The organism is Aerolutibacter ruishenii (genome assembly GCF_007830115.1).
Lineage (GTDB): Bacteria > Pseudomonadota > Gammaproteobacteria > Xanthomonadales > Xanthomonadaceae > Aerolutibacter > Aerolutibacter ruishenii.
This window is the reverse complement of sequence record NZ_VLKP01000007.1, coordinates 1-54,751: the sequence shown is the minus strand read 5'-3', so window position 1 is coordinate 54,751 and position 54,751 is coordinate 1. Positions and strand designations below refer to the sequence as shown.

Sequence of the window (54,751 nt, the reverse complement as noted above, 5' to 3'; positions counted from 1 at the left end):
CTTGCGGCCGGAGGCGGCGGCGGGCGTGGGGCCGGCGATCGCTGGCGTGCCGCCTACGGGCGCCACTGGAGTCGAGGCCGAGGTCGATGCAGAAGCCTGGGCCGGGGCGCTGCTGGACGCGGTCGCCGTTGCCTGCGCGGCAGGTGCAGGTGCAGGTGCAGACACTGTCGCGGTCGGCGCAGTGGCGGGGGCGGTCGATGAGCCGGCTGTAGCCGGAGCTGCCGACTCCGCTGCACCTTCGCCTGCCGCTTCGATCACCGCTATGACGCTGCCTTCGGACACGGCATCACCGAGCTTGACCTTGAGCGCCTTGATCACGCCGGCATGAGAGGCCGGCACCTCCATCGTCGCCTTGTCGGATTCGAGCGTGACCAGGCCCTGGTCCTTGGCGACGGTGTCGCCCACGGCGACCAGTATTTCGATCACCGGCACATCGTCATACCCACCGATGTCCGGGACCTTGATTTCAATGGTTGGCATTGACCACTCCTTCGCCGGCACCCTCGGTGGCGGCCAGTTCTTCGCGCATGGTGTCCAGCGATTGTTCGATCCGGGCCCAGCGCTTCCCGCGCTTGGCGGCCTTTTCGTCCACCGCCTCGATCAGCAGGTCGACCTGCTCGAGCAGCCGCTCGGTGGGCCCGCAGTCGGGTGCCAGGCCGCTGGTGCGCACGCCCCCGGCCTGCAACAGCCACAGATCGCCTTCGTGGAACGTGGCGCTGCGCTGTTCCGGCACCACGCTTGCCAGTGCCTGCGCCCAGTCATCCGCCAAGCGGCGGCCGAGCACCGCAGGGATCGGCGCTTCCAGCACGTCCGGTGCCTGCTCCAGCACCAGGCGCTGCTCGACGCCGCCGCGCACGCCCACCCACTGCAGCACACGCTCGTCGGCCACCGCATAGCGCAGGGTCCAGTCACCGTCGTCGGCCGGCACTATCTGCAGGCTGCGCTCCGCGCCACGTGCCGGCAGCCAGGTCAGCGCCAGTGCGGGCTGGCGCCCGCCGAACAGCAGCTTCTCGGCGGCCTCACCGTGGTTCTGCGCGCCGGGCGGCCAACCGCGGCCGAGGTCGACCACGCACTCGTCCGCCTGCGCGAGCGGTGCGACCGCCAGCGCGGCGGCCAGGCACCATGCGCGCGCCATCACAGCAGGACCCGACGCATATCCGCGAGCAGCTGGGCGAGATACGCGGTGAAACGCGCGGCCGCGGCGCCGTCGATGACGCGGTGGTCATACGACAGCGACAGCGGCAGGATCAGCTTGGGCTCGAATTCGCCGCCGTTCCACACCGGGCGGATGGCCGACTTGGATACGCCAAGGATGGCGACTTCCGGCGCGTTCACGATGGGCGTGAACTTGGTGCCGCCGATGCCGCCCAGCGAGCTGATCGAGAAGCAGCCGCCCTGCATGTCGGCCGGGCCGAGCTTGCCGTCGCGGGCCTTCTTCGCCAACTCCGAGGTTTCCTGCGCGATCTGCAGCACGCCCTTCTTGTCGACGTCGCGCACCACCGGCACCACCAGGCCGTTGGGCGTGTCGGCGGCGAAGCCGATGTGGAAGTACTGCTTCAGCGTCAGCACTTCGCCGGACGCGTCCAGCGAGGCGTTGAAGGTGGGGAACTTCTGCAGCGCGGCGACCGACGCCTTCATCAGGAACGCGAGCATGGTCAGCTTGATGCCAGCCTTCTCGTTTTCCTTGTTGAGCTGCACGCGCAGCGCTTCGAGGTCGGTGATGTCGGCATCGTCGTGCTGGGTGACGTGCGGGATCATCGCCCAGTTGCGCGCGAGGTTGGCACCGGAGATCTTCTGGATGCGGCTGAGCTCGCGCGTCTCGACCGGGCCGAACTTGGCGAAGTCGACCTTGGGCCACGGCAGCAGGTTGAGGCCGTTGCCGCCGACGACCGGGCCTGCGGCCACGGCACCGCCGCCCTGCATCACGCCCTTCACGAACTGCTGCACGTCCTCGCGGGTGATGCGGCCGCCGCGCTCGCTGCCCTTGACCTGGGCCAGGTCCACGCCCAACTCGCGGGCGAACAGGCGCACGGCGGGACTGGCATAGGGGACCTTGTCGGGCATCAGTTCGTCGGCGGTGAACGCCACCGGCGGCGTGCGCGGCTCGCTGGTCGCGGCCGCTGTTTCGACCTGGCGGGCCACGGGGGCATCAGGCCGGGAGGGTGCGGGCACCGGCTCGACGCGGGTGCCGGTCTCGGCGGCCGGCACGGGTGTGTTTGACGGCGCCGGCGCCGGTGCGGCCTTCGGTGCCTCGGGCGCTGGCGCGGCCGCGCCATCGGCGGTCTCGATCATCGCGACGATGCTGCCTTCGGACACCGCGTCGCCGAGCTTGACCTTGAGCTCGCGGATCACGCCAGCGAAGGGCGCCGGCACTTCCATGGTGGCCTTGTCGGACTCCAGGGTGACCAGGCCCTGGTCGGCGGCAACGGTGTCGCCGACGGCGACCAGCAGTTCGATCACGGGCACATCGTCGTATCCGCCAATGTCGGGGACGCGCGCTTCCTTCAGCTCAGCCATGGGGGGCTCCGAAATCCGGGCAAAGGCCTATTGTGGGCTTTGTGCGCGGCAGCGCCAACCGCGGCGATCGACTACCGCGACGCAGGCCCCGGGTACGGGCGGGTATGTTTCGGGCGAAACTAGTGGCCGGCCGCGGCCCCGGACGGTGCCACCACCCGCAGCACGTCGAGGCGCCGGCCGTCGGGCAGCCGGAACTCCAACCCGTCCTCGATCGCATCCAGGGCCTGCAGGCGCTGGCACAGGGCCGACGCGCGCGACTCCAGCATGGCGGCGCGCGGGGTGACGGCGGCCTCGACTTCGGCGTCCAGGTGCTCCATCCGCTCCAGCCGGGACTTGTCGCCGGTGAACGCCGCGCTGATCGCGCCACCCACGATGTCGCCAATCAGGCTGGGGATCGCCTCGGCCACCGCCTCCGAGATGTCGGTGCCCAGGTCGCGCCCGTCGAAGCGGTGGGGGCTCACCGCCGCGGTCAGGCGGGCGTCCAGCTTGCCGCGCGCGGCGGCAAGCTTGTCGTGGGTTGCCCTGGGGTCACTGCTGAAGCCGGCGGCCACCTCACCCAGCGCGGCGAAGGCGATGTCGGCGGCAGCCCGACCGATGGCCTGCGCCTCGGGCATGGCCTCGCGCGTGCCCTGTTCGAACGCGGCGATCCTGCGGCTGTCCTCCGCGTCGAGGTTCACCCAGGCGTCATCGACGAACAGCCGCCCCTGGCGCATGACGACGGCCTTCGCCGGTGCGGCGTCGCGCACGAGGATCAGGCTGCGCGGGTCCAGCGTGAGTTCGTAGTCGCTTTCCACCCGGCAGCCCGCTTCGCTTGCCGCGGCGTTCACGCCTCCCAGCGCGAGGACGGCAAGTGCGAAAGCGCGGCGCATTGGGCTTCTCCGGGAGATGGACCGGTGCAGCGTAGCGCGCCGCGAACCCCGCCGCACCTGCGGTGAAGGGCGCGTGAGCGCGGCTTCAGGCCCGGTTTCACCACCGGCACGGAATGCCGGCCACCCACGCGGGGCAAGAACGGTTCATCCGTGCGTGGCTACGGTGGCCGCGCCTCCCCGAAGGCACCACACAGAACCAGATCAAGGAGACACCTGATGAACCGCAATCGCACCCTGACGCTGGCCCTGCTGGGCGCCGTGGCCATCGCACCGACGGCCTTCGCCCAGGACGGTATCGATACCCGCAGCAAGCGCTTCGCCATCGTCGGTGGCTATGCGCTGGCTGAGCCGACCCAGGACCCGACCATCGCCGGCACGAAGGCCAAGGTGGACGGCGACGGCGCGGCGACGCTGAGCGCCAGCTATTACATCACCGACAACTTCGCCATCGAGGCGTGGGGCGCGGCCGACAAATTCGGCCATCGGGTGAACACCGCCGCGGGCAAGACCGCGAGCGTCGCGGCCCAGCCCTACGCGCTGAGCGGCCAGTACCACTTCGGCAGCGCGTCGCAGACCGTGCGTCCGTTCGTGGGCCTGGGCTACTTCGAGAGCAACTTCAGCGAGGAGACCGCGACGCCCACCGGTCCGCTCGCGGGCCAGCGCATCGGCGTGGATACCGCCAAGGGCGCGATGGCGACGGTCGGCGTGGATGCCAACTTCCATCCCAACTGGTTCGCCCGCGCGGACGTGCGCTACCTGCACGGCAAACCGGACGTGGCGATCAACGGCGTCGATAGCGGCGAAGCCAAGCTCAATCCCGTGGTACTGGGCGTGGGACTGGGCGCGCGCTTCTGATGGTGACGGGGCAACGGGCTCCCGCGGGAGCCCGTTGCCGTGCGCGGCTGATCAGGCGGACGCCGCGCCGCGCACCCGCTCGCGGTGCAGCAGGTACAGGCCACTGCCGATGATGATGCCCGCGCCCAGCCAGGTGACGCGGTCGGGCAGCACGCCCCACAAGGTGGCATCGAGGATGACGCCCCACAACAGCGCGGTGTACTCCAATGGCGCGATGAGCGAGGCTTCGCCCAGGCGGAAAGCTTCGGTAATCGCGTACTGGCCGAGGGCGCCCGCCACGCCTATGCCGGCGATGAGCCAGGCATCGGCGGCCCGCAGTGGCACCCAATCGGGCCAGGCGATGGCCCCGGCGCCCAGCGCCATCATCGCCAGCAACCACACCATCATCGACTGCGTGCTGTCGGTGCGCGCCAGCACGCGCACCGTGATGGCACTGACGGCGTAGGCCAGCGCGGCCACGAGCACGGCGATCCCGGCGAGGCTGAGCACGCCCTGGCCGGTCGGCCGCAATACCACCAGCACGCCCACCAGCCCGATGCCGATGGCCACCCAGCGGCGCGGCCCCACGTGTTCGCCCAGGAACGGGACCGAAAGCGCAGTGATCAGCAGCGGCGCCACGAAGAAGATCGAGTACGCGGTGGACAGTGGCATGTACCGCAGTGCGTAGGCAAAGGCGGCCATCATCGCCACGCCCAGCACGCCGCGCAGCAGGTGCAGCGACCAGTGCACGTGCAGTAGCGGGCGCGGCCCCGCGGTTGCCAAGGCCCATGCCAGCACCAGCGGCAAGGATGCGGCGCCACGCAAGGTGGCCACCTGGAAAGGGGGATAGTGCGCCGCCAGGCCTTTCAGCCCCGCGTCCATCAGCGAGAACAGCGCCACGGCCAGCAACATGGCCCAGACGGCCCGGGATCGGCGCTTCGCGTGGTCCGTCATGCGGGCAACCGCGTCCGACCCAACGGACAGCAGGGTGCGGTGTGGGCGCGCGAGGCGCCGGACCAGACGTAACCCGGGCGGGGCATGGCAGGTTCCTAAAGCACGAAACCGCGATTATCGGCGGTTTGCCGACTGCCTGTGGTCCAGTTGTTTCGCGTTGGCAACAATAAGCGGCCGCGACGGCGGATCACAGGAGCACCCCCATGGCACTGATCCACGCGTTGGCCACTGCCGCGCTGGCCGTTGCCCTGACCGGCTGCGCGCAGGATCGTGCGCCTCCCGCAGGCGTGGCGCAGGAGCCGCCACGCGCACCGGCGGCCACCCTGGGGCCGGATGACGGCATGCCCTTCGCGACGCCCTCCGGACACAAGGGCGCCGGCCCCGCGACAGATCCCTCGCAGGAGTCGAAGGATCCGCATGGAGTGCCGCGGCCGGCACGTCGCTGACATGCTCGACGGTGTGTCAGGCCAGGCCGCGGCACGGGAACGGCCGTCCAGCCGCCGCCACCCTGTGCAACCGCGGTGAAAGGGCCTAGAACCCGGCGCTCAGGTTCAGGCCCACGCCCCAGTCGGGACTGCCATCGCTCAGGCCTTTTACCGCGTACAGTTGCAGCTTGCCGCGGTCGCCGGTGGGTAACGCGACGAATCCGGTGACTTCGCTACGGTCGTCGGAGGCTTCGGTGGCCGCCTCGCGCCAGTCGTACATCGCGCCGAAGCTGGCCTTGCCCGCCTTCCATGCGGCACCGACATTGGTGTTGAACACGCTGTCGGCGTCGATGTAATCCGAGGCACCCAGTCGGGTGTAGCCGGCGCCGCCGAACAGCAGCGTGCGGTTGAAATCACGGTACAGGTCCACGGCCACGCCGTAGTCGTTGGCACCGGTGCCCAGCCCCTTGTCCTCGTCGGCGGTGGCAACCTTGAAGTTGGCCGTCAGGTCGACGCCCAGAGGGCCGCCAGTGTCCAGCCCGTAGGTCGCGCTGAGGCGGAGGTCACCAATGCCGCTGGCGGTGCCGGATTCAGGCTGGGTGGGGTCGACGATGCCGCCGCGGCCGCGGCCGCGCGGGTTGTTGTTGGTGACCGAACCCAGCCCCGGCACGACGTTGGGATCGCCGTCCACGCGCATCCAGGGAAGGCTGGCCTTCCAGGTCCAGTTGCCGCGGTTGTACTTGGCGGTGACGGGCACCGAAAAGATGGTGGTGGTGGTGTCGGTGCCATAGTCGCCGCTGCTGTAATCAGCACCGACGCCAAGGTTGAAACCGTCCTCGGCATGTACGACGCCAACGGCCAGAGACAACGCCAGCAGGAACGCGGAACGTTTCATCGGAACTCCAGGTGGAATGCAGGAAAAGCGGGCGCCATCGGCGCCCGCCTGTTCGCCACGGCGTCGACGCTTACGGACGGCCGCCGCGCTCTGGCTTCTGCGGGCGTTCCGGACGGGTCGGGCGCTCGGCGCGCTCCGGGCGGGTCGGACGCTCGACCTTGGCGACGCGCTCGACCTTGGCGACACGCTCGGCGCGCTCGACCTTGGCCTTCGGGGCGCGATCCATGCGGACAGCCGCCTTGTCGCTGCGGCTACCCGCGCCCATCACCGAGCCAAGCTTGAAGTCCAGTTCCTTGGCGATCTGGCCCCAACCCATGCCGTCGGCGCGCATCGCCAATACGCCACCGGTGGTGGTCGTGGTAGTGGTGCCATCGGCGTTGGTGATGGTGGCGGTGGTGCCGGACAAGGCCGACTGCAGATCGGTGTACGCGCCGTCGACAAGCAGCTTCTCGGCGATCGCCAGGCTGATGTTGACCTCGCCGTAGCCCATCGGGCCATTGGGGTTGACCACGGTGCGCTCAACGGTGGACGTGGTGGTCGCGGTGGTGCCGTCGGGGTTGGTGGTGGTCGTGGTGACCTGCTCGGTGACGGTGAAGTCGCCACCGGTGCGCAGTGCGGTGATGATGGCTTCGGCACTGGCCTCGTCGGCGAACAATCCGCTGGCGACGTAGCGGTCGGCGATCTTGCCGGCCGGCACGGTGGCGGTGGCGACGATGTCGGCGTCGCTACCGGCATCCTGCGCCAGCGCCGGCAATGCAAACATGGCCGCGGATAGCGCGGCGGACAGCAACAGCATCTTCGGATTCGCAGTCATTGCGGCATTCCTGTTGTCTGGTGGTGATGGATCGGGGCCGCTCGGGGGATCACGGCGGAGACGATCCTATGCGCGCGGGCGCACACAAAAGTCCGTATTCAGTCTCGCATTCAGCATCGGTTTCGCCGCCCACCGCACGAGGCGTGACGCACCCCACAATTCAGCTGGATGAATGGCGGACGCGACGCGGGACGCGGCATCGGTTACGCTGCGCACCCCGTCACGTTTTGCGACCGACCATGCCTTCCTTCGACATCGTTTCGGAAGTTGACGCCCACGAACTGACCAACGCCGTGGACCAGGCCAACCGCGAACTTTCCACCCGCTTCGACTTCAAGGGCGTGGATGCGAAGTTCGTTCTGGAAGACAAGCTGGTCACGCAGTCGGCTCCCAGCGATTTCCAGCTCAAGCAGATGGACGACATCCTGCGCGCGCGCCTGATCGCGCGTGGCATCGACGCACGGTGCCTGGAGTTCGGCGACATCGAGACCAACCTGGCCGGTGCGCGGCAGAAGATCACCGTCAAGCAGGGCATCGAGCGCGAACTTGCCAAGAAGATCCAGGGCGCGATCAAGGATGCCAAGCTGAAGGTGGAGAGCCAGATCAACGGCGACAAGCTGCGCGTGACCGGCAAGAAGCGCGACGACCTGCAGGCGGCGATCGCGCTGCTGCGCGGCCAGGAGTTCGAGCGGCCACTGCAGTTCGAGAACTTCCGCGACTGATGGGCCGGCAGCACGCGACTGCTGTCGCCCGGCCATGCAAGGCCGCTCCATGATCCGCGACGCTGGCGACCCGATGCCCACGCCCGACCCGATTGCCGATACGCGCCATTGGCTGGAGCGCGCGGTGATCGGGCTGAACCTGTGCCCGTTCGCCAAGGCGGTGCACGTGAAGCAGCAGGTACGCTTCGTGCTGAGCGAGGCCACCACGCCGGATGCCCTGCTCGCCGACTTGCGCGAGGAGCTGCTGTACCTGCAGGCCACGGATCCGGCGACCACCGACACGACGCTGCTGGTGCATCCGCACGTACTGGCCGACTTCCTCGACTACAACGATTTCCTCGAAGTGGCCGACGCGCTGCTGGGCGAGCTGGGCCTGGACGGCGAGCTGCAGATCGCCAGTTTCCACCCCGATTACCGGTTTGCCGGCACCGCGTTCGATGATCCGGGCAATGGCACCAACCGTTCGCCCTACCCCACCCTGCACCTGCTGCGCGAGTCCAGCATCGACCGCGCGGTGGCGGCGTACCCGGACCCGGACGTGATCGTGTCGCGCAACCTGGAGACGATGGAGCGGTTGGGGCTGGACGGGCTGCAGCGGCTGCTGCGCGGGGACTGAGCGGCGCGGCACCGCCGGTGGCGGTGTGGCGTGCGCCGGCGGCGACATCGACGCGGGCGTGGCGCTGTCGGCTCCGCGCGCGATGCGCTCAACGTGACGGCGGGGGACTTGCCGCGTGACCGAACAACGCGCCGATGTCGTTTTCGCCCAGCGCACGCCATTGGCCCTGCGGTAGGTCCGCCAGCGACAAGCCGCCGACGCGGCTGCGATGCAGTGCCTCGACGTGGTTGCCGACCGCCGCGAACATGCGCCGCACCTGGTGGTAGCGGCCTTCGGTGAGGATCAACCGCGCATGGCACGGGTCGACCACCTCCAGCGTGGCGGGCGCGAGTGGCGTGGTTTCCGAATCCAGCATCAGCGTGCCGCTGGCGAACACCTCGCCTTCGTCGCCGCGCAGGTCGTGCGCGAGGGTGGCTTCGTACACCTTCGGCAGGTGTGCCTTGGGCGAGACGATGCGATGCAGCAACTGGCCGTCGTCCGTCATCAACAGCAGTCCGCTGGTGTCGCGGTCGAGGCGGCCGACGCTGGACAACAGCGGCGAGCGATGGCGGAAACGCGACGGCAGCAGGTCGTAGATCAAGCGCCCGACGTCCTTCGTCGAACAGGTGTAGCCCACCGGCTTGTTGAGCATCAGCACCAGCCCGGCCGGTGGATCCAGTGGCTTGCCGTCGATGCGGATGGCGTCGTGGGCCACCTTGTCATCGGCGTACAGCACCTCGCCCTGGGCATCGGTGATGCGGCCTTCCCGGAACATCAGCGCCACGTCCTTGCGACTGCCATACCCGAGATTGGCGATGAGCTTGACCAGTTTCATGCGGGATTTCCTCAGCGGCCGCGTACGGCTTCGACGACCTTGAAACCGCCACGCGTGGCCACGTCGCGCACCGCACCGAAGTGTTCGTGCAGCACCGCCTCGTACGGCAGGTGCCGGTTGGCGACCAGCCACAGGCGCCCGCCCGGCCGCAGGGCGCGGGCGGCGGCGGCAATGAAACGACGGCCGATGTCAGGGCGTTCCGCACGGCCCTGCGCGTGGAAAGGCGGGTTGCTGATGATCACGTCATAGGCCGCCGGCAGGCCGGAGGTGACGTCGTGCCAATGGAAGCCCAGCGCCACCCGGTCGCCGCAGGGCTGCAGGTTGCGGCGGGCGAGCTCGAGTGCGCGCGCTTCGGCTTCGTACAGGTCCAGCGCGGTGATGCGCGGGCAGCGCGCCAGCAACTCCAGGCCCAGATAGCCGATGCCGGCGCCCAGGTCCGCGGCGCGACCGGCCAGGTCGGCCGGCAGGTGCTCGACAAGCAACGCGGACGCAGGATCGACGCGGTCCCAGGCAAACACACCCGGCCGGCTGTGCAGCCGGCCGTCGGCCACGGGGCGGATGCGATCCAGGCCGCGCCATTGTGCGATCAGCGTTTCCGCATCCGCCTGCGGGGGTGCGCTACGTGGTGTGGTCCAGAACACACGGCACTTGTTCTTGGTGAGCGTGCTCACCGCCCCCGCGACGCGTCGCAGGTCATCCTCGGCGGACTTGGCCCCTTCGTTGTTGGCGACGCAGGCCAGCACGCGCCCGCCGGGTGCGCATTGGTCAAGCGCACGGGCCATCAGCGCGCGCGACTCGTCGCGCTGGCGGGGCGGCAGCAGCAGGACCAGCGGGTAGCGCTTCCCCTGCGCCGGCAACTCGCCATCCGCGGCATCGGCTAGCGCGCCGTCGTTGCACACCGTCAGGCCGGAGCGTTGCAGTGCATCGGCGTCGGGCTTGAAGGTCTGCTCGCAGACCAGGCCGTGCGTGGGCTGGCGATGCAGTGGCCAGCCATCGCGCGCGCGCAGGAACAGCACGCCGCCCTCCGGCCAGGCCAGGCGGCCTTCGACGAACGGCAGGAACAGGGTTTCGAGCGCGGGATCGGCGTCAGCGGCCATGGCGCGAGCGGTGCGAGTACATCGCGGCATTCTACCTGCACGCCACGGTGCGGCCTCGCGCCGGCCGGCCGACCGGCCGCGATGTCCGGTCAGTTGTCCAGTTCGCGCAGCGTCACCGACGGCGGCGCGTCCAAGACGCGGCGGGTGGCGAACAGGCCAGCCAGCAGCGCCGCGAGCACGCCCACGCCACCGCCCACGGCGGCCATGCGCCAGTCCGGTTGCCACGGCAGGTCGAACACGCGCGTGGCGACCACGCCGGACAGGACGGACGCGGCGATGGCCGCGACCAGGCCCGCCAGCAAGCCGATCGCCGCGAACTCCGACGCCTGCGCCAGCCGCAACTGGCGACGGCTGCCGCCCAGCACACGCATCACCCCGCCTTCGAGCAGGCGTTCGTCCTGGCTCGCGCTGACCGCGGCCATCAGCACCAGCAGGCCCGCTGCAAGCGAGAAATAGAACACCACCTCGACCACGGTGGAGACCTGGTCGGCGGTGCTGCGCACCTGCTTGAGCACCGCATCGACGTCGATCACGGTCAGGTTGGGGAACGCACGCACCAGTCCGGCGGTGAACCGGTCCGCGTGCGCCGGAACGTGCACGGCGGTGATGTGGCTGGCCGGGTAACCGTCCAGCGCACCCGGCGAGACGATGACGAAGAAGTTGGGACGGAAGCTTTCCCAGTCGACGCGACGCAGGCTGGTGATGGTGGCCTCGAACGGCTGGCCGGCGATGTCGAAGGCGATGCGGTCGCCCAGTTTCCAGCCCAGCGTCTGCGCGAACTTCTCCTCGACCGAGGCCTCGGGCACGACCGGGCGACGGCCATCCCAGAACTTGCCGGCGGTCACCTTGTTGTCGTCGCGCAGCGCATCGGCAACGGAGAGGTTGAATTCGCGTTCGGCCATGCGCTGCGCACGGTCGCCTGCTCCAGCGTAATCCGCGCCGGTCACCGGCTTGCCGTCGTGCGCCACCAGGCGCGCGCGGATCATCGGATACAGCGTCGGCGGCGCCAGGCCTTGTGCCGCCACGAATGCGCGTACCGGCGCCACCTGGTCGTCCTGCACGTTGATGATGAAACGATTGGGCGCGCTGGCCTGCAGCGACAGTTGCCAGCGGTCGAGCAGGTCGGTGCGCACGAAGGTGAGCAGCAGCAGCGCCATCAGCCCCAGGCCCAAGGCCGACACCTGCGCCACGCTGGCCCCGGCGCGCCGGCTGACATTGGCCAGCCCGTAGCGCAGGCTGCCGCGCAGCCGGCTGCGCAGCCTGCGCACGGCCAGCACCATCGCCCAGGCCAGCAGCGCGAGCACCAGCAACGTGCCCGCGATGCCACCGAGCATGGCCAGCGCCAGGGTCGGCGAGCCGGCCTTCCACCACAGCAACCCCGCGAGCGCGGCGAAAGCGAATGCGCCGACCAGCCATGCACTGGGTTCCACCGCGTCCAGGTCGCGGCGCAGCACGCGCAGCGCGGACACACGGCGCAATGCGAGCACCGGTGGCGCGCCAAATGCCAGCAGCACCACCAGCCCCACGCCGTAGCCCTGCAGGGCCGGCAACCATCCGGCTGCGGGGATCGACAGCGACAGCGCCCGGGCCAGCCACTGCCCCACCAGCCATTGCAGGCCGAAGGCCAGCGCCACGCCCACGCTGCACGCGACCAGCCCCAGCAGCAGCAATTCGCCCACGTGCACGCCCACCAGCGTGCGCTGGCTGGCGCCGAGGCAACGCATCACCGCGCTGCCCGACAGGTGGCGTTCGCTGTGACGGCGCGCGGCCATGGCCACGGCCACCGCGGCAAGCACCACGGATACCAGCGCGGCCAACCCGAGGAAGCGGCCGGCGCGGTCCAGCGCGGAGCGGATCTCCGGGCGCGCATCCTGCACGGTTTCCAGGCGCTGGCCGCGGCCCAGGGCCGGCCGCACCTGGCGCACGAAGCGGTCGACCGCGGTGGCCTCGCCGGCGACCACCACGCGGTAGCGCAGGCGGCTGCCTTCCTGCACCAATCCGGTAGCGGGCAGGTCGCGCAGGTTGGCGAAGACCTTGGGGGCGACGTCGAAGTAGTTCAGCGCCGCATCCGGCTCCTGGATCACCAGCGCCTCCAGCCGCAGCGAGGCATCACCGACCAGCAGCGTGTCGCCCAGGCGCGCGCCCAGCCGGTCGGCGCCTGCGCGGCTCATCCAGGCGGTGCCGGGCGTCGGGATGGCGGCCGCGTCGTGTTCGTCGGGGCGGGCCGCGGTGCTGATGCGGTAGCTGCCACGCAGCGGATAGCCCTCGCCCAGCGCACGCAATTCGCCCAGTTGCAGGCGCTCGCCCTCGGCACCGGCCACGCGGATCATCGTGTTCAGCTCGCGGGTTTCGGTGTGGCGCAGGCCAGGTGCGTCCAGTGCGCGCCGGATCGCGCCTGCGACGGGTTCGTCCGCGCGCACCACGGCATCGCCGCCGAGCAGGCGGTTGGCCTCGATCGCCAGCGCGCGTTCGGCGCGGTCGGTGACGAAGCCAACCGACGTCACCGCGAGCACCGCCAGCACCAGTGCGGCGAACAGGATGCGCACGTCACCGGCGGCGGCGTCGCGGCGCAATTGGCGCCAGGCCAGGCTGAGCACTCTCATCACGATTCAGTCCTGCACCAGGCGGCCGCCATCCAGGCGCAACTGCCGGCCGCAGCGCGCCGCCAGATGGTCGTCGTGGGTCACCAGCACCAGCGTGGTGCCGGCCTCGGCATTGAGCGCGAACAGCAGTTCGATCACCGCCTGCCCGGTCGTGGTGTCGAGGTTGCCGGTGGGTTCATCGGCGAACAGCAGCGAGGGCCGCGTGACGAAGGCCCGCGCGAGCGCGACGCGCTGCTGCTCGCCGCCGGACAGCTGCCGCGGGTAGTGGTGCAGGCGTGCGCCCAGCCCGACTTTTTCCAGGATCGCGCGTGCCGGGCCCTCCACGTCGGCGTCGCCGCGCAGCTCCAGCGGCAGCATCACGTTTTCCAGTGCCGTCAGCGAAGGCAGCAACTGGAAGCTCTGGAACACGAAGCCGACCTTCGCCCCGCGCACCCGCGCGCGGCCGTCCTCGTCCAGCGCCGACAGCGCCTCGCCGTCGAGCGTGACCGAGCCGGCACTGGGTACGTCCAGCCCGGCCATCAGCGACAGCAGCGTGCTCTTGCCCGAGCCCGATGCGCCGACGATGGCGACGGTCTCGCCTTGCGCGATGGTGAAGCCGACCCCATCCAGGATCGTGAGCTCGCCCGACGGCAACGTCACCCGCTTGCCCAGCCCGGCCACGTGCAGGGCATGCCGGTCGTCCACGGCAGTGGGGGTTGCTTCAGCGTGGCGTGCGATGCTGTCGGCCATGATCCGTCCTGTTGCTGCCCCGCCCCGGCGCCGTTGGCGCCACCACGAGGAGAATGCGAAACCCATGCGTGCGACGACCCTGGCATCCGCGCCGTCACCCGCCCATGCCGTCCGATATGCGGGATGGCGACGCCGGGTTCAATGTGCCATCGGTTGGGCGGCCTTGCTGCTGGTGACCGCGATGCCGGTGATGGCACAACGGGCAAAGTCCGCGCCACCTGCGCCCACGCCCACCCAAACGGTGTTGGTGATGGGCGATTCGCTGTCCGCCGGCTATGGCATGGCCGCGTCGCAGGGTTGGGTAGCCCTGACCGCGAACCGCCTTGCCCAGCAGAAGCCGGGATGGCGCGTGGTGAACGCCAGCATCAGCGGCGAGACCAGTGCCGGCGGCGCCGCGCGCATCCAGACGGAGCTCAAGCGCACGCGCCCCGCGGTCGTGGTGATCGCGCTGGGAGCCAACGACGGCCTGCGCGGGCTGCCACTGGAGCAGACCCGCGACAACCTCGACCGCATGATCCGCGCGGCAGAGGGCGCCAAGGCGCGCGTGTTGCTGGTGGGCATGCGCATGCCGCCCAACCTGGGCAAGGCGTACACCGAAGGCTTCAGCGCCAATTACGCTGCGTTGGCGAAAATCCATGGCGTGGAATTGCTGCCATTCCTGCTGGAGCCGATCGCGCTGGACCGCAACGCCTACCAGGCCGACAACCTGCATCCCACGGCCGCCGCGCAGCCGAAACTGCGCGACCATGTGTGGAAGGCGCTGGCGCCACTGGTCCGCTGACCGATTCGATCCTGGTGCGGGTCGAAGGACGCAGGTCGATGGCGCGCCACGGCTGCACAGCCCGGGGACCGGTCAGGCGGGAAATGGGGTCTCGCTGCGCAGCACCTGCCCCAGCAACCACGTGGTGCCGGCGCACGCGGCCAACGCCAGCAGCCAACGCGGCAGTTCGCCCGCGGGCAGCGGCAATGCCGCCGTGACTGCCGGCCACCACGCCGCCCCGTACACCGTGCCGATCACGGCCCCGGCCACGACCATCACCCCCACCAGCACGCGCAACAACATACGCTCCAGCCGGTCATCGCTGTCGGGTACGCGTGAGACGCGGGCCGCCAGCGTACGCGCGAAATCGTACGGCACCGGGTCCAAAGGTGGATGGCGCAACGCCCGACCGATCAACCGGTATTCAGCACGCCGCGCATCGCCGGCCTGCGACGGAGCACCGGTGCGCTCGTCGCGCAATGCCTGCTCCTGCGCCTGCCACTCGGCCTCGCGGCGGGCGTCGTCAGTCGGGGGCGTGTCTCGTGGTCCGGTGTTCATGGGCTGACTCCCAGATGGTCCTGCAAGCGTTCGCGCAGTTTCGCGCGGCTGCGGAACAGGTGGCTTTTGATGGTGCCTTCGGCCAGGCCGGTGATGGCCGCGATCTCGCCGATAGGCACTTCGTCCAGGTGGTACAGGGTGAGTATGGTGCGTTGCAACGGCGGCAACGCCTCGATCGCGCCATGCAGGCGGCCGACCACCTGCTCGTCGGCACTGGCGGCCTCCAGGTCGAAGCCGTCGGTCACGCGGTCGAGCAGGCTGCTGCCATCGTCGTCCCCTGACGCCTCGATCAAGGGAATGCGCCTGCGCTCCAGGTGGCGCTTGGCCATGGAGTACGCGACCTGGCCGATCCACGACTTCAGCGCGCTTTCATGGCGGTACTGGTGCAGGCAGCGGTGCACGCGCAGGAAGGTCTCCTGGCACAGCTCGCGCGTGTCCTCGGGGTGGCGGACCATGCGCTGGATGATGTGCCAGCATAGGCCCTGGTACTCGCGGACCAGGCGTTCGAAGGCGCCGGGCGTGTTGGCCAGCACCGCGGCCACCAGCGCGCGATCGGACTGCGAAGCCAACGACTGCCCGGCCCCGGTCGCGTCGGCGGCGGGCAGGTCGGCGTCGCGTTCGGAGGTTGCCGGCATTGAGTCCATTCCTCTTGGATACCGGAACGGTCCAAACGGTTGCAGGCAATTGTGCGCCCACGACGGCTGGGCGGCCCACGTGGCTGGGTGCAGCCTCCCCGTCCGCGCAGCAGCCGTCGACTCGCAACTCGCTGCAACCGCTAGCCGGGTCGCCGTATCCATTGCCTCGAACCCGCCCATTCCCGCACGCAAGCCGAGGTCACCGCCATGAACAACCTTGAACTCCTGATCCCGATCACCCTGTTCGTCTGCATCGTTTACGCGATCAAGGTGGTGGTCGATGCACGCACCCGCGCCAAGCTGATCGCCAACAACGTCTCCGAGGAGCTGATGCAGGCAATGCTCGCGGGCGAGGAGCACAACCGCCGCCACGGCTCGCTGCGCTGGGGCATCGTGCTGACGGCACTGGCCATCGGGTTCTTCGTGATCGAGGCCGCCGGCTGGACCGAAGTCACCCCCGGCGTGATCGGTGTGCTGCTCGCCGTCACTGGGCTGGGCAACCTCGGGTTCTACATGACATCGCGCAAGCTGCGGTGACGTGACCGGAGCGTCGCTGTCCACCGACAGCTCGCGCAGCATCGCGGCAGATGCATCAGCGCGCAATTCCGGTGCGCTGAGCGCGCGGAGCACATCCGGCGCCCGCCATCGCCATCGATGGCAATGGCAATGGCCGCACACTGAAACTGAACACGGCCCGCCATTCCCGGCGGGCTTTTTCACGCGCTGTCAACGGGTTCCGCCCCGCGCCGCATGCGGCCACAATCGGCCTCTTTCCGCAGTATCGGCACCACGACGCAATGCCCGAGATTTCACACAAGCTGGCGCAGCAGATCGCGCGCACCATCGCCACCGAGATCGGTGCGCAACCCGCCCAGGCGCAGGCCGCCATCGCCCTGCTCGATGAAGGCGCCACCGTGCCCTTCATCGCGCGCTACCGCAAAGAGGTCACCGGCGGGCTGGATGACACCCAGCTGCGCAACCTGGAAACGCGCCTGGTGTACCTGCGCGAGCTGGAGGACCGACGCGCCGCGGTGCTTGCGTCGATCGACGAGCAGGGCAAGCTGAGCGACGAACTGCGTGCCGAGATCGAGGCCGCCGACGCCAAGTCGCGCCTGGAAGACCTGTACCTGCCTTACAAGCCCAAGCGCCGGACCAAGGCGCAGATTGCGCGAGAGGCAGGGCTGGAGCCACTGGCCGATGGCCTGCTCGCCGATCCGTCGCAGGACCCGCAGGTGGCCGCCGCGCAGTTCGTCGATACCGACAAAGGCGTGGCCGATACCAAGGCCGCGCTCGACGGCGCTCGCGCCATCCTGATGGAGCGCTGGGGCGAGAACGCCGCGCTGGTCGGCGAGCTGCGTAACTGGCTGGGCGAGGTCGGCGTGATCCGCGCACGCGTGGCCGAGGGCAAGGAGAATGAAGGCGCCAAGTACCGCGACTATTTCGACCACGCCGAGTCGCTGGCGAAGATCCCCTCGCACCGCCTGCTCGCGCTGTTCCGTGCGCGCCGCGAGGAGGTGCTGTTCCTCGACCTTGATCCGGGCAGCGATGCCGAGGCCGGCCACCTGCAGGCCGAGGGCCGCGTCGCGTTCCATGCTGGCGTGAAGGCGCAGGGCCGCCCTGCCGACAAGTGGCTGCTCGACAGCTGCCGCCTGACCTGGAAGGCCAAGCTGCACATGCACCTGCTGCTGGACCTGTTCAACCACGCGCGCGAGAAGGCCGAGGCCGAGGCGATCACCGTGTTCGGCGACAACCTCAAGGACCTGCTGCTGGCCGCGCCGGCCGGGCCGAAGGCGGTGCTGGGCCTGGACCCGGGCCTGCGCACCGGCGTGAAGGTCGCGGTGGTGGACAACACGGGCAAGCTGGTCGACACCGCCACCATCTACCCGCATGAACCCAAGCGGCAATGGGACCAGTCTTTGCACGTGCTGCGCGCGCTGTGCTCCAAGCATGGCGTGGAACTGATCGCCATCGGCAACGGCACCGCCAGCCGGGAGACCGACAAGCTCGCCGGCGACCTGATCAAGCTCGCGCCCGAGCTGAAGATGCAGAAGATCGTGGTCAGCGAGGCCGGTGCGTCGGTGTATTCGGCGTCGGAGTTCGCGGCGAAGGAATTTCCGAATCTCGATGTCAGCATCCGCGGCGCAGTGTCCATCGCGCGTCGCCTGCAGGACCCGCTGGCCGAACTGGTGAAGATCGAGCCGAAGGCCATTGGCGTGGGCCAGTACCAGCACGATGTGGACCAGTTCCGCCTGGCGCGTGCGCTGGACGCGCGCGTCGAAGACTGCGTGAACGCCGTCGGCGTGGACGTGAACACCGCCTCGGCCGCGCTGCTGACCCGCGTATCGGGCCTGTCCTCCACCGTGGCCGAGAACATCGTGGTCTATCGCGATGCCAACGGCGCGTTCAAGTCACGCAAGGAGCTGCTGAAGGTGCCGCGCCTGGGCGACAAGACCTTCGAGCAGTGCGCGGGCTTTTTGCGCATCGCCGACGGCGAGCAGCCGCTGGATGCCTCATCCGTACACCCGGAGGCCTACCCGGTGGTCGAGCGCATCCTCAAGCAGTGCGGGCGCGAGGTGAAGTCGTTGATCGGCGACGCACCGCTGCTGCGCGGTCTCAAGCCCGAGCAGTTCGTGGATGAGAAATTCGGCGTACCCACCGTGCGCGACATCCTCAAGGAACTGGAGAAGCCCGGCCGCGACCCGCGCCCGGAGTTCAAGGCCGCGCGCTTCGCCGACGGCGTGGAGGACATCAAGGACCTGCAGGTCGGCATGGTGCTGGAAGGCGTGGTCAGCAACGTCGCCGCGTTCGGCGCGTTCGTCGACATCGGCGTGCACCAGGACGGCCTGATCCACATCTCCGCGCTGTCGGACAAGTACGTCAAGGACCCGCGCGAGGTGGTGAAGGCCGGCGACATCGTCAAGGTGAAGGTGATCGAGGTCGACATCCCGCGCAAGCGCATCGCCCTCACCCGTCGCCTGGACGATGCCGCACCGGCGCCACGTGAGTCGCGCGGCGGCGAGCGCGATGCACGCGGTGGCCGCGATGCCGGGTCACGCGGCGGTGGCCGTGATGGCCAGCGCGGCAACGCACCGCGTATGCCGTCGGCACCGCCCGCCAACAATGCGCTGGCGGCCGCGTTCGCCAAGGCCAAGCAGGGAGGCTGAACGCGCCCGCGATGCCCTAGATCCGCCACCGCTTCCGGTTTGTCCAGTACGTCCCCGCCACAGGTCCGTCGCCCAGCCCGCCACGGATTAGTGGCCCGGCCAGCACGCAGGCAGCCCCGCTACTGATCCGGGGTTCCACCATCACGCGGCCAGTACTGAGGTGTCGTTAGGCAAGTGAGCCCGGGCGGGCTACGACGGCTCGTCCGGCGGCGCCCACTGCAACCGGTGGAAATCGAACGCATCGTTCAACCTGGGTTTGACGATGCTGAAATAGGGCGAGACGTCGAAGTCCCGCGGCACGAACAACCGGGATTGCCGGATGTGCAGCAGTTCTCCGCGCGCCTGCGCCGAACCGGTGCGCATCGCGTCCACGTGTTCCACCTCCGGCAGGATCGGGTAGCGGATCGATTCGAAGGCCTCCGCCAGCAGGGTGGAGCAGATCGCGCGGGTGGGCGTCCCGCTGCCCACCGCGATCATCCGCCTCCGCCACGGGCGGGGCAGCGGCAAGGGCAGCAGGTAACGTGCCAGATCGAACACGTTGCGCAGGTCGTAGGCATCGCCCAGCCGTCGCTGCACGAACGCCAGCAACGCGGCCACGTCGTCCTCGCCGAGCCCGACCGGGCGGCAGATGCGCGTGTGTTCGCCGGCATAGGCTGAGAGCGGCCGCAGCCGCACGCCTTCCACCACGTCGGCTTCCACCAGGGAGGGCTGCGGCCCCAGGTGCTGGCCGACGTACAGTGCCGCGTGGGTCCAGGTCGACTGGGTGAGGTACTGGATCGCGGTGGCGAAGCGGCTGGTGCCTTCCACCAGCAACACATCCCCGGGCCGCAGCGTCTCGGCCAGGTGCGCCGGCGCGAAGTACGGCAGCCGCCGGTGCTGCGGGCGCGGCTGCGCGAGGAATCTGGCCAGGCTGCGGCCAAGCGAATGCGACAACGGCATCGCAGGGCTCCATCACACGCTATATACGGCAAAGCTAACGCGACTCCACGTAAATTCCGCGTTGAAGCGCGCGCCGTGCCACCTGCGCTTGCCGGTCAACCCATCCGCATCAGCACGCAGTCCAGCGCATCGAGCGCGACATGGATCAGCAGGCCAATGGCGAACAGCCGCGTGCGTTTGGGCAGGGCGAGCGCGCCGTACGCAACGATCGCCGGCGCGGTATGCAGCGGGTGGAAGCCGATGCTGCAGCGATTGGGCGCATAGATCGGGTCGGCCAGCAGGTGGTCGAGGTCGATCACCCAGCCCAGCAGCATCAGCAGCCAGGCCTTGCCGAAGCGGTCGCGGAAGAACAGCCACGCCACCAGCGCGGGCACGGCGGCATGCAGCAGCAGGTGCAGGACGGCGCGGGTGCTCATGCGCCGCGCCTGTCATGGCCAGGCAGTGGGCCACCGGCCACTTCCGGCCGGTGGACCCCATGACCCGTGGCGCGCGATTTACCTGCGCTGGTCGGCACTGGCGTCGCGCGCACCACGGAACTCCGAGCCCGCATCCCAGTTGGGCCAGCGTTTGCCGTTGGCCAGCTCGCTGCCCAGCGTGTACAGCACCTGCAGCTCGCGGGTCATGCCGGTGAAGCTCCAGCTGGCCTCCCACTGGTCCGCCGGCTGATGGTAACGCTCGGCGGTGTAGCGCTCGCCCGCGGCCTTGCCCGCGGCAACGCCGCCCTCGACCCAGTCGTTGCCCGAGCCGTAGGAAATCGCCGGCACGCCACGCTTGGCGAACGGGAAGTGGTCGGAGCGGAAGAAGTAGCCCGCTTCCGGCTTGGAATCAGGCGTGTATCGCATATCCCAGCGCTTGGCGGTCGCGACCAGCGCGTCGAGCAGCTCCAGCTTGGCGCTGCCGGAAATGGTGAAGTCGTGCGCCGGACCCTGCGGACTCAGCGCGTCCATGTTGATCACGCCCACCGTGGTTTCCAGCGGGTACAGCGGACGCGAGGCGTAGTATTCCGAGCCCAGCAGGCCCTTCTCCTCGGCGGTGACCGCCAGGAACACCACCGAGCGATCCGGCTGCGGCTTGGCATGCGCGAAGGCACGCCCCAGCGCGAGCAGCGCCGCCATGCCGGTGCCATTGTCCACCGCACCGTTGTAGATGCGGTCGCCCTTGGCGTCGGGCAGGCCCACGCCCAGGTGGTCCCAGTGCCCGGTGTAGAGCACCGTCTCGTTCGGGCGCTTGCGGCCTTCCACGCGGCCGACCACGTTGTGCGAGGTGATCACCTTCGAGTCCACCGCGTAGTCCGCCGACAGGGTCACGCCCTTGAGCGCCACCGGCTGGAAATCGCGGGTCTGGGCCTGCCGCTTCAGCGCGTCGAAGTCCAGGCCGGCGCGGCGGAACAGGTCGACCGCGAAGTCGCGCTGTACCCAGCCCTCCATGCGCGGGTGCACCGCGCCCGGCTGTTCGCGCACCACGTCGAACATGGTGTTGGTGTTGGAGTTCTTGACCGTGGCCCAGCCATACGAGGCCGGCGCGGTCTCGTGCACGATCAGCAGCCCGAGCGCGCCCTGGCGCGCGGCCTCTTCGTACTTGTAGGTCCAGCGGCCGTAGTAGGTCATCGCCGGGCCGCCGAAGTCGCCCTGCCCGGTTTCGAAGTCCGGGTCGTTGATCAGCACCACCGCGATCTTGCCGCGCAGGTCCACGCCCTTGAAGTCGTCCCAGTTGCGCTCCGGCGCCTTCACGCCATAGCCGGCGAACACCAGCGGGGCATTGGCGATCGACACCGCCTTCGCACCATCCAGTGCGGCGCGCACCGCGATCTGTTCGCCCTGGGCCAAGGCCTGCGCCTGGCCGTTGACCGCGACCGACAAGGCCGGCGTGCCGACGATCTCGGCGCGCAACAGCGGCACCGCCTGGGTCCAGCCGCGCTTGCCGTCCGCGCCCAGGTCGCCGCCGGGCTTCAGGCCGGCCGCGCGCATCTGCGCGGTCAGGTATTCCACCGTGCGGGTCTCGCCGGCGCTGGCGGGCGCGCGGCCTTCGAACTCGTCGGAGGACAGGGTCTTCACCGTCTCCGACAGCTGCCGGGGGTCGAAGGTGGGTGCGGTGCCGGCGATCGCCGAGGACACCGCCAGGGAGAGCAGCGAGGCTGCCAGTAGCTTCATGATCGTGATACCGGACGGAGAGGCCGCCGATACTAGCAACCGCCCCGGGGTCCCGGTACCGACCTTGGTCGCGGGTCAGCCGCGCAGTGCCGCCGCCTCGCGTGCCAGCGCCTCGATCCCGGCCCAGTCGCCGGCCTGCAGCAGCTTGGCTGGGGTCAGCCATGAGCCCCCCACGCAGGCCACGCTGGGCACCGCCAGGTATTCGGAGGCGTTGGCGGGCGTGATGCCGCCAGTGGCGCAGAAGCGGATGTCCGGCAATGGGCCGTGCAACGAGCGCAACGCCGCGGTGCCACCCGCCGCCTCGGCCGGGAAGAATTTCTGCTGCAGGTAGCCGCGTTCGGCCAGTGCCATCGCCTCGCTGGCGGTTGCGGCGCCGGGCAGCCATGGCAGGTCGATGTCGCGCGCGGCCGCCAGCAGGTCCGGGCTCGCGCCCGGCGACACCGCGAAGCGCGCGCCCGCGGCCAGCGCAGCGGCGAAGTCCGCCGGTCGCCGCACGGTGCCCACGCCGACCACCGCCTCCGGTACTTCGGCGGCGATGGCGCGCACCGCCTCCAGCGCCGCGTCAGTACGCAGGGTCACTTCGATGGCGGGAATGCCGCCGGCCACCAGCGCGCGCGCCAACGGCACCGCGTGACGCACGTCATCGACCACCACCACCGGCATCACCGGCGCGAGCTGCAGCACCGCTTCGAGTGAGATCACGCCATTTCTCCGCTGGAACCGTGGGCAAACACGCTGGCGCCCGCATCGGCCGGGCCCACGGCACGGCGGAACACCTCGAACAAATCGCGGCCGAGGCCGACGTGGCTGGCGCTGAGGTCCAGCGTCGCGGGCGCACGGGTGGCCCACTCCGCCTCCGGCACCTGCACGGACAGCGTGCCGGCACGCGCATCCACCCGCACCACGTCGCCGTCGCGCAGGCGCGCGATCGGGCCGCCGCACGCCGCTTCCGGCGTCAGGTGGATGGCGGCGGGTACCTGCCCGGATGCACCGGACATGCGCCCGTCGGTGACCAGCGCCACCCGGTGGCCGCGCTTCTGCAGCACGCTCAACGCGGGGGTGAGCTGGTGCAGCTCGGGCATGCCATTGGCCTTCGGCCCCTGGAAGCGCACCACCACGACCACATCGCGGTCCAACTCACCACGCTCGAAGGCTTCGCGCACCTCGCGCTGCTCGTTGAACACGCGGCACGACGCCTCCACCACCCAGCGATCCTCGGGCACCGCCGAGACCTTGATCGACGCGGTGCCCAGCGCGCCGCGCAGCACGCGCAGGCCGCCATCGGCGCGGAACGGCGCATCCGCCGGCCGCAACACCTCGGTGTCGCCGCTGGTGGCGGTGGCCGGCACGTAGGCCAGTTGGCGCTCGTCGTCCAGCCGCGCCTCCACCCGGTACCGCGCCAGTCCGGGCCCGGCGATGGTCTCCACGTCGCCGTGCAGCAGGCCGTGGTCGAGCAGCGTGCCGATCAGGAACGCCAAGCCGCCGGCCGCATGGAAGTGGTTCACGTCCGCCGAGCCGTTGGGGTACACGCGCGCCAGCAGCGGCACCACCGACGACAGGTCGTCGAAGTCCTCCAGCCGCAGGTCGATCCCCGCTGCCGCCGCGATCGCGATCAGGTGCAGCAGGTGGTTGGTGGAGCCGCCGGTGGCATGCAGGCCGATCACGCCGTTGACGATGGAACGCTCGTCGATGATCCGGCCGATGGGGCGGAAATCGTCGCCCAGCGCGGTGATCTGCGCCGCGCGCTTGGTCGCCGCCGTGGTCAGCGCGTTGCGCAACGAGGTGTTGGGATTGACGAAGCTGGCGCCCGGCAGGTGCAGGCCCATCAGTTCCATCAGCATCTGGTTGGAGTTGGCGGTGCCGTAGAAGGTGCACGTGCCCGGTGCGTGGTAGCTCTGCGCCTCGGCCTCCAGCAGCTCCTCGCGCGTGGCCTTGCCTTCAGCGTACAGCTGGCGCACGCGCGACTTCTCGTTGTTGGGCAGGCCCGAGGTCATCGGTCCGGCCGGCACGAACACCGCCGGCAGGTGGCCGAAGCTCAACGCGCCGATCAGCAGGCCCGGCACGATCTTGTCGCACACGCCCAGGTACAGCGCCGCGTCGAACATGTCGTGCGACAGCGCCACCGCGGTGGACATCGCGATCACGTCGCGCGAGAACAGCGACAGCTCCATGCCGGCCTGGCCCTGGGTCACGCCGTCACACATCGCCGGCACGCCACCGGCCACCTGCGCGGTGGCGCCCGCTTCGCGCGCGGCGTTGCGGATCAGGAACGGGAACTGCTCGAACGGCTGGTGCGCCGAGAGCATGTCGTTGTACGCGGTGACGATGCCGAGGTTGGGCGCCACACCGCCGCGCAACAACGCCTTGTCGGTAGGGCTGCACGCGGCAAAGCCGTGCGCGAGGTTGCCGCACGACAGCTGCGCGCGGTGCGCGCGTGGACCCGATGCGGCGTCGATGCGCGCGAGATAGGCACCGCGGCGCTCGCGGCTGCGCTCGACGATGCGGCGGGTGACCTCGGCGATGGTGGGGTTCAGCGGGGCGGACATGCGGGGTGACTCCAGGAATAGGCCGCGCGGGAATGGGCTGCGTGCGGACGGGCTGCGTGGCGGGAACGCGCCGGGTGGCCGGGACGGTCCGCGCGGTGCGGGCGCATCGGGTCGGCGAGCGCGGCACGCCTGGTCACGGACACCAGTACAGCGCAGGCAAGGTGGGCGCGCCCGTGACGAACGCATGCACCGGCAACGCGGTGCCGGGATTCACGCCCTCGCCCAATGCATCAACCAGCACGCGGCGCTTGCTGATGCCTTCGATATGCAAATAGAGCGCCGGCGCGGTGAAGATCGCACTCAATGTCAGGGTGATGCGCGGCTCCGGCGCCGCGGCGGTTCGGATCGCCAGCACCGGCGCGCGGCCACTGGGCGACAAGCCCACGTCACGGCGCAGCAGGTCGGGGAACAGCGAGGCGACATGGCCATCCTCGCCCATTCCGAGCACCGCTACATCCAGCGGCAGCGCGCGATGGGCGATGTCGCCCGCCACCGATTGCAGCGCCACTTCCGGCGTCTCCACCGGGCGATACAGCGGCAACAACTCGGCCGCGGCCGCTTCGCCCTTCAGCAGGTGCTCGCGCAGCAGCCGCTCGTTGGAACGCGGGTCAGTGTTGGGTACCCAGCGCTCGTCCACCGGCAGCACGCGCACTTTCGACCAGTCCAGCAACTGGCGTGACAGCGCCTGCAGGAAGCGGCGCGGGGTGTTGCCGCCGGCCAGCGCGATCGTCGCCACGCCACGTGCGGCGATGGCACGGCGCAGGTCCGCGGCGACGGCGGCAGCCAGGCCTTCGGCCAGGGCCACGGCGTCAGCGAAGTCGCGTGCGCGCACGTGCGGGATGTCGATGACGGGCATTGGGTTGGCTTTGTGAAGGGGCATGCGGGTGCGGATGTCGGTGACACGGGAAACGGGGCTCGCCGCGCGCGGGAGGCTCGCGCTTTCGACGGTTGCACTGCAGGCGACCGCGTTTTCCCCGGCCATGCCGTCGGCGCTGGAGGTACTGGCGCTATCCACGCAATCTGGCCTGGTCGGAACACGCATCGGCTCAGCCCCCCTCTTCGTGCCACGTGCGGCCATCGCGCTCGATCAGCGCAACCGCGGCGCTCGGGCCCCAGGTGCCGGCGGTATAGGGCTTGGGCGCTTCGTGCGCGGCCTGCCACGCGGCGCGGATCGGATCGATCCACTGCCATGCCGCCTCCACCTCGTCGCGGCGCATGAACAGCATCTGGTTGCCGCGCACCACGTCGCCCAGCAGGCGCTCGTACGCGTCGGCCTGGCGCCCGCCGAAGGCCTCGGCAAAGCTCAGGTCCATCGGCACGTGGCGTAGGCGCAGCCCACCGGGGCCAGGCACCTTGTTCATCAGCCACAGGGTCACGCCTTCGTCCGGCTGCAGGCGCAGCACCAGCTTGTTGGGTGCCAGCCGCACGCTGCCCTCGCCATCGTCGAAGATCGAATGCGGCACCTGGCGGAAGGTCACCACGATCTCCGACGAACGCTCGGGCAGGCGCTTGCCGGTACGCAGGTAGAACGGCACGCCGGCCCAGCGCCAATTGCGCACCTCGGCCTTGAGCGCGACGAAGGTTTCGGTTTCGGAGCTGCTGCCCAACTCCTCGGCGTAGCCCGGCACCGCGCGGCCTTCGGCGGCGCCGGCGCGGTACTGGCCGCGCACGGTCAGCTGCGCGGCATTGTCGGCGGTGATCGGGCGCAGCGCGCGCAGCACCTTGAGCTTGGCGTCGCGGATGTCGTCGGCCGACAGCGAGGCCGGCGGCTCCATCGCCACCAGGCACAGCAGCTGCAGCAGGTGGTTCTGCACCATGTCGCGCAGCGCGCCGGAGCGGTCGTAGTAGGCAGCACGGCCTTCCACGCCGACGGTCTCGGCGGCCGTGATCTGCACGTGGTCGATGTGCTCGGCCTTCCACAGCGGCTCGAACAGCGCGTTGCCGAAGCGCAGCGCGGTCAGGTTCTGCACCGTCTCCTTACCCAGGTAGTGGTCGATGCGGTAGATCTGCGTTTCGTCGAACACGCGGCCCAGCGCGTCGTTGATGGCGTTGGCGCTGCGGCCATCGTGGCCGAGCGGCTTCTCCACCACCACGCGGGTGTGCTGGCCAATCAGGCCGTGGGCGTGCAGCCGGTCGGCGACCACCGCGAACAGATCGGGGCCCACTGCGAGATAGAACACGCGCACCCGGTCCTCGACGGTCAACTCGGCGGCGAAGTCGGGCCAGCCAGCGTCATCGCCCAGGTCCAGGCGGCGGTAGCTGAGCAGGGCGAGGAAGCCGTCCAGCACCTCGATGCCGCGTGGTTCCTCCGCGACTACCTTGGCCAATGCCTCGCGCACACGGACCCGGTACTCATCGTCGCTGCGCGCGTCGCGGGCGATGGCGACGATGCGGCTGCCCTCGACGATCTGCCCATCGAGGTAGCGGTGGAACAGCGCCGGCAGCAACTTGCGCATGGCCAGGTCGCCGGTGCCGCCGAAGATGACCAGATCGAACGGCGGGAGTGCGGCGGCGTGGCCAACGGGGGAGGCGGAACGCGATACCTGCGGGGAGGCGCTCATGGACGGGCTCGGTCGGGCATAGGCTGACCATAGCAGAATCGATACCAGTTAGATACCACTACCAAGGTTTCACGCGCCAAACCCATACAATCAAGCACTTGCATCCAGCAAACTTGCCGCCACTGGTAGGCCACTGGTATGGTTGCGGCATGGAGCACTACCTCGCCAGCGAGTTCGACCGCCAGCAGGCCACCCGCCGGGCGCCGGCCTACCAGCACCTGCGGCGGGCGCTGCAGCACGCCATCGAGAACGGCGAATTGCCGGCCGGCCAGGCCCTGCCCGGCGAGCGCGAGCTGGGCAAGCAACTGGCGCTGTCGCGGGTCACGGTGCGCAAGGCCATCGCCGGGCTGGTCGCCGACGGCCTGGTGGTGCAGCGCCAGGGTGCCGGCAACTTCGTCGCCGAACGCATCGTCAAGTCGTTTTCCCGGCTGACCAGCTTCACCGACGACCTGCGCGCGCGAGGGCTGGATCCGCGCTCGCACTTCCTGGAACGCGGTGTCGGCGAGGTCACGCCGGAGGAGGCGATGGCGCTGAACCTGTCGCCCGGGGCGCAGGTGCTGCGCTACTACCGGCTGCGTACCGCCGGCGAGCAGGCCCTCGCGCTGGAGCGCACGGTGGTGCCGCAATCGGTGCTCGCGGACCCGTCGCTGATCGAGAACTCGCTGTACGAGGCGTTTGCCGCGCAGGGCATTCGGCCCGCGCGGGCCTTGCAGCGTCTGCGCGCGATCGCCTTCGATGCGGAGCAGGCGCGGCTGCTGCAATTGCCGGAGGGCAGCCCGGGGTTGTTCATCGAGCGGCGCACGTTTTTGGAAGATGGGCGCGTGGTGGAGTTCACCCGGTCGTTCTATCGGGGTGATGCCTACGATTTCGTGGCCGAGCTGCACAGCGAGCCAACGGCCTGATCAACGACGCGTCGGGGCGGAGCGGAGCCATGGGGCATTGCTGCAGCGTTCCGTCGCGGCATCCTGCCGCGAGTCACGCCGCGGGCCATCCATGGCCCGCTTTTCCGCAATGCCCCATGGCCCCGCTCCTTCTCGGGCCTTGATGCAATGCAGGAAAAAAGAAAACCCCGCCGAAGCGGGGTTTCCTCGAGGCGTGGACCGCCTTGCGGCGGTCCGGTGCGCGGCGATTAGGCCGGCTGCACCTGGTCGGCCTGCAGGCCCTTCTGGCCCTGCGTCACGACGAAGGTGACCTTCTGGCCTTCCTGCAGGCTCTTGAAGCCCTGGGTCTGGATGGCGCGGAAGTGCACGAACACGTCTTCGCCATTCTCGCGGCTGATGAAGCCGAAGCCCTTGGCGTCGTTGAACCACTTGACGGTGCCGGTTTCACGGTTGGACATCTTTACTTTCCTTGGAACAAAGTTGAAAGCCGCTTGCGCGGTGTTGGAGCTGGTTGCAAGGAGAAGCGAGTGCAACGATGTAGCGGATCGGTGGATCAACCGCATCGGGCCACGTTTCGGGTGACCCTTGGCGAACACAGCAAGCGCACAGTAGGGCGGCCGCGACGGAAATGCAACGTTCCGGTTCTCAATGGCCGCCCCCCATTCAGACTTTGCCCGGTGACCGGTCGAGGCTGGTGTCGACCTCGACCCGGTTGCGGCCGGCACGCTTGGCCCGGTACAGGGCGTCATCCGCCAGGCGCAACAGGCGGTCGCGCTCGGTGTGCCGACCCGGAACAAACCCGGCCACGCCAATGCTGACGGTCACGCCCAAGGGGGAGTTGGCCACGGTTTCGCGCAGCGCCTCGGCGCGCACGCGGGCCTGGGCCGGGTCCACGCCGGGCAGCAACAGGGAGAACTCCTCACCACCATAGCGGGCCAGCAACTCACGCTCCTCGTCATGGTGGCGACGCAGCAGCTGCGCGACCTGGCGAAGGGTGTGGTCGCCCTCGAGATGGCCGTGGTCGTCATTGAACTTCTTGAAGTGGTCCACGTCGATCATCAGCGCCGACAGGGGCTGGCTGTTGTCCATGCAGCGGTTCCATTCCCGGCGCAGCCCCGTCTCCAGCACCCGGCGGTTGCAGAGTCCAGTGAGTGGGTCCTCGGTGGCGAGCTCGGTCAGCTGGCGATTGGCCTTTTCCAGCGCGCGGGTGCGCTCGGCGACGCGCTGTTCGAGTTCGCGGTTGGCCGCCAGGTACTGGCGCGTGCGCAACCGGCTGAGCAGGACGACCAGGCCGGTGATGAGCAGCACCGCTGTCACCACTGCCAGGGCGCGGGCCCACCAGGTCTCGTACCAGAACGGCATGACCTGGAACTCCAGCCGCAACGGCTGGGCCTCGCGGCCGGCGCGGCTGCGTCCCTCCACCTCCAGCCGGTAGGTTCCGGCCGGCAACGGCCGCACGGACAGGACAGCGTCCCCCCATGGGGTCCAATCCGCGGCCACCCCCGGCAGCCGGTAGCGGAACTGCGCGCCCGCCTCCATGCTCACCATGGAAAAGCGCAACACCAGCCCCTGGCCCGCCGGCACCTGCAGCAGGCGACCGTCCTGACCGGGCAGCGCCAGCGGTGTAAACGTGGCCGCCGCGTTCCGCGCGGCGTCGGAAGCGTTGCCGGTGCGCACATGGCGGGCGGACACGCTCTCCACCGTCACCCGCAACCGCCGCTGCGCCGAGCTCCGTTCGGTCGGGTCGTACTGCACCAGCCCCTTCCAGGTGGAGATGCGCAGCACGCCATCGGCGGTGACCCGCACGGTGCCGTAACCGCCCGCCACGTCCGCCGGCAACAGCACCTGCGTCCACGGATGGCCGGCGCGCGCGCGGTGCCACAATTGCCGGGAGGTGAACGCATACGCCCCCAACGGCGTCTCGCGCACGGTCAACTCCTTCGGCCGATCGATCAGCGAGAACGGCGCCTCGGTGAACGGCGCGAAACCGCGGCCGTCGAACATGAAGTCACGGCCCGCCACCACGGCATGCACCCGCTCGTCGAGCAGGTACACGTTGCTGCCCCCGGTGGAATCAGCGTCGATACCGTGCTCGGGGCCCATGACGGTCCGGTCGCGCAGGCGGCCGGTGGACAGATCGAGGCGCCACCGCTGCGGCGCCCCACGGCTATCGCCGAACCACAACTCGCCAGGCTCCAGCTCTTCCATGCTCCACGGGCTCAGGGTGCCGGTGGGGATTTCACGCCACACCTCCCAGCCCGACCCGGCTGGGCGCAACAGGTACAGCGCCTGTCCTCCCAGCGCGAATACCAGCGACGGGTCGTGGCGCGACGCCTGGATCACGTAGATCCCCGCATCGCTGCGCAGCAGCACCTCGGCGCGCTGGGCGCCCTTGCGCAGCAGGATGATGCCTTCGCGATGGCCGGCGAGCAGGCCGGCCGTCGTGGCCAGCAGGCTGTAGCTTTCGTAGCTCACCCAGTCCTTGCGCGCGTAGGCATAATCGCCGGCCGCGTCGCGGGTCAGCCGGCCGATGCCGCGTGACGTGGCCAGCCACAAGGCACCGTCGAACCACTCGAAATCGTGCGCGCGTCCCTGCACGCCCTGCGCACTCCCGATCACCGACCACGGCGACGGGATCGACAGGCGGTGCAAGCCGGCTTCGGTCGCCACCCACAGGCCATCCTCGCTGTCGGTCCCGAGCGCGAGGATCCCGAAGTTGCCGATCCGGATGCGCTGGCGCAATGTCAGGTCGCGCTCGTAGCGGAACAGCTCGCCACTGTTGGTGCCCACCATGAGGGTGCCATCGCGGAGTTCGACCGCGACGTAGGCCCCCTCGTCGGCGAATGCCGCGGGCCCCGGCGCCCCCAGCCGCGTGATGCCGCGGGCATCGGACCGGTAGAAACCGTCCTCGCCCACCAGCAGCCGCCAGCCCTTGCGCGGAAACATCGCCGGCAACGACCGGGTGGCGAATTGCCCGCCGCCCGGCTCGACGACGAAGCGACCGTCGACGAAACGCGAAAACCCCTGGCCCTCGATGCGGGTGTACAGGACCTCGCCGTCGACGTAGAACGCGCGGCTGTTGTCCGGCAACGGCCACGTGCGCCCGCGCCCGCCACCGTAGGGCAGGAAGTGCAGGGCATGCTCGGTCTGGAAGTAGACGCCGGTGGGCGTGGGCAGCACCTCCCAGACCACGCCGACATTGCGGTCCTTGCCCTGCAGGCCCACGGCACCCATCAGCTCGCGGTAGACCAGCCCACCGCCGGTGTCCGGCTCCATCCAGCCGAACGTGTCGAAGCTGCCCACGTAGAGGCGCCCGTCGGCCCCCTTGGCGATGGCGCGGACCGGCTGTTGCCCCGGCAGTTCAAACAGCCGCCAACTCTCGCCGTCAAAGCGCAAAAGGCCGTCCAGATTGCCGACCAGCAGCCGGCCTTCGGCGTCGCTCGCCAACGCCATGTGCCGGGGTGAGGCATCGAAATCGCCGGTGCTGAACTGGCGCGACAGCGGCGCGCCCGGCAAGCGCTCCGATACCAGACGGGAAACGGGCTCCGATGCCTGGGCCAGCGCCACGCCAGACAACCCCAGCGACAGCGCCAGGCATGCCATCCACTGCACAAACCGGTTCAGCAACGCACGCCCCCTGAATACGCCCGGCACCACGTGCGGGGCTTGGCCATCGGACCGGAGTGCCGTCCCTGCATCCACCGCTGGCCCCGCAACCCTGACCAAATCCCCTTGCACATGCAACCGGCATATGCAGGTTCCGCCAAACATCACTCAAAAACGGTGACGTGCATCACACTTCACCGGCAGCGATCAGGCGTTCGCCACCTGCCGCAATGCCCGCTCGAACAACTCCACCGGCTGCCCGCCCTGGATCAGGTGGCGCTCGTTGAGGATCACCGACGGCACTGCGCGGATGCCCCGTTCCTGGTTGAGCCGCTCCTGTTGACGGACCTCCGCGACCAAGGCGTCCGACGCCAGGATTCCAGCGGCTCGCCCACCGTCCAGGCCCACCGAGGTCGCCACGTCGACCAGCACTGCGTGGTCGGACACATCACGCCCGTCGGTGAAATACGCGCGCAGCAGCGCGTGCTTGAGCGCGCGCTGCAGTGCCGGATCCTGCTGGCCAGCCCAATGCAGCAGGCGATGCGCATCGAAGGTATTCACCATCCGCCCGCGATGGCCGAAGGTGACGCCCACGTCCGCACCGCGCTGTCGCAGCACCTCGCGATTGTGCGCCAGTTGCGCGGCATCCAGTCCGTACTTTCGCGCCAGGTGCTCGTCGGCATCCTCGCCTTCCGCGGCCATCTGCGGATTGAGCTCGAACGGCTGGAAATGCAGCTCGACCTGCACCGCACCGTCAAGCCGGGCGATGGCCTGTTCCAGTGCGTTGAGTCCGACCGCGCACCACGGGCAGGCAATGTCGGACACGAAATCGATGCGGACGGTCGGGGCGTCGGTCATGGCGAATGCTCGGGTTGCGATTCGGGTTGGGTCTGGGCGGCCTGCTCCAGCTGCAGGCGCCACATCTGCGCGTAATGGTCGCCACGCGCGAGCAGTTTCGCATGCGTCCCCCGCTCGATGATGCGCCCGCCATCCATGACCAGGATCTCGTCGGCATCCATCACCGTCGACAATCGATGCGCGATCACCAGCGTGGTACGTCCCACCGCGATGCGATCCAGCTCGGCCTGGATCGCACGCTCGGACCTGGAGTCCAGCGCCGAGGTCGCCTCGTCGAAGATCAGCACCGCCGGGTTCTTCAACAACGCGCGCGCGATCGCCACGCGTTGCTTCTCGCCACCGGAGAGCTTGAGTCCGCGCTCGCCCACCTCGGTCTCGTAGCCATCGGGCAGCGACATGATCAGCGCGTGGATATGCGCGGCGCGCGCCACCTGCTCCACTTCCTCGCGGCTGGCATCGGGGCGACCGTACAGGATGTTGTAGTAGATCGTGTCGTTGAACAGCACCGTGTCCTGCGGCACGATGCCGATCGCGCCGCGCACGCTGGCCTGGGTGTAGTCGCGGATGTCGCGCGCCGTGCCCGCTTCGTCGGTGATGGTGATGCCGCCGCCGTCCACGTCGTAGAAGCGGTACAGCAGCCGCGCCAGCGTCGATTTGCCCGAACCGGAATGGCCGACCACCGCCACCGTGCCCCCCGGCGGAATCTCGAAGCTGACGTCGCGCAGGATCTGCCTGCGCGGGTCGTAGCCGAAATCGACGTGTGCGAATGCCACTTGTGGGCGACGGGTGTGCAGTGGCAATGCATTCGCGCGATCCTGCACGTCCTGGCGTTCGTCCAGCAGGCTGAACAGGCGTTCCAGGTTGGTGAACGCCTGCTTGATCTCGCGGTACATCATGCCCAGCATGTTCAGCGGCGCGGACAGCTGCAGCAGGAATGCGTTCACCGCCACCAGGTCGCCGACGGTCATCGTGCCGGCCACCACGCCCGCGGCGGCGCGCCACATCATCGCGGTCACGCCCACGGCGACGATGGCGGTCTGGCCCAGGTTGAGCACGGACAGGGTCTTGCGCGCCATCACCTGCGCTTCTTCCAGGTGCACCAGGTTGGCGTCGTAACGGCGCGCCTCGTGCTCTTCGTTGCCGAAGTACTTGACCGTCTCGTAATTGAGCAGCGAATCCACGGCGCGCTCGTTGGCGCGGGTGTCGGCCTCGACCGAGGCACGGTAGTAGCGCGTGCGCCAGTCGGTCACGGCAAAGGTGAACACCGCGTACGCCGCCAGCGTCAGCAGCACGATCACCGCGAAACCGCCGTCGTAGGCCACGGCCAGCAGCGTGGTGACCAGCACCACTTCCAGCAGCGTGGGCAGGATGGTGTAGACGGTCCAGTCGAGCAGGTCGGTGATGCCGGTGCCACCGCGCTCCACGTCGCGCGCCACGCCACCGGTGCGGCGCGACAGGTGGAAGCGCAGCGAGAGCGCGTGCAGGTGGCGGAATACCTGCAGCGTGACCCGGCGCGAGACGCGGGCCATCACCCGGGCGAATACCACCTGGCGAAGCTCGGTGAACAGCGTGACCGACACGCGCGAAGCACCATAGGCCAGCAGCAGCCCCACCGGCAGCACCAGCAGCGACGGCTGCACCCCGAGGCTGTCGACCAGCCGCTTGAGCAGCAGCGGTACCGCCAGGTTGGCCAGCTTTGCCGCCACCACCAGCGACAGCGCCAGCGCGATGCGGCCGGTGAAGGGCTTCAGGAACGGCAGCAGCTCGCGCAGCACCTGCCATTCGCTGCGCGCACCGGTGGTCTTGGCGATGGGGATGACATCGGCCGCCACCGGCGGGGTCTCGTCGGCGGCAGGGGGACTGGAAGGGGCGGTCATGGCGACGATGTTGCGCCCTTCGCCGGCATTTCCAAGTGGCCGGACGCGGATCGTGCCACCGGGCTGGCGCGGCCGGTGCTGCCCACGTGCCCGACCGCCTCAACGGGGCGCCGGATCCGGTTCGCGACCCTGCAGGCGTGCGTGATGGCAATCGGACGGACCGCGTGGTCCGCCCGTGACCGGGATCCCGCTAATGGGAACGATTGCCCAACGCCGGCTGAAAGCGGCTGCCCCGAAGGGAGACTACCGTCAACAATCGCGGTTTCCGCACCCTCGCGCCGCTGCCCCGGGCACCCACACGCCGTACCATCGACTCGAACGGACTGACCACACCCGAGGGGGACCCATGAAACGCCTGTTGCTCGCAGCATCGATCGCCTTCCTGGCCGCGGCGTCCACCGCGGCGTTCGCGGGGGGCCCCAAGGGCCACGGCCACGACGGCCACCCACCGGGCAAGCACAAGGGTTGGCACAAGCAGGAATACCGTCGTGGTGGCCACATCGAGCGCGACTACCTCGACCGCCGCTACTACGTGGACCATCACGATCACCACCTGTCCGCCCCGCCGCCGGGCCACCGCTGGGTGCGCCATCCGGACGGCCGCTACATCCTGGTGGCCGTGGCCACCGGCATCATCGCGGACATCCTGCTGCATCACTGAGGCGTGGACATCGCGGATGCGGAAGGGCGGCCCTCGGGCCGCCCTTTTCGTTTGGCGGTCTTCAATGCCTGCCCCGCCACGACGTGGCGAAGCAGGTATCCTGTGCGCCCGCGGGCCGGAGCCTGCGACCGCACCAACGGAGCCCCCATGAGCGATACGCCTCCCGACCGCCTGTCCAACGACCCGCGCAGTAAGTTCTATGACGCCGCAACCCTCGAGCGTGGCATCGGCATCCGCTTCAATGGGGCCGAACGCACCAACGTGGAGGAGTACTGCGTCAGTGAGGGGTGGATCCGCAGCGCGGTCGGCCGTGCGCTGGATCGCCGCGGGCAGCCGATGACCATCAAGGTCAAGGGCTCCGTCGAGCCCTACTTCCGCGATACCGCCGGCTGAGCTGCACTCACATCGGCTTCATGCAATTGACCATCCACGGCTTGCCGTAGCGGTCCACCAGCATGCCCCAGCGTTGCGCCCAGAACGTTTCCTGCATGGGCATGGTGGCGCTACCGCCTTCCAGCAGCGCGGCAAACACGCGCTCGGCCTCCTCGGGCGTGTCGACGGAGATGTTGATCACCGTGCCTCCTCCCGCGGGCACTTCGGTCTGCGGACCGTCGGCGCCCATCAGTTCCACGCCGCCGCCATCCAGCTGGGCATGCATGATCCAGTCCTTCTGGTTGGCGTCGCACTCCCCGGCCATGGGCGACTCACCGTAGGTCATGGCGAAAGCGACATTCGCCCCCATGGCCCTGGCGTAGAAATCGAACGCCTCGCGGCATTGACCGTTGAACATCATGTAGGGAATCAACTGCATGGTCGTGGCTCCTGGTGGTGTGCCGATGCGGGCCGGGGATCCGCGCGCGCAGCAGCTGGGCGGCGCAACCGCATTTACAGCTGCGACTTGAGCGGCAGGATGAACTTCTCGATGAACTTCTCCTTCCACGGGCGCTGCTGCCAGCGCTCGTAGGTGTAGCGCACCGATGGCTTGAGGTCCTGCTCGAACACCTCGGTCATGCGCGCGGCGAACGTGGCGTCATACACGTTCAGGCTGGCCTCGTCGTTGAGCCGGAACGAACGCACGTCGAAGTTGGTCGAGCCGACCGACACCAGCAACCGGTCCACGATCAGCAGCTTGTTGTGCATCATCGTGGGCTGGTACTCGTATATCTCCACGTCGGCCAGCAGCAGTTCGCCCCAGTGCGCCTTGGAGGCCAGCCGCACCGTCGCGGAGTCGATGTGCTTGCCAGGCAACAGCACCCTCACGCGCACGCCGCGATGACGGGCGGCGATGAGCGCCTTGATGATCAGCTCGTCGGGCACGAAGTACGCCGCCTGCAGGTCGATGCTGTGCTCGGCCGCGGCGATCGCCATCAGGTACATCAGGTGCATGCTCTCGCTGCCGCCCGCGGGCGAGGCGATGAACAGGTGCGCGTCCATGTCGCCGGCCTTCTCCAGCGGCGGGAAATAGGCGTCGCCGTTGAGCACCTCGCCGGTGGTCTTGATCCAGTTGTCGTTGAACGCGGCCTGGAACTGCGACACCACCGGACCCTGCACGCGGAAATGCAGGTCGCGCCAGTGGTCGGGGTCCTGGGCATGCCCGCTCCACTGGTCGGCGATGCCTACGCCCCCGGTGAAGCCGACCGTGCCGTCCACCACCAGCAGCTTGCGGTGGGTGCGGTTGTTGAGGCGGCCGATGTTGTACCACTTGAGCGGGCGGTAATGCTCGACCTCGACGCCGGCCCGCTCCATCTGCGTGAGCAGGTCGCCCTCCATCTTGATGCTGCCCACCCAGTCGATGACCACGTGCACCTTGACCCCGGCGCGCGCGCGCTCGGACAGCGCATCGGCGAACTGCTGGCCGACCTTGCCCGACCAGTAGATGTAGGTCTCGAAGGTGATCGTGCGCCGCGCCGAGCGGATCGCCTCGAGCATGGCCGGGAAGATCTGCTCGCCGTTCTCCAGGTCCGATACCCGATTGCCCGGCACGATCGACGGCCCCAGCATCACCGACATCTCGCGGCGGAACTGCGGGTCGGCCACCGCGTAACGGTGGTTGATCTTGCGCTCCAGCTTCTTTTCCGGCGTGGCGAAGTTCATCGCCAACGCAACGGCCAGCACGGTGAGCACCACGGTGATGAGGATCGTCCACATGCGACGTCGGCTCCAGCGGGGCATGGCGTGGAGAGGATGGGGAGGGAGGCCCGCAGCTTAACGGCGGCGGCGCGGCCAACCCTTCACGCACTCTCAACGCAATCCACGCTCCCCGTTCGGCCGCACGCGGCGCTCGCCGTGGCAACAGAAACAACGCTGGCCCTCGGCGGGCCAGCGTTGTTCCGGAGTGGTCGGGCCTCCAGCCCCGCCGCGCAGGCTCAGCGGCCGTCGCGGTCGGCGTCACCCGGCAGGGCGCGCTCGATGTAGTGCCAGCCATCCTTTACCGCACCCTTGGCTTCGTTCCAGGCCAGGCGTGACTCCGCGCGAGCCTGGTTCCACTCGCCGGCAAGCTTGTCTTCGACGTCCTCGAAGCGCTGGCCGCGGTACTTGTCGTAGTTCTGGTAGCCATACTGGTAAGCCGGCCCGTAGTCATTCCAGTTGCGGTCTGCGTTGTAGTACGACGCGGTGGTGTAGCTCTTCTGGAAATGGTCGCGGTACTCGGTCGGGTTCACCGCCTCGGCGATCGCGCCACCGGTCTTGGCACCGGCAATGGCGCCCACCACGGCACCCACGGCCGTGCCCACCGGGCCACCAATGGCGGTACCGGCAACGGCACCCGCGATGGCGCCAGCGCCCGCGCCAGTGCCTTCACCGATGCTGTGATCCTTCTTGATATCAGACATGTCGTTTGCTCCAAGGTGTGGGGAATACGGCGCGTTGGCCGTGGTGCATACCTTGGGCGTTGCACAGTCTAAGATCGGTGAAACAAACGCTAGGCGCGCGTGAACGTTCACCTTGTCGTTTGCAAGGTGATTCGTGCGTTCACTCCGATGCCACGCCGGCCAATGCCAACACCCGCTTCGGCAGCACCACGAGCACCCGCAGCCATCGCCTGCGCATCCTTCCTCTCCCCGCCCTTGGGTGTTCAGTGACGTGATGAGGTTAACCCGTCACAGCATGCGCGGCGGCCGCCAGGCCGTTGCAGAATGCATTTGGCCAGCGCCCGCGAGGCCCGCCAGAGCCGCGGACGCCGACCACCGACAACAGGGGTCCAGCTTCGACGGGCAGGACACGACCATGCATCGCACTCTCTCGCTTCACACCAGCCTCGCCAGTGCGCTGTTGCTGGTGATCGCCGCTCCCGCGTTGGCCGGCAAGTCCGAGGCCAAACAAGACGACCAGGCCCTGATGCGCAGCGCCATGAGCGCCGCGCCTGCCAAGGTCGCCGCCGGCGCCACGCTGGTGGCCATGCAGGCCGACGGCAGCATGCGCACGCTGCGCAGCGGCAGCAACGGCTTTACCTGCATGCCGGACAACCCGGCCACCCCGGGGCCCGATCCGATGTGCATGGATGCCAACGCCCTCGCCTGGGCGCACGCGTGGATCGGGCATACCACGCCGGCGCAAGGCAAGATCGGCTTCATGTACATGCTCGAGGGCGGTACCGACGCCAGCAACACCGACCCGTATGCCACCCGGCCCACGGCCGGCAACCACTGGGTCAAGACCGGCCCGCACGTGATGATTGTCGGCGCCGATCCGGCCTTCTACGCGCTTTACCCGCGCGATGCGGATCCCGACACCTCCGTGCCCTATGTGATGTGGCCGGACACGCCGTACGAGCACCTGATGATTCCGGTGAAGTGACGCCGGCGACGGCGGCGGCGCCCGGGCATGGCGCGCGCCGCCATCGGTCCACCACCGTCGATCAGTCCTTTTCCTTGCCGATGACCTTGCCGGTCTTCGCGTCGATCTTCAGCTCGACGTCCTTGCCGGTCGGGTCGTCGGCCTCCGCGTTCCAGATGCCGTCCTCGTAGTCCAGATCGTGCACGTTGGTGTACCCGGCCTCCGCCAGGCGCGCACGCACATCGGCCTCGGTGAGGTTGGCGACCTGCTCGTCCGGATACACCTCGCCAGTGGTTGCATCCAGGCGCACGTCCACGCGGTTGCCATTGGCGCTGCGCGCATCGGCCTTCCACACGCCGTCCTCGAACTTCACGTCGTTGACCGCGGTATAGCCCTGCGCCTGCAGCTTCGCGCGTACCTGCGCCGAGGTCATCGCATCCTGCGCCCATGCCACGTTGGCGGCCAACGCCAGTAGCGCACCCAGCATCGCTGCACGTTTCATCGTCGACTCCTGTTGGGGTTGTGGGGGTTGAAGGACTGTGGCCGGCCCGCCAGCAACGAACGATGAAGCGAGACCGCGCCGCATCACGCGAGGTTCAAGTTGCAAGCGCGAGGCACGCGGTCGTACCGCCATTCACCCAACCGGCGGGAAGATCACTGCTCGGTGATGAAAAACATCCGCATCGCGCGTCTATATTCAGGCGACAGCGTGGAAGTTCATGCCGGGCATCACCCGCACGGCGCTAGCGTCGCGGCCATGGACACCATGACCGCCACTCGCGACCGTTCCCGCGCCCTGCAGTTCCTGCTGGGCACCGCCGCCCTTCTCGCACTCGGCCTGGCCGCCAGCCCCGGCGCCCACGCGTCCGCGACGGACAACGCACTGCAACCGGGTGCGTTCCATTGGAGCGCCGACATGCCCGACGACGGTCCGACGGTGATCGTGGTCAGCCTCCCCGAGCAGCGACTGCACGTGTACCGCGACGGGCGCCGCGTCGCGTTGTCCACCATCAGCAGCGGCAAGCCGGGCAAGGAAACGCCCACCGGCGTGTTCCCGATCCTGCAGAAAAAGCGCCAGCACCGTTCCAACCTGTATGAAGACGCACCCATGCCGTACATGCAGCGCCTCACCTGGGATGGCATCGCACTGCACGCAGGCCGCATTCCCGGCCATCCCGCCTCGCACGGCTGCATCCGGCTGCCGCACGCGTTCGCCGAACGCCTGTTCGGTATCACCAAACGCGACCACACGCTGGTCGTGGTGGCCGACGACAGCACGCACGACGCCAGCGTGATCCGGCCGGGCGACCGCGTGCCGGTGGATGCGTGGACGGGCGAGTCACTGGCATCACGTCGCATGGCCGATCTCGATGCCGACGCTCGCACGTTGGGTGCACGCGACTGAGCCGGCCGCGCCGCCCAGCAGCGCACGCCCGGCCATGACACCCGCACCCAGTTGGGCGCCGAGCAGAAGGCTACCGTGCAGGCCGTGCAGAACCAGACCGCCGTCGACGCCAGGTTGCAGCACGACGCTGACGTGAACACCCCGCCACACGTTCGGCATCACGCAGTCCACGGCCGCGAAGGCCAGGAACGACGGCACGGACGATGACGACAGCCCCGACGACGGCAGCGACGACCGAGTCCGTCCCCGGGACATCCCGTCCAGGGGCGTCCCGCCTTTTGTTCGCGGCCACGTCACGGTAGTTGCGCCATGCTTCACCGGTCCGTGCCCTGCACGCGTACACGCTGAACCACCCCGCCAAGGAGTGGGCCATGCCCGGCCAGATCCAACAGAACCGCCATCGCAGCCGCACCCGGAACGATCCGGAACTGCACCGCGACGCGCAGAAGCTCGGCCCCGATCCGGAGAAGGAGCAGGAAGCGCTGGAGCCCCCGCTGCCGGGCCACGCGCCCGAGCCTGACCGCAAGTTGCCGGAAGGCTGAGGATCGCCGCATGGCCACCGCACGCAAGCGCGTGGGCGAGTTCGGCTCGGACACGCTGATGGAGCGCCCCGGACAACCGGCCAAGGACGCGCCAGCGTACGTATTCCTGGCCAGCCAGGACGGCAGCTACATCACCGGCCAGGTCATCCACATCAAGGGCGACACCCACATCACCGGATGAGGCCACCAAGCTCCCAAGGAGCAAGCGAGGTTTTCCATGCCACGCGGCAGCAAAGACGCCTACACCGACAAACAGAAACGCCAGGCCCGCCACATAGAGGAGGGCTACCGCGAGAAGGGCCTTTCCGAGGACGAGGCCGAGCGGCGTGCCTGGGCCACCGTCAACAAGCAGGACGGCGGCGGCAAGAAGAGCGGCTCCGGGCGCAAGCGCACCACGCGCTAGGGACGGGCCGACGGCGCAACATCGCGTTCCGACCCCGCGAATGGCCCCCTGTGCGCCTGCTGGCTGGGCGTTTCACGCCCCGGTCCGCCCGGTTCGTCGGCCCTGCCCCGGATTCGTCGCGGGCCCCACCCCGGCACCGGCGGCGGGGGCTATGCTCCGCGGCAATCCATCCGGTCGCCCTCCCGTGTTCAAGAGCATTCTGTTCGTCCTGCGCATTGCCCTGGCCTGGTTCATCGCCACGATGGTGGCGGTGGGCACCCTGGAATCGTTGCCGATCATCGGCCGCCTGGACTGGCTGTTCGCCATTGCCGCCATGCTGACCATGGCGCTGGTGGTCGCCGGTGCACTGTCGCACCTGGGGCGGGTGAAGCTGATCGCCGGCCACATTGACGATGGCGTGCTCGACAACCGCCAGCGCCGGCAGATCGAGATTCCGCTGGAAGCCGGCGAAGCCTTCGACCTGCTGGAAGCGGCCATCCGTGAACTGCCGCGCATCGAGCAGGTGGAAAGCGCGCGCGACAGCCTGCAGATCACCGCCAAGGTCACCCGCGCGCAGAGCTACGCGCACCACCCGCTGGGCAAGTACAACCCGCTGCTGTGGTTCGGCATCCCGCGCAACCAGATCCTGGCCACGGTCACGCCCAACCCCGCGACGGGCAGCGTCACGCTGATCTGCGAGCCGGAAACGCCCGCATGGACCGACTGGTTCCTGGTCGATGACGGCACCAACTACGAGAACGCCGAAGCGATCGCCCGCGCCATCAGCCGCCGCGTGGCCGAGCATCGGCGCGGCGAGAAGGCCGCCGCCGCGCAGACCCAGGTGGAGAAGGAGCTGACCCAGGCCAAGCTCAGCCTGCTGCACGCGCAGGTGGAGCCGCACTTCCTCTACAACACACTCGCGAGTGCGCAACTGCTGACCCGCAGCGACCCCGCGCGCGCCGAGCAGATGCTCGGCCACCTGATCCAGTACCTGCGCCGCTCGCTGCCGCGCACCCAGGACACGCCCTCCACGCTGGGCGACGAACTGGAACGCGCAGTGGCCTATCTTGAAATCCTCAAGATCCGCATGGGCCACCGCCTCACCGTGCAGGTGGACGTGCCCGAGTCCCTGCGCGCCACGCCGATGCCCGCGATGATGCTGCAGACGCTGGTGGAAAACGCGATCAAGCACGGACTGGAACCGCGCACCGCCGGCGGTACCGTGTGGATCCGCGCGCGCGCCACCGACGGCACCGTGGCCATCACCGTGGCCGACGACGGCAACGGCTTCAACACCACCACCGGCGGCACCGGCATTGGACTGAAGAACGTGCGCGAGCGGCTGCGGCTGATGTTCGGCGGCAACGCATCGCTGGCGGTGGTGGCCAACTTCCCCACGGGCGTGGCGGCCACGATCAGCGTGCCGGCGGCACTGGACACGCCCTCCGGCCATGCTCCATCCACCGGCCCCGCCACACCGTCCGGCATTTTCCCGCCCGATGCCACCACACCGCCTGCCATCCGTGCGGACGACGCCTCCCTGCCACCGGCCATCGGCCCGGCCGCCACCGACGCGGGTGACCACCATGGCTGACCATCCCACCGCGATCGTCGCCGAGGACGAAACGCTGCTGCGCAACGCGCTGGTCGAACGGCTGCATGCCACCTGGCCGCAACTGCGCATCGTGGCCGAGTGCGAAGACGGCGCCAGCGCGCTGGAAGCACTCGCCGAACACACGCCCGACGTCGCCTTCCTCGACATCCGCATGCCCGGCCTCACCGGCCTGGACGTGGCCGCCGCCGCAGCCGAGACCAGCCCGCGCACCCAGATCGTGTTCGCCACCGCGTACGACCAGTACGCCATCGACGCCTTCGAACGCGGCGCGGTGGACTACCTGCTGAAGCCGATCACCGCGGAACGTCTGGCGGCCACCGTGCAGCGCCTGCAGGCGCGCACCGGCAACAACGAGGCCGCCACGCTGGCCGCGCTGCTGGCCCGCCTGGGCGCCGCACCAGCGGCAGCACCCACTACCCCGCCGCTGACCTGGCTCACCGCCAGCAACGGCCGCGAAACGCAGCTGATCCTGGTGGATGACGTGGCCTACTTCCGCGCCGACAACAAGTACACCACCGTGGTCACCGCCGACGGCGAAGCGCTGCTGCGCACGCCGATCAAGGACCTGCTGGGCATGCTCGACGCCGCGCGCTTCAAGCAGATCCACCGCTCCACCATCGTCAACCTCAAGGCCATCGCCGGCATCACCCGCGACGACAGTGGCCGCGGCACCGTGCGCCTGAAGGCGCGGCCGGAAACATTGACCGTCAGCGCGCCGTACATGGCGCTGTTCAAGCACATGTGAGAGGTGCCCCATGAACACCCTGCTCGCCCTGCTGTACCTGCTGCTGTCGCTGTTCGGCGTGGATGCGCACCGCGGCACCGAGGCCCTGTGCGACTACACCCTGCTGCCGGGCGTGTGCCAGATCGTACCCACCGTGCAGCCACCGACCCATGAAAAAGCCCCGGCACCGGGCCGGGGCTTCGTGTTCCACTAACGCCGTGGCTTACAGCGAGTTGAGGATCACCGCCGAGATGATGCCGGTGGCGATCGACACCAGCACGTAGCGGTCGTCCATGCGGCGCCACTCATGGTTGCGCGGCGGCGCGTACAGGCCGTAATCGCGGTAGTCGCGCACGTAGTAGCCGCGGTAGTCGGGGCGGATGTACTCGCCGCGGCGGTAGGCCACGTAGTGCGGGTCGCGGTGCTTGTAGTGGCCCAGGTGGCGGCCATTGTCATGTCGGTAGTAGCCGCCACGACGGTCGTCCCAACGGCGACGCTCGTAGCGGTCGTCATCGCGATCGCGGTGGTAATAACCGTAACGGCCACCATCGCGGTCACGGTCGTAATGGCCGTGGCGGTCGCGGTCGCGATCACCGCGGCGGTCGTCATCGTGGCCGGCCGCAGCGGCCACCCCGGACATCAGCAGCGACAGGGCCAGGATCGAACCAAGGGTGCGCTTCATGGTGGAACTCCTCGTGGTGGCCACCCGGCGGCGGCTCGTGGGATCGAAGCTAAGGCCGCGAAGCTGAACAGGCGATGGCTTTTTCCAGGCTGTGAAAGTTCCGTTCAGCCACCGGTTGATTGCACCGGGCTTCCTTGCCCCGCGTCCCGATCCCCGGGCGCTTTGCGTCACATTCTTCAAGGGATGCCTTCGCCCACGCAGTGCCCACGGGTCACCGCCATGAACCTGATCTACGCCCACAGCCTTGCCTCCGCGCGCAACTTCGCCGAGCACAACGATTTCATGCCCGGCGACTGGAAGTGGATCCAGGACGCCGACGTGGTGCGCCAGCATCCACGGTCCGACATCCACAAGGTCGCGCACTGGCAGGACCACCCGCACCGCGAGCATATCGACGAGACCATCGAGCGCGCGCGCGAGTCGCACCGGCTGGGCACCATCACCGAAGTGGACGCCGGTGGCGGCACGTTGGGCGTGTCCGGTGCCTGAGCGGGAGAACGGTGCCGGCCCTCCACCGCACCCATGCACGCGTTGATGCCGCCTTCACGGCACGGCAACCGCCGGTGGACGAGGCTTGAGTCCGGAGGCGCGCACAGTGGCAGGCTCACCGATGCCCTATGAATTCGGCGACTTCCGCCTGGACCCGGTCGGCCACGAGTTGCGCCGGGGCGGCGTACCGGTCGCACTGGAGCCCAAGGCGTTCGACGTGCTGGGCGAACTGCTCGCGCATGCCGGCGCGCTGCGCAGCCGTGACGAATTGCTGGATGCGGTCTGGGGCCATCGCCACGTCACCCCCGGCGTGCTCAACCGCAGCATCGCCCAGTTGCGCCGCGCGCTGGGCGACGACGCCGAGCATCCGCGCTACATCCAGACCGTGCACGCGCTGGGCTACCGCTTCATCGCGGCGGTGGAAGGCACACCCGCGGCAGGTCCGCCTGCATCCACGGCAGGGACATCGACCACGACGCCACTTCCCACGCCGATTCCCGACGCAACGTGCTGCCCGCCCGCGGATGTGCGCGCCAATCCGCCACCGGCCTCGGTCGCGATCCTGCCCTTCGCCGACCTCAGCGAAGCGCGCGACCAGGACTACTTCTGCGATGGTCTGGCCGAAGAGATCACCGGCGGGCTGACCCGCATTCCCGGCCTGCAGGTGGCCTCGCGCACCTCCTCGTTCCGGTTCCGCGACAGCGCCATCGATGCGCGCGAGATCGGCCGCCAGCTCAACGTGGCCGCGATCATGGAAGGCAGCGTGCGCAAGTCCGGCGACCGCGTGCGCGTGACCGCGCAACTGATCGACGCCAGCAACGGCTACCACCTGTGGTCGCAGAACTTCGACCGCAAGCTGGAAGACATCTTCGCCATCCAGGAGGAGATCGCACGCAGCGTGGTCGCCGCATTGCGCGTGTCGCTCACCACGCCCACGGAGATCGACTTCACCCGCCACGCGCCGCACGACATGCGCGCCTACGAGTACTACCTGCGTGGCCGGCAGCTGGAAAGCCACACCAGCAACGCGGCCTGGCACCTCGCGCCGCAGATGTTCCGCCGCGCGATCGAGCTTGACCCCGACTATGCGCAGGCCCACGCCGGCCTGGCCGACGCCCTCACCGAACTGCTGCTGTGGCGACTGGCCCAGCGCGAGGACGTGCTGGACGAAGCGCTCGCCGCCAGCCGCCGCGCACTGGCGCTGGCGCCGGACCTGGCCGAATGCCAGGTCGCCCATGCTCACGTGCTGTCGCTGGCCGGCGAGCACGACGCCGCCGTCGCCGCCTTCGAGCGCGCCATCCAGCTCGATCCGAAGCTGTACGAGGCCTACTACTACTTCGGCCGGCACTGCTTCGCCAACGGCCGCGTCGAGCGCGCCATCGACCTGCTGGAGGCCGCGCATCGCGTCCGGCCGGACGAGTTCCAGGCGCTGTCGATCGCGGTCGGCGCCGCGTATGGCGCCGGCCAGCCCGAGCGCGCCCGGCAGCTGGCCCGGACCGTGCTGGACGTGGCCCAGCACCAGATCGAGCTGCAACCGGAGAACGCGCGCGCCTACTACATGTCTGCGATCATGCAACTGCACCTCGGCCAGCCCGAAGCCGGCCGCCGCAGCATCGAAACCGCGCTGGCCATCCGCCCCAACGACTACGGCACGCTGTACAACGCCGCCTGCTTCCATGCATTGGCCGGCGACCCCGACACCGCGTTGGACCTGCTGGAGCGCACCATCGACACCGGCGAAGGCTTCCCCGAATGGATCGAGAATGACGATGACCTGGCCAGCCTGCGCCACCTGCCGCGCTACCGCGCCCTGATGGCGCAGCTGGGTCCGCCGTCGTTGCACTGAACAGGGCCCACGGGCACGCCCACCTGCGGACCGGAACCGTCGCCATGACACCGACATAACCTGCACCGCGGTAAAAGCAGGCTGCAGGGGGCTGTACGTGGAGTACGCCCATGTTCCGGTCCCACCATCTCGCATTGCTCGCCGTTGCGACGGCGCTCGCCACCGCCTGCATGGGTCCGCGCGATGGCGCTTCGGTCGCGGCGCAGCCCGTCTCACCGCCCGAAGCCGCACTGGGCACGCACCTGCTCGACGGCCTGGGCAACCACCATTTCGCCGTCACCAGCAGCCACCCTGAGGTGCAGCGCTGGTTCGACCAGGGCCTGATGCTCACTTACGGTTTCAACCACGACGCCGCCGAGCGCGCCTTTCTGAAGGCCACCCAGCTCGACCCGCAGTGCGCGATGTGCTGGTGGGGCGCGTCACTGGTGCTGGGTCCGCACGTCAACGCTGGCATGGACCCGAAGAACAACGCCAGCGCATGGAGCCGGCTGCAGAAGGCGCGCACCCTCGCGCCGCGCGCCAGTGCCCGCGAACAGGCCTTCATCACCGCACTGTCCGCCCGCTACGCCGCCAATCCCCCGGAGAACCGCCGCCCGCTCGACGAAGCCTACGCCGCCGCCACCCGCGAGCTGATGCGCCAGCGCCCCGACGACCTGGACGCCGCCACCTTCCACGCCGAGGCACTGATGGACCTGCAGCCGTGGGACTACTACGACGAGAACCGCCAACCCAAGGGCCACACCGCCGAAGTCGTGTCCACGCTGGAATCGGTGATGGCGCGCAGCCCCGACCACCCCGGCGCGCTGCACCTGTACGTGCATGCGGTGGAAGCTTCGGCCAACCCGCAGCGTGGCGCGGACGCCGCCGACCGCCTGCGCACCCTGATCCCCGGCTCCGGCCACCTGGTGCACATGCCCGCGCACATCTACGCGCGCGTGGGCCGCTGGCATGACGCGGTGCTGGCCAACCTGCGCGCGATCGAGGCCGACGACGCCTACCTGGCCCTATGCAGCGGCAACACACGCGGCGTGTACCCACTGGGCTACGTGCCGCACAACCACCACTTCCTCTGGTTCGCATCCAGCATGGAAGGCAACAGCAAGGTCGCGCGCATCGCCGCGTTGAAGACCGCCGAGCGCACCAACCTGCCCGACCTGATGCGCCAACCGGGTTTTGCCAGCCTGCAGCACTACTGGATGTCGCCGTGGTTCGACCGGGTGCGTTTTGGCCGATGGGACGAAATCACCGCTGCGCCCAATCCGGCCAGCGACCTGCCCTACGTCACCGCGATCTGGCACTACGCACAGGGCACGGCGGCGGCACGGCAGCACCGCCTGGATGACGCCGCCAAGCACCTCGCCGCGCTGCGTCCGCTCGCCGCCGATCCGGTGATGGACAGCATGACCATGTGGGACCGCTACCCGCTCAGCTATTCGGCCAGGATCGCCGAGCGCAGCCTCACCGCCGAAGTGGCCACTGCCAAGGGCGACCACGCCGGCGCGATCGCCGCCCTGCGCGAAGCCGTCGCCATCGAGGACCGCATTCCCTACGACGAGCCCCCCGGCTGGCACGCTCCGGTACGCCATTCGCTCGGTGCAGCGCTGCTGGCCGCCAAACGTCCGACCGAGGCCGAAGCGGTCTACCGCGAGGAACTGCTGCGCAACCCCGGCAATGGCTGGTCGCTGCAAGGACTGGAGCAAAGCCTGAAGGCACAGGGCCGCAGCCGCGAAGCAGCCACCGTCGAACAGGAGCGGGCCAAGGCCTGGCAGCACGCCGACGTGACGCTGGCGGCCTCCCGGATCTGACATGGGCATCACCAACGCGCAGTCGGGCACCAACGTCCACGAGATCGCCGCGGGCATCTACCGGATCAACACGCCGATGGCATTGCCCGGTGACCTCGCATTCTCGTTCAACCAGTACCTGATCGACGATGACGAACCGCTGCTGTTCCACGCCGGCCTGCGCCAGTTGTTCCCGCTGGTGAACGAGGCGGTCGCCAGTGTCCTGCCCACGGCGCGGCTGCGGCACATCGCGTTCTCGCATGTCGAAGCCGATGAGTGCGGCGCACTCAACCTCTGGCTGTCGGCCGCTCCGCAGTCGGCGCCGTTGTGCGGCACGGTGGCGGCGATGGTGTCGATCAATGACCTCGCCGACCGCGCACCGCGTGCGTTGGCCGACGGCGAAGTACTCACCCTAGGCCGCCACCGCGTGCGCTGGTTCGACGCACCGCACCTGCCGCACGGCTGGGACTGCGGCTTCCTGATGGAAGAGACCAGCGGCACCCTGCTGTGCGGCGACCTGTTCACCCAGCCCGGTCGCGGCGAGCCGGCGCTGACCGACGCCGACATCCTCGGCCCCAGCGAGGCGTTCCGCCAGCCGATGGACTACTTCGCCCACTGCCCGCAGACCGGCACGCTGCTGGAGAAACTGGCGCAGGCCCAACCGACCACGCTGGCCTGCATGCACGGCAGCGCGTGGCACGGCGATGGCGCCGCGCTGTTGCGGGCGTTGGCGGGGGCGCTGGGGCATTAAGCAGCCTGCGACAGCCAGGACTGTGCAGTGCGCGTTCCCACGTTGCTGCATTGCGCCGGTATTCACGCACCGGTGCTATCGTCGCACCGCATGAAACGCGCCCTGCCCCTGCTGCTGTTGCTGGTGTTGTCCGTGGCGGCCGCGCAGGCGCCTTCGGCCCGGGTGACACGCGAGATTGGCCAGCTGTTCACAGCACTGGAACACTCCGGTTGCCAGTTCCAGCGCAACAGCTCGTGGCACGACGCCATCGCCGCCAGCGCGCACCTGCGGCGCAAGTACGACTACCTGCTGAAGAAGGGCGCGGTGACCTCCACCGAGCGCTTCATCGAACTGGCCGCGAGCAGGAGCAGCATGACCGACAAGCCCTACCGCGTGCGCTGCAGCGGCGCGCCCACCGTGGAAAGCCGCACCTGGTTCACCCGCGAACTTAGCCGGCTGCGCGCGGACACGGCCGCCACCGCGCCCTGACCACCCCGCCACAGGAGCCCGCGATGAACATCCCCAGCAAGCGCGCCATCGCCACCGAGTTCCTGCAGATGTGCGCGCGCGGCGACGTGCGCGCCGCCTACGAGCGTCACGTGGCGCCGGATTTCACCCACCACAACGCGTGGTACCCCGGCGACCGCGAATCGCTGCTGCTGGCGATGGAGCAGAGCGCGCAGATGGAGCCCAACAAGGCCTTCGACATCAAGCAGGTGATCGAAGGCGAGGACCGCGTGGCCGTGCTCTCGCACCTGGGCCGCGCCGAAGGCCAGGAGTACGCGGTGGTGCACATCGCGCGCTTTGCCGGCGACAAGATCGTGGAGCTGTGGGACCTGGGGCAGGAAGTGCCCGAGGACTCGCCCAACGCGCTGGGGATGTTCTAGGCCCCCGCTGCCTGCTTGCCCTTGGCCTTGCCCTTCGGCCGCACGTACACATGCACGTTGCTGGCCCCGGGCGTGACGGGCTCCTCCTTGATCTGCAACCAGGACTGGTTGCGCACCAGCTCGCTGAGTTTTGAAAAACCGTAGTTGCGTGGGTCGAACGACGGACTCTGCTTGACCAGCATGGAGCCCACCGTCGACAGCGGTGACCAGCCGTTGTCGCGCGCGGTGGCGTCCACCGCCGCCTGCAGCAGCGGCTTCAGCGGCTCCACTTCCTGCACGGTCTCGCCCTTGGCCACGGCCTCCGGGCGCAGGATCTCGGTGTAGATGAACTTGTCGCAGGCCGCGACGAAGGCCTGCGGTGTCTTCTTCTCGCCGAACCCATAGACCAGCAGCCCGGCCTCGCGGATGCGCGTGGCCAGACGGGTGAAGTCGCTGTCGGACGAAACCAGGCAGAAGCCGTCCAGGTTGCCGGTGTGCAGCAGGTCCATTGCGTCGATGATCAACGCCGAGTCGGTGGCGTTCTTGCCGCTGGTGTAGGCGAACTGCTGCACCGGCTGGATGGCGAGGGTGTTGAGCACTTCCTTCCACGAGTTCATGTGCTGCGTAGTCCAGTCGCCGTAGGCGCGCTTCACCGTGGCGGTGCCGTAGCGCGAGATCTCGTTCAACAACTCGTGCGCCAGCTTGGGCTGCGCGTTGTCGGCGTCGATCAGTACCGCGAGCTTGTCGGATGCGTGGGTGGCCATGGTGGGTCCTCGGTGCGGATGGGGCGTCAGGTATACCGATCTGAGGTGTTGGAAAAACCAAAGGAACACATTCCTACCGCTCAAGCCGCTGCGCAAGATCCGCCACCGGCCGGAACGAAAACGCCTTGCCCAGCTGCCGCTTTCGCAGCAGTTTCAGCTTCACCAGACCCAGCAGGTCCGAGCGTGCGGTGGCATAGGTGACACGATGCGCGGCCTGGTGGCCCGCAATGCTGTAGTCGCTGTCCGGATGTGCAACGGCATGCAGCAACAACGCGCGCTGGCGATGGTTGAGCGCCGCCCCCAGGCGCGATGCAGGCCTCAACAAGCTCTCGGCCTGCCGACGCTCACGCCCCTTGCGGGCCAGATAGGCGCGCAGGCTGTTGACGGCATCAATGACCACGTCCAGCTGGTGGGCGACAAAGTAACTCACATCCGCACCGTCACTTTCGGTGTACAGGTGGGCACGGACATACTTGCCCTGGGCCTTCTTCAACACGCTGGAGATGGACACGAACTCGCTCAACCAGTAACCGGAGCGCAGCATCGACCAGTAAAACAACGCGCGCGCGATGCGGCCATTGCCGTCGCAGAACGGGTGGTCATACCCCACCATGAAATGAATGGCGATGGCACGGACGATGGGATGCAGGAACTCGCCTTCGTTGTCATCGTTGGCGAAGTCACACAGGGCCTGCAGCCGTGCCGGCAGTTCGGCGGCCGGTGGAGGGACGTGCAGGACGATGGTCGGATCGCCGCGGTCCTGGACGATGACGTTGTCCTCGGCGGTACGCAGCCTCCCGGCCTGGTCCGCCTCATCAATGGCATCGCGCATCAGGCGGCGGTGGATCTCCAGGATCAAGTCCACGGTCAACGGACGGTCGCGCAGCCCACCCAGCGACTGCATCGTGGCGTAGTTGTTGTAGATCATCTGCTCGCTGCGGTCGCGCGGGGGGCGGCCGGTGCTGAGCATCTCCTTGGCTACGCGACGGGTGGTCGAGGCGCCCTCCAACTGCGAGGACGTCATGGCCTCTTCGATAAGCGAGCGGGCGAGGTGGCGCCTCCGGATGGAGGCGTCGTCATCCTGATCCGCCCCCAGGATGACCCCCGATGCTTCGCGGTCCAGAAAGTGCAGCTTGCGCTGCATGGTCCCGGTGACGGACACCGCGAACGGCGTTCCGTGCTTGTCATGGAACGGCAACGCGCGCGCCAGCACGCTGCGGGCGAGCTTGATGGCAGCCCACCACGCGGTGGCATCCAGGCCATCGGGCGGGGTGAGGTGACGCAGATGGTCCCAGTGCTCGTAGACCCCGTCGATCTCCGGGCCTATCCCGCGACCCAGGATGGCTGGCAAGGCGACGCGGCCCGGCACCAGCAGCTCTTCCAGTTGGGGGGCGGTAACGGGCAGCTTCATCGGGCACCCTTCTATCAGTTTGTTATTAATTTCATTTCAATTAATAGCAAATTATCAGATCGGTTGCAGCCGGGGCTTGCTACGGCCTTTTGGGGATTCCTCTTGTCCACATTTCCCGAACGAACTGCCCGCAGGCGAATAACGCTGGCCACCGCGGGTGCCCCTCTGCCACACTCCCGCCGCTCCCCCGCCGCCCCGCGGCACGGCGACACCCACCGACCGCACGGAACGCGGCGGAGCATGGACCGTCCGGACACACCCGGACTTGCTAATGGATGTAAGGAATAGCCAATGCAGAACGTTGTATCGATCACCTACACCCCCGAAGAGCTGGCGCAGATGGACAACGCCCTCGCCACCCTGCGCGGCCTGTTCACGCGCATGGTCGCGCTGACCCCGGATCAACGGCGCGAACTGTTCAAGATGGGCGACAAGTCCGAGCCCTTCTGCCGGCAGACGCTGTCCGTGCTGACCGCCAACCCGCAGATCGTTCCGCCCAACCTGGGCCTGGCCGAGGCGCAGGCCGACCTCAGCGCCCTCGACGCACTCCGCCCCCGCCTGCTGCAACTGCAGCAGCTGCTGGAGCGCGCCGAGGACACCGAGACCGCGCTGGGCAGCGACATCCTCAGCGTGGCGCTGGAGGGCTACGGCCTGCTGAAGGTGTCGGGCAAGAACGAGGCCCTGAAGAGCGCCCGCGAGGCCCTGTCGGCCCGCTTTGCCAAGGCCCCGCGTCGGGCGGAGCCGGTTCCGGCCGTGTAAGGCGTGCGTAAGTGACTGATGCTGCTAGATTCTGGTGGCGTTGAGACACGGAGCCTGATGGATGAGCCGGGGTGGCTTGTCTGTCAGGCTTTTTTGCTGGGTGGTGAGGCGACTGGGCTCGTGGGAGAGCCGAATTGGCTCAGCGATGAGTGGCGCCGGGTCACGCTTGAGTGCTTCCGGCTCAACGATGAGCCGATCCGAATCATGCATGAGTGTCTTCCGGCCAAGGGCATAGCTCCCTTACTCAGCGGTGAGCGGATCCCCCTCGACGCCGAACGATCTCGACTCAGTGGCGACCCGGCCCGCTTCACACGTGGCTCCTATCCCCCAATCACCCTACGGGCCGCTCGCATTCCATGCCCCGAATCTCAGCCCGTGAGCGGCTGATCCCGTCTTATTGACCGACCCCCCTTCCCCCACGGGACAAAAATGGACAACATGCCCCCATATCTCCCGGAGTGCCGAATGGATACCCACGCCCTGATCGACTACGCCCTTGAGCGCTACAGCCCCCGCGAGATCGCGATGGCCCTTGGAGTGGATGCTCGCACCGTACGTCGATGGCACACCCGGGAAACCGATCCGCCTCCCTACGTGAGTGACGCGATCCGCCAGAGACTCCTGCCGCTGCAGGGGCTGGAAAGCGACGCTCCAGCCGACTTCACCTTCATCGACCTGTTCGCCGGTATCGGCGGCATGCGCACCGCTTTTGATAAGCAGGGCGGCCGCTGCGTGTTCACCAGCGAATGGGACGCCTACGCGCGCAAGACCTACGCGGCGAACTTCCATGACGGCCCGGGTCATGTGTTCGCGGGGGACATTACCGCGGTGCACGAAAAGGATGTTCCGGATCACGATGTACTGCTGGCGGGTTTTCCGTGTCAGCCGTTCTCGATCGCTGGCGTCTCGAAGAAGAACGCGCTGGGTCGACCGCACGGCTTCTCCGACAAGACACAGGGCACGCTGTTCTTCGACGTGGCGCGCATCATCGCCGAGAAACGCCCAAAGGCCTTCCTCCTGGAGAACGTGAAGAACCTGGTCAGTCACGACAAGGGGCGTACGTTCTCGACCATCATCGACGTGCTCACCAATGAACTTGGCTACACGGTGACCTCGAAGGTCATCAACGGAAAGCATTTCGTCCCGCAGCATCGGGAGCGCATCATCATCGTCGGCTTCCGCGAGGATGTCGGCTTTGACTGGGATGGACTGGAACTCCCCGATTTCGAGACGGCGCCGAAGCTCGCCAGCATCCTGCACAAGCAGGACGGCTCCGAACCGGCTGAGTGGAACTGTCTGGAAGGAAAGCAAGGCAAAGTCACGCCCAACTACACCCTGACCGACAAGCTATGGGCCTATCTTCAGAACTACGCTGCCAAGCACCGTGAAAAGGGCAATGGCTTCGGGTTCGGTCTTGTTACAGGCAAGGACACGACTCGTACGCTGTCCGCCCGGTACTACAAGGACGGCTCCGAAATCCTGGTGTCGCAGGGCTCGAAGAAGAATCCCCGGCGCCTTACGCCTCGCGAATGCGCACGACTGATGGGCTTCGAAGACACCTTCCGGCGGAACGTGTCAACACTTTCCCAACACTCGTTGCGAGATTTCTATGTAACAACTTCGGGTAGCCCGGTGTCGACCGGGGTGGGGACGATGGTCAGTGCGCCGGAGGTAGCCAGCAGTTGCGAGGCATGCATGGCGAGGTCGGGGTTGATGTGCACGGCGGCGGGCGGCAGGGCGACGGTGGGCGCGCCTTTGACGTAGCGCTCGGGGTGGCGTGTGTAGTGCTCGGTGAGCGCCTGCTGGCGGACGGCGGCAACGGTGGGCACGCGGTCATGGAAGAGGTCGGCAGGTGTGAACAGCGCCAACCCTTCGTGCGGACGATCGTTATAG

Annotated in this window: 57 protein-coding genes and 1 pseudogene (1 of these 58 cut by a window edge); 26 read left to right on the top strand and 32 right to left on the bottom strand. The window is 68.7% G+C overall.

Features of this window, described 5'->3' with window-relative positions:
• The 4 genes from lpdA to IP93_RS09190 form a co-directional block, all read right to left on the bottom strand.
• A protein-coding gene (lpdA, locus tag IP93_RS09205) for a dihydrolipoyl dehydrogenase (RefSeq protein WP_144814810.1) crosses the window boundary here: on the bottom strand, positions 1-480 show its beginning. Its footprint begins 1,440 nt before the window's first position; 480 of the gene's 1,920 nt are visible here — the first part of the coding sequence; the start codon lies at positions 478-480; its stop codon lies beyond the left edge, outside the window.
• Positions 467-1,135: a hypothetical protein gene (locus IP93_RS09200; RefSeq protein WP_144814807.1), complete on the bottom strand. Its 669-nt coding sequence runs from the start codon at positions 1,133-1,135 to the stop codon at positions 467-469. Before IP93_RS09200 ends, lpdA begins: the two co-directional genes overlap by 14 nt.
• Positions 1,135-2,517, bottom strand: a complete 1,383-nt coding sequence (aceF, locus tag IP93_RS09195) for a dihydrolipoyllysine-residue acetyltransferase (RefSeq protein WP_144814805.1) — start codon at positions 2,515-2,517, stop codon at positions 1,135-1,137. Before aceF ends, IP93_RS09200 begins: the two co-directional genes overlap by 1 nt.
• A gap of 119 nt (positions 2,518-2,636) precedes the next feature.
• Positions 2,637-3,386, bottom strand: a complete 750-nt coding sequence (locus tag IP93_RS09190) for a DUF2884 family protein (RefSeq protein WP_144814802.1) — start codon at positions 3,384-3,386, stop codon at positions 2,637-2,639.
• A 216-nt stretch (positions 3,387-3,602) separates the two neighbouring features.
• Here IP93_RS09190 and IP93_RS09185 point away from each other — a divergent pair, with 216 nt between their 5' ends.
• Positions 3,603-4,241, top strand: a complete 639-nt coding sequence (locus IP93_RS09185) for an OmpW/AlkL family protein (protein ID WP_144814799.1) — start codon at positions 3,603-3,605, stop codon at positions 4,239-4,241.
• A gap of 51 nt (positions 4,242-4,292) precedes the next feature.
• Here IP93_RS09185 and IP93_RS09180 read toward each other — a convergent pair whose 3' ends face one another.
• Positions 4,293-5,132, bottom strand: a complete 840-nt coding sequence (locus tag IP93_RS09180) for a DMT family transporter (protein ID WP_425480043.1) — start codon at positions 5,130-5,132, stop codon at positions 4,293-4,295.
• Positions 5,133-5,377: 245 nt separating this feature from the next.
• Here IP93_RS09180 and IP93_RS09175 point away from each other — a divergent pair, with 245 nt between their 5' ends.
• Entirely contained in the window at positions 5,378-5,620 is a 243-nt protein-coding gene (locus tag IP93_RS09175; protein ID WP_144814794.1) for a hypothetical protein, read from the top strand.
• 85 nt (positions 5,621-5,705) lie between these two features.
• On the opposite strand, the gene IP93_RS09170 is transcribed toward IP93_RS09175, so the two are convergent.
• The gene (locus IP93_RS09170) at positions 5,706-6,494 is read right to left on the bottom strand and encodes a transporter (RefSeq protein WP_144814791.1); all 789 of its coding nucleotides are present in this window, start codon (positions 6,492-6,494) and stop codon (positions 5,706-5,708) included.
• A gap of 70 nt (positions 6,495-6,564) precedes the next feature.
• Positions 6,565-7,308: a hypothetical protein gene (locus tag IP93_RS09165; RefSeq protein ID WP_144814788.1), complete on the bottom strand. Its 744-nt coding sequence runs from the start codon at positions 7,306-7,308 to the stop codon at positions 6,565-6,567.
• Positions 7,309-7,547: 239 nt separating this feature from the next.
• Between IP93_RS09165 and IP93_RS09160 the strand changes: the two genes are divergently transcribed.
• Both IP93_RS09160 and IP93_RS09155 read left to right on the top strand, forming a co-directional pair.
• Positions 7,548-8,030 (top strand): YajQ family cyclic di-GMP-binding protein, encoded by a 483-nt coding sequence (locus IP93_RS09160; protein ID WP_144814785.1) that lies wholly within the window; start codon positions 7,548-7,550, stop codon positions 8,028-8,030.
• Between the two features lie 49 nt (positions 8,031-8,079).
• Positions 8,080-8,646, top strand: a complete 567-nt coding sequence (locus IP93_RS09155; RefSeq protein WP_242006823.1) for a DUF1415 domain-containing protein — start codon at positions 8,080-8,082, stop codon at positions 8,644-8,646.
• 88 nt (positions 8,647-8,734) lie between these two features.
• On the opposite strand, the gene IP93_RS09150 is transcribed toward IP93_RS09155, so the two are convergent.
• From IP93_RS09150 to IP93_RS09135, 4 genes are all read right to left on the bottom strand, one after another.
• Positions 8,735-9,460 carry a pseudouridine synthase gene (locus IP93_RS09150; protein ID WP_144814782.1) on the bottom strand — a complete coding sequence of 242 codons (726 nt, stop codon included), beginning with the start codon at positions 9,458-9,460 and terminating at the stop codon, positions 8,735-8,737.
• Between the two features lie 11 nt (positions 9,461-9,471).
• Positions 9,472-10,557: a class I SAM-dependent methyltransferase gene (locus IP93_RS09145; protein ID WP_144814780.1), complete on the bottom strand. Its 1,086-nt coding sequence runs from the start codon at positions 10,555-10,557 to the stop codon at positions 9,472-9,474.
• An 89-nt stretch (positions 10,558-10,646) separates the two neighbouring features.
• The gene (locus tag IP93_RS09140) at positions 10,647-13,160 is read right to left on the bottom strand and encodes an ABC transporter permease (RefSeq protein WP_144814777.1); all 2,514 of its coding nucleotides are present in this window, start codon (positions 13,158-13,160) and stop codon (positions 10,647-10,649) included.
• A gap of 6 nt (positions 13,161-13,166) precedes the next feature.
• Positions 13,167-13,889 carry an ABC transporter ATP-binding protein gene (locus tag IP93_RS09135; RefSeq protein ID WP_144814775.1) on the bottom strand — a complete coding sequence of 241 codons (723 nt, stop codon included), beginning with the start codon at positions 13,887-13,889 and terminating at the stop codon, positions 13,167-13,169.
• A 250-nt stretch (positions 13,890-14,139) separates the two neighbouring features.
• Here IP93_RS09135 and IP93_RS09130 point away from each other — a divergent pair, with 250 nt between their 5' ends.
• Positions 14,140-14,670 carry an arylesterase gene (locus IP93_RS09130; protein WP_242006822.1) on the top strand — a complete coding sequence of 177 codons (531 nt, stop codon included), beginning with the start codon at positions 14,140-14,142 and terminating at the stop codon, positions 14,668-14,670.
• Positions 14,671-14,742: 72 nt separating this feature from the next.
• Here the strand turns inward: IP93_RS09130 and IP93_RS09125 are convergent, their stop codons facing one another.
• Together IP93_RS09125 and IP93_RS09120 are read right to left on the bottom strand one after the other, a co-directional pair.
• Positions 14,743-15,207 (bottom strand): hypothetical protein, encoded by a 465-nt coding sequence (locus IP93_RS09125; protein ID WP_144814772.1) that lies wholly within the window; start codon positions 15,205-15,207, stop codon positions 14,743-14,745.
• Complete coding sequence (locus tag IP93_RS09120) at positions 15,204-15,842, bottom strand: RNA polymerase sigma factor (protein ID WP_144814769.1); 639 nt, start codon at positions 15,840-15,842, stop codon at positions 15,204-15,206. The genes IP93_RS09125 and IP93_RS09120 overlap by 4 nt, the downstream gene beginning before the upstream one ends.
• 207 nt (positions 15,843-16,049) lie before the next feature.
• Here IP93_RS09120 and IP93_RS09115 point away from each other — a divergent pair, with 207 nt between their 5' ends.
• A complete protein-coding gene (locus tag IP93_RS09115) occupies positions 16,050-16,379 on the top strand; it encodes a DUF6249 domain-containing protein (protein ID WP_144814767.1) in 330 nt (109 codons plus the stop codon).
• A gap of 260 nt (positions 16,380-16,639) precedes the next feature.
• The gene (locus tag IP93_RS09110; RefSeq protein WP_144814764.1) at positions 16,640-19,006 is read left to right on the top strand and encodes a Tex family protein; all 2,367 of its coding nucleotides are present in this window, start codon (positions 16,640-16,642) and stop codon (positions 19,004-19,006) included.
• 189 nt (positions 19,007-19,195) lie between these two features.
• On the opposite strand, the gene IP93_RS09105 is transcribed toward IP93_RS09110, so the two are convergent.
• From IP93_RS09105 to zwf, 7 genes are all read right to left on the bottom strand, one after another.
• Entirely contained in the window at positions 19,196-19,945 is a 750-nt protein-coding gene (locus IP93_RS09105; RefSeq protein WP_144814762.1) for a YiiX/YebB-like N1pC/P60 family cysteine hydrolase, read from the bottom strand.
• 95 nt (positions 19,946-20,040) lie between these two features.
• On the bottom strand, positions 20,041-20,361 hold the full coding sequence (locus IP93_RS09100; protein ID WP_144814759.1) for a DUF6122 family protein: 321 nt from the start codon (positions 20,359-20,361) through the stop codon (positions 20,041-20,043).
• 78 nt (positions 20,362-20,439) lie between these two features.
• A complete protein-coding gene (locus IP93_RS09095; RefSeq protein WP_199747171.1) occupies positions 20,440-22,095 on the bottom strand; it encodes a M28 family metallopeptidase in 1,656 nt (551 codons plus the stop codon).
• Between the two features lie 75 nt (positions 22,096-22,170).
• Positions 22,171-22,797: a bifunctional 4-hydroxy-2-oxoglutarate aldolase/2-dehydro-3-deoxy-phosphogluconate aldolase gene (gene eda / locus IP93_RS09090; protein WP_277874027.1), complete on the bottom strand. Its 627-nt coding sequence runs from the start codon at positions 22,795-22,797 to the stop codon at positions 22,171-22,173.
• Complete coding sequence (gene edd, locus IP93_RS09085; protein ID WP_144814756.1) at positions 22,794-24,641, bottom strand: phosphogluconate dehydratase; 1,848 nt, start codon at positions 24,639-24,641, stop codon at positions 22,794-22,796. The genes eda and edd overlap by 4 nt, the downstream gene beginning before the upstream one ends.
• Positions 24,642-24,774: 133 nt before the next feature.
• On the bottom strand, positions 24,775-25,497 hold the full coding sequence (pgl, locus tag IP93_RS09080) for a 6-phosphogluconolactonase (protein WP_144814754.1): 723 nt from the start codon (positions 25,495-25,497) through the stop codon (positions 24,775-24,777).
• Positions 25,498-25,687: 190 nt separating this feature from the next.
• A complete protein-coding gene (gene zwf, locus IP93_RS09075) occupies positions 25,688-27,202 on the bottom strand; it encodes a glucose-6-phosphate dehydrogenase (RefSeq protein ID WP_144814752.1) in 1,515 nt (504 codons plus the stop codon).
• Positions 27,203-27,351: 149 nt separating this feature from the next.
• Between zwf and IP93_RS09070 the strand changes: the two genes are divergently transcribed.
• A complete protein-coding gene (locus tag IP93_RS09070; protein ID WP_144815092.1) occupies positions 27,352-28,104 on the top strand; it encodes a GntR family transcriptional regulator in 753 nt (250 codons plus the stop codon).
• A 227-nt stretch (positions 28,105-28,331) separates the two neighbouring features.
• Here IP93_RS09070 and IP93_RS09065 read toward each other — a convergent pair whose 3' ends face one another.
• The 4 genes from IP93_RS09065 to IP93_RS09050 all read right to left on the bottom strand — a co-directional run bounded on the left by IP93_RS09065 (position 28,332) and on the right by IP93_RS09050 (position 34,424).
• A complete protein-coding gene (locus IP93_RS09065) occupies positions 28,332-28,541 on the bottom strand; it encodes a cold-shock protein (RefSeq protein WP_036139375.1) in 210 nt (69 codons plus the stop codon).
• 205 nt (positions 28,542-28,746) lie between these two features.
• On the bottom strand, positions 28,747-31,710 hold the full coding sequence (locus IP93_RS09060) for a ligand-binding sensor domain-containing diguanylate cyclase (protein WP_158636317.1): 2,964 nt from the start codon (positions 31,708-31,710) through the stop codon (positions 28,747-28,749).
• A 186-nt stretch (positions 31,711-31,896) separates the two neighbouring features.
• Positions 31,897-32,547 carry a DsbA family oxidoreductase gene (locus tag IP93_RS09055; protein ID WP_144814748.1) on the bottom strand — a complete coding sequence of 217 codons (651 nt, stop codon included), beginning with the start codon at positions 32,545-32,547 and terminating at the stop codon, positions 31,897-31,899.
• Entirely contained in the window at positions 32,544-34,424 is a 1,881-nt protein-coding gene (locus tag IP93_RS09050) for an ABCB family ABC transporter ATP-binding protein/permease (RefSeq protein ID WP_144814745.1), read from the bottom strand. The genes IP93_RS09055 and IP93_RS09050 overlap by 4 nt, the downstream gene beginning before the upstream one ends.
• Before the next feature lie 346 nt (positions 34,425-34,770).
• Here IP93_RS09050 and IP93_RS09045 point away from each other — a divergent pair, with 346 nt between their 5' ends.
• On the top strand, positions 34,771-35,085 hold the full coding sequence (locus IP93_RS09045; protein WP_144814742.1) for an RcnB family protein: 315 nt from the start codon (positions 34,771-34,773) through the stop codon (positions 35,083-35,085).
• Positions 35,086-35,232: 147 nt separating this feature from the next.
• Positions 35,233-35,478: a DUF3297 family protein gene (locus IP93_RS09040; RefSeq protein WP_144814740.1), complete on the top strand. Its 246-nt coding sequence runs from the start codon at positions 35,233-35,235 to the stop codon at positions 35,476-35,478.
• A 7-nt stretch (positions 35,479-35,485) separates the two neighbouring features.
• Here IP93_RS09040 and IP93_RS09035 read toward each other — a convergent pair whose 3' ends face one another.
• The 3 genes from IP93_RS09035 to IP93_RS09025 all read right to left on the bottom strand — a co-directional run bounded on the left by IP93_RS09035 (position 35,486) and on the right by IP93_RS09025 (position 37,916).
• Positions 35,486-35,896: a VOC family protein gene (locus IP93_RS09035; protein ID WP_144814738.1), complete on the bottom strand. Its 411-nt coding sequence runs from the start codon at positions 35,894-35,896 to the stop codon at positions 35,486-35,488.
• Positions 35,897-35,970: 74 nt separating this feature from the next.
• Positions 35,971-37,233, bottom strand: a complete 1,263-nt coding sequence (locus IP93_RS09030) for a phospholipase D-like domain-containing protein (RefSeq protein ID WP_144814735.1) — start codon at positions 37,231-37,233, stop codon at positions 35,971-35,973.
• A 218-nt stretch (positions 37,234-37,451) separates the two neighbouring features.
• Positions 37,452-37,916, bottom strand: coding sequence for a hypothetical protein (locus IP93_RS09025; RefSeq protein ID WP_144814734.1), 465 nt, complete (start codon positions 37,914-37,916; stop codon positions 37,452-37,454).
• 394 nt (positions 37,917-38,310) lie between these two features.
• Here IP93_RS09025 and IP93_RS09020 point away from each other — a divergent pair, with 394 nt between their 5' ends.
• Positions 38,311-38,880 (top strand): hypothetical protein, encoded by a 570-nt coding sequence (locus IP93_RS09020; RefSeq protein WP_144814731.1) that lies wholly within the window; start codon positions 38,311-38,313, stop codon positions 38,878-38,880.
• A 61-nt stretch (positions 38,881-38,941) separates the two neighbouring features.
• On the opposite strand, the gene IP93_RS09015 is transcribed toward IP93_RS09020, so the two are convergent.
• Positions 38,942-39,361, bottom strand: coding sequence for a PepSY domain-containing protein (locus IP93_RS09015; protein ID WP_144814730.1), 420 nt, complete (start codon positions 39,359-39,361; stop codon positions 38,942-38,944).
• Between the two features lie 255 nt (positions 39,362-39,616).
• Here IP93_RS09015 and IP93_RS09010 point away from each other — a divergent pair, with 255 nt between their 5' ends.
• Positions 39,617-40,264 carry a L,D-transpeptidase family protein gene (locus tag IP93_RS09010; protein ID WP_144814727.1) on the top strand — a complete coding sequence of 216 codons (648 nt, stop codon included), beginning with the start codon at positions 39,617-39,619 and terminating at the stop codon, positions 40,262-40,264.
• On the opposite strand, the gene IP93_RS09005 is transcribed toward IP93_RS09010, so the two are convergent.
• Entirely contained in the window at positions 40,208-40,462 is a 255-nt protein-coding gene (locus IP93_RS09005) for a hypothetical protein (RefSeq protein ID WP_144814724.1), read from the bottom strand. The genes IP93_RS09010 and IP93_RS09005 overlap by 57 nt on opposite strands.
• Positions 40,463-40,635: 173 nt before the next feature.
• Between IP93_RS09005 and IP93_RS15635 the strand changes: the two genes are divergently transcribed.
• The 6 genes and pseudogenes from IP93_RS15635 to IP93_RS08980 all read left to right on the top strand — a co-directional run bounded on the left by IP93_RS15635 (position 40,636) and on the right by IP93_RS08980 (position 43,741).
• Entirely contained in the window at positions 40,636-40,806 is a 171-nt protein-coding gene (locus IP93_RS15635) for a hypothetical protein (RefSeq protein ID WP_158636316.1), read from the top strand.
• Positions 40,807-40,816: 10 nt separating this feature from the next.
• A complete protein-coding gene (locus IP93_RS09000; RefSeq protein WP_199747170.1) occupies positions 40,817-40,987 on the top strand; it encodes an SDR family oxidoreductase in 171 nt (56 codons plus the stop codon).
• Positions 40,988-41,023: 36 nt separating this feature from the next.
• A pseudogene (locus IP93_RS08995) lies at positions 41,024-41,206 on the top strand (hypothetical protein); the annotation flags it as partial.
• Positions 41,207-41,360: 154 nt separating this feature from the next.
• Complete coding sequence (locus tag IP93_RS08990) at positions 41,361-42,782, top strand: histidine kinase (protein WP_144814720.1); 1,422 nt, start codon at positions 41,361-41,363, stop codon at positions 42,780-42,782.
• Positions 42,775-43,548: a LytR/AlgR family response regulator transcription factor gene (locus tag IP93_RS08985; RefSeq protein WP_144814717.1), complete on the top strand. Its 774-nt coding sequence runs from the start codon at positions 42,775-42,777 to the stop codon at positions 43,546-43,548. Before IP93_RS08990 ends, IP93_RS08985 begins: the two co-directional genes overlap by 8 nt.
• A 10-nt stretch (positions 43,549-43,558) precedes the next feature.
• A complete protein-coding gene (locus tag IP93_RS08980; RefSeq protein WP_144814715.1) occupies positions 43,559-43,741 on the top strand; it encodes a hypothetical protein in 183 nt (60 codons plus the stop codon).
• A 9-nt stretch (positions 43,742-43,750) separates the two neighbouring features.
• Here IP93_RS08980 and IP93_RS08975 read toward each other — a convergent pair whose 3' ends face one another.
• Positions 43,751-44,209 (bottom strand): RcnB family protein, encoded by a 459-nt coding sequence (locus IP93_RS08975; RefSeq protein ID WP_144814712.1) that lies wholly within the window; start codon positions 44,207-44,209, stop codon positions 43,751-43,753.
• A 219-nt stretch (positions 44,210-44,428) separates the two neighbouring features.
• On the opposite strand from IP93_RS08975, the gene IP93_RS08970 reads away from it, so the two are divergent.
• The 6 genes from IP93_RS08970 (at position 44,429) to IP93_RS08945 (ending at position 49,945) form a co-directional block, all read left to right on the top strand.
• Complete coding sequence (locus IP93_RS08970; protein ID WP_144814709.1) at positions 44,429-44,698, top strand: hypothetical protein; 270 nt, start codon at positions 44,429-44,431, stop codon at positions 44,696-44,698.
• 121 nt (positions 44,699-44,819) lie between these two features.
• Entirely contained in the window at positions 44,820-46,544 is a 1,725-nt protein-coding gene (locus IP93_RS08965; RefSeq protein ID WP_144814706.1) for a TPR end-of-group domain-containing protein, read from the top strand.
• 110 nt (positions 46,545-46,654) lie between these two features.
• Positions 46,655-48,349 (top strand): hypothetical protein, encoded by a 1,695-nt coding sequence (locus tag IP93_RS15630; protein ID WP_158636315.1) that lies wholly within the window; start codon positions 46,655-46,657, stop codon positions 48,347-48,349.
• A gap of 1 nt (position 48,350) precedes the next feature.
• Positions 48,351-49,079, top strand: a complete 729-nt coding sequence (locus IP93_RS08955; RefSeq protein WP_144814704.1) for an oxygen-binding di-iron domain-containing protein — start codon at positions 48,351-48,353, stop codon at positions 49,077-49,079.
• Between the two features lie 90 nt (positions 49,080-49,169).
• On the top strand, positions 49,170-49,547 hold the full coding sequence (locus tag IP93_RS08950) for a YfeK family protein (protein ID WP_144814701.1): 378 nt from the start codon (positions 49,170-49,172) through the stop codon (positions 49,545-49,547).
• 23 nt (positions 49,548-49,570) lie between these two features.
• The gene (locus IP93_RS08945; RefSeq protein ID WP_144814700.1) at positions 49,571-49,945 is read left to right on the top strand and encodes a nuclear transport factor 2 family protein; all 375 of its coding nucleotides are present in this window, start codon (positions 49,571-49,573) and stop codon (positions 49,943-49,945) included.
• Here IP93_RS08945 and IP93_RS08940 read toward each other — a convergent pair.
• Together IP93_RS08940 and IP93_RS08935 are read right to left on the bottom strand one after the other, a co-directional pair.
• A complete protein-coding gene (locus IP93_RS08940) occupies positions 49,942-50,688 on the bottom strand; it encodes an NYN domain-containing protein (RefSeq protein ID WP_144814697.1) in 747 nt (248 codons plus the stop codon). The genes IP93_RS08945 and IP93_RS08940 overlap by 4 nt on opposite strands.
• Positions 50,689-50,761: 73 nt before the next feature.
• Positions 50,762-52,099: a Fic family protein gene (locus IP93_RS08935; RefSeq protein ID WP_144814694.1), complete on the bottom strand. Its 1,338-nt coding sequence runs from the start codon at positions 52,097-52,099 to the stop codon at positions 50,762-50,764.
• 291 nt (positions 52,100-52,390) lie between these two features.
• On the opposite strand from IP93_RS08935, the gene IP93_RS08930 reads away from it, so the two are divergent.
• Together IP93_RS08930 and dcm are read left to right on the top strand one after the other, a co-directional pair.
• Positions 52,391-52,858, top strand: a complete 468-nt coding sequence (locus IP93_RS08930) for a hypothetical protein (RefSeq protein WP_144814692.1) — start codon at positions 52,391-52,393, stop codon at positions 52,856-52,858.
• 465 nt (positions 52,859-53,323) lie between these two features.
• The gene (gene dcm / locus IP93_RS08925) at positions 53,324-54,622 is read left to right on the top strand and encodes a DNA (cytosine-5-)-methyltransferase (RefSeq protein WP_144814689.1); all 1,299 of its coding nucleotides are present in this window, start codon (positions 53,324-53,326) and stop codon (positions 54,620-54,622) included.
• The last annotated feature ends 129 nt before the right edge of the window (positions 54,623-54,751 follow it).

Bases quoted from the DNA above. Each gene is read 5' to 3' on its own strand.
- IP93_RS08970 (WP_144814709.1), top strand. From the start codon at position 44,429: ATGAACCTGATCTACGCCCACAGCCTTGCCTCCGCGCGCAACTTCGCC.
- IP93_RS09100 (WP_144814759.1), bottom strand. From the start codon at position 20,361: ATGAGCACCCGCGCCGTCCTGCACCTGCTGCTGCATGCCGCCGTGCCC.
- IP93_RS09160 (WP_144814785.1), top strand. From the start codon at position 7,548: ATGCCTTCCTTCGACATCGTTTCGGAAGTTGACGCCCACGAACTGACC.
- IP93_RS08945 (WP_144814700.1), top strand. From the start codon at position 49,571: ATGAACATCCCCAGCAAGCGCGCCATCGCCACCGAGTTCCTGCAGATG.
- IP93_RS09175 (WP_144814794.1), top strand. From the start codon at position 5,378: ATGGCACTGATCCACGCGTTGGCCACTGCCGCGCTGGCCGTTGCCCTG.
- IP93_RS08940 (WP_144814697.1), bottom strand. From the start codon at position 50,688: ATGGCCACCCACGCATCCGACAAGCTCGCGGTACTGATCGACGCCGAC.
- IP93_RS15635 (WP_158636316.1), top strand. From the start codon at position 40,636: ATGCCCGGCCAGATCCAACAGAACCGCCATCGCAGCCGCACCCGGAAC.
- dcm (WP_144814689.1), top strand. From the start codon at position 53,324: ATGGATACCCACGCCCTGATCGACTACGCCCTTGAGCGCTACAGCCCC.
- zwf (WP_144814752.1), bottom strand. From the start codon at position 27,202: ATGAGCGCCTCCCCGCAGGTATCGCGTTCCGCCTCCCCCGTTGGCCAC.
- IP93_RS09045 (WP_144814742.1), top strand. From the start codon at position 34,771: ATGAAACGCCTGTTGCTCGCAGCATCGATCGCCTTCCTGGCCGCGGCG.
- IP93_RS08985 (WP_144814717.1), top strand. From the start codon at position 42,775: ATGGCTGACCATCCCACCGCGATCGTCGCCGAGGACGAAACGCTGCTG.
- IP93_RS09065 (WP_036139375.1), bottom strand. From the start codon at position 28,541: ATGTCCAACCGTGAAACCGGCACCGTCAAGTGGTTCAACGACGCCAAG.
- IP93_RS09050 (WP_144814745.1), bottom strand. From the start codon at position 34,424: ATGACCGCCCCTTCCAGTCCCCCTGCCGCCGACGAGACCCCGCCGGTG.
- IP93_RS08935 (WP_144814694.1), bottom strand. From the start codon at position 52,099: ATGAAGCTGCCCGTTACCGCCCCCCAACTGGAAGAGCTGCTGGTGCCG.
- IP93_RS09185 (WP_144814799.1), top strand. From the start codon at position 3,603: ATGAACCGCAATCGCACCCTGACGCTGGCCCTGCTGGGCGCCGTGGCC.
- IP93_RS15630 (WP_158636315.1), top strand. From the start codon at position 46,655: ATGTTCCGGTCCCACCATCTCGCATTGCTCGCCGTTGCGACGGCGCTC.
- aceF (WP_144814805.1), bottom strand. From the start codon at position 2,517: ATGGCTGAGCTGAAGGAAGCGCGCGTCCCCGACATTGGCGGATACGAC.
- IP93_RS09135 (WP_144814775.1), bottom strand. From the start codon at position 13,889: ATGGCCGACAGCATCGCACGCCACGCTGAAGCAACCCCCACTGCCGTG.
- IP93_RS09165 (WP_144814788.1), bottom strand. From the start codon at position 7,308: ATGACTGCGAATCCGAAGATGCTGTTGCTGTCCGCCGCGCTATCCGCG.
- IP93_RS08980 (WP_144814715.1), top strand. From the start codon at position 43,559: ATGAACACCCTGCTCGCCCTGCTGTACCTGCTGCTGTCGCTGTTCGGC.
- IP93_RS09140 (WP_144814777.1), bottom strand. From the start codon at position 13,160: ATGAGAGTGCTCAGCCTGGCCTGGCGCCAATTGCGCCGCGACGCCGCC.
- IP93_RS08950 (WP_144814701.1), top strand. From the start codon at position 49,170: ATGAAACGCGCCCTGCCCCTGCTGCTGTTGCTGGTGTTGTCCGTGGCG.
- IP93_RS09020 (WP_144814731.1), top strand. From the start codon at position 38,311: ATGCATCGCACTCTCTCGCTTCACACCAGCCTCGCCAGTGCGCTGTTG.
- IP93_RS09095 (WP_199747171.1), bottom strand. From the start codon at position 22,095: ATGAAGCTACTGGCAGCCTCGCTGCTCTCCCTGGCGGTGTCCTCGGCG.
- IP93_RS08965 (WP_144814706.1), top strand. From the start codon at position 44,820: ATGCCCTATGAATTCGGCGACTTCCGCCTGGACCCGGTCGGCCACGAG.
- IP93_RS09180 (WP_425480043.1), bottom strand. From the start codon at position 5,132: ATGTTGCTGGCCGTGGCGCTGTTCTCGCTGATGGACGCGGGGCTGAAA.
- IP93_RS09070 (WP_144815092.1), top strand. From the start codon at position 27,352: ATGGAGCACTACCTCGCCAGCGAGTTCGACCGCCAGCAGGCCACCCGC.
- IP93_RS09200 (WP_144814807.1), bottom strand. From the start codon at position 1,135: ATGGCGCGCGCATGGTGCCTGGCCGCCGCGCTGGCGGTCGCACCGCTC.
- IP93_RS09105 (WP_144814762.1), bottom strand. From the start codon at position 19,945: ATGCCGTTGTCGCATTCGCTTGGCCGCAGCCTGGCCAGATTCCTCGCG.
- IP93_RS08955 (WP_144814704.1), top strand. From the start codon at position 48,351: ATGGGCATCACCAACGCGCAGTCGGGCACCAACGTCCACGAGATCGCC.
- IP93_RS09015 (WP_144814730.1), bottom strand. From the start codon at position 39,361: ATGAAACGTGCAGCGATGCTGGGTGCGCTACTGGCGTTGGCCGCCAAC.
- IP93_RS09035 (WP_144814738.1), bottom strand. From the start codon at position 35,896: ATGCAGTTGATTCCCTACATGATGTTCAACGGTCAATGCCGCGAGGCG.
- IP93_RS09170 (WP_144814791.1), bottom strand. From the start codon at position 6,494: ATGAAACGTTCCGCGTTCCTGCTGGCGTTGTCTCTGGCCGTTGGCGTC.
- pgl (WP_144814754.1), bottom strand. From the start codon at position 25,497: ATGCCCGTCATCGACATCCCGCACGTGCGCGCACGCGACTTCGCTGAC.
- IP93_RS08930 (WP_144814692.1), top strand. From the start codon at position 52,391: ATGCAGAACGTTGTATCGATCACCTACACCCCCGAAGAGCTGGCGCAG.
- IP93_RS09025 (WP_144814734.1), bottom strand. From the start codon at position 37,916: ATGTCTGATATCAAGAAGGATCACAGCATCGGTGAAGGCACTGGCGCG.
- IP93_RS09110 (WP_144814764.1), top strand. From the start codon at position 16,640: ATGCCCGAGATTTCACACAAGCTGGCGCAGCAGATCGCGCGCACCATC.
- IP93_RS09125 (WP_144814772.1), bottom strand. From the start codon at position 15,207: ATGAACACCGGACCACGAGACACGCCCCCGACTGACGACGCCCGCCGC.
- IP93_RS09130 (WP_242006822.1), top strand. From the start codon at position 14,140: ATGGGCGATTCGCTGTCCGCCGGCTATGGCATGGCCGCGTCGCAGGGT.
- IP93_RS09150 (WP_144814782.1), bottom strand. From the start codon at position 9,460: ATGAAACTGGTCAAGCTCATCGCCAATCTCGGGTATGGCAGTCGCAAG.
- IP93_RS08975 (WP_144814712.1), bottom strand. From the start codon at position 44,209: ATGAAGCGCACCCTTGGTTCGATCCTGGCCCTGTCGCTGCTGATGTCC.
- edd (WP_144814756.1), bottom strand. From the start codon at position 24,641: ATGTCCGCCCCGCTGAACCCCACCATCGCCGAGGTCACCCGCCGCATC.
- IP93_RS09010 (WP_144814727.1), top strand. From the start codon at position 39,617: ATGGACACCATGACCGCCACTCGCGACCGTTCCCGCGCCCTGCAGTTC.
- IP93_RS09115 (WP_144814767.1), top strand. From the start codon at position 16,050: ATGAACAACCTTGAACTCCTGATCCCGATCACCCTGTTCGTCTGCATC.
- IP93_RS09155 (WP_242006823.1), top strand. From the start codon at position 8,080: ATGATCCGCGACGCTGGCGACCCGATGCCCACGCCCGACCCGATTGCC.
- IP93_RS09120 (WP_144814769.1), bottom strand. From the start codon at position 15,842: ATGCCGGCAACCTCCGAACGCGACGCCGACCTGCCCGCCGCCGACGCG.
- IP93_RS08990 (WP_144814720.1), top strand. From the start codon at position 41,361: ATGCTCCGCGGCAATCCATCCGGTCGCCCTCCCGTGTTCAAGAGCATT.
- IP93_RS09190 (WP_144814802.1), bottom strand. From the start codon at position 3,386: ATGCGCCGCGCTTTCGCACTTGCCGTCCTCGCGCTGGGAGGCGTGAAC.
- IP93_RS09055 (WP_144814748.1), bottom strand. From the start codon at position 32,547: ATGACCGACGCCCCGACCGTCCGCATCGATTTCGTGTCCGACATTGCC.
- IP93_RS09145 (WP_144814780.1), bottom strand. From the start codon at position 10,557: ATGGCCGCTGACGCCGATCCCGCGCTCGAAACCCTGTTCCTGCCGTTC.
- IP93_RS09030 (WP_144814735.1), bottom strand. From the start codon at position 37,233: ATGTGGACGATCCTCATCACCGTGGTGCTCACCGTGCTGGCCGTTGCG.
- IP93_RS09040 (WP_144814740.1), top strand. From the start codon at position 35,233: ATGAGCGATACGCCTCCCGACCGCCTGTCCAACGACCCGCGCAGTAAG.
- IP93_RS09000 (WP_199747170.1), top strand. From the start codon at position 40,817: ATGGCCACCGCACGCAAGCGCGTGGGCGAGTTCGGCTCGGACACGCTG.